The sequence below is a fragment of the Mesorhizobium sp. M0195 genome (assembly GCF_040322115.1).
GTDB lineage: Bacteria > Pseudomonadota > Alphaproteobacteria > Rhizobiales > Rhizobiaceae > Mesorhizobium.
Genome location: NZ_JAMYSV010000001.1, coordinates 444906 through 498762 on the forward strand (window position 1 = coordinate 444906; position 53857 = coordinate 498762).

Below are 53857 nucleotides of genomic sequence, written 5' to 3' on the forward strand. Positions count from 1 at the left end.
GCGGGCGCAGTCGCGATGCCGAAGATGGCGAGAAGTATCGGTGTGAAGAGGCTTTTCATGGCTAGTCTCCTGTAATGGGCTGGCGGAGAGCTAGGCCTTTCGATACTTTCCGGGAAGATCTATCGGGACTAGTACCGAAGGTTGATACCAAATCGTGCAAAAGAGGTGCATCCCGTGAACGGCCTGATCTTCGACGCGCTGAAGCGGACGCTGAAGGCCAAGGGCATGACCTACCGCGTCCTTGCCGAGCGAATGGGCGTTTCCGAGCCGACGGTGAAGCGCATCTTCCACGAGCGCAACTGCAAGCTCGACCGGCTGATGGAGATCTGCGCTGCCGCCGGCGTGGAGTTGGAGAACGTGCTCGGCTCTATGAACAGAGGACCAGGACCTGCCAACCACATCGCGCCGGAGATCGAGCGCAAGCTCGCTGGCCGGCCGGCACTGCTGTTCATCTTCGTCATGCTTTCGGAAAAATTTACGCCCGAAGGCATCATGCGCTCACAGGGGTTGAGCGAGGCTTCGATGTTCCTCTATCTGCGAGACCTCGAGGAGTTGGGGCTGGTCGCGCTCGGTCGCGGCCTGTCGGCCAGGCTGCTGGTCGAGACGCCAATCCAGTGGAATTTCGACGGGCCATTGCGGCCACTGTTCGAGGTGACCAACAAGAACTTCATCGGCTGGGCCATCACGCATCTGGAGCGCGAGGCGACATTCGTCAGCTTCTCCAGGCGGATGCGGCCCGAGACGGCGGAAATGGTCAGGCGGGAGGCGGAGGAACTGGCCGAGCGCGCCAAATTGCTTGCGCATCACGATCAGCACACGACGCCGGAAGAGGGGTTGGTCGGCTACAAATGGACCTTCGCTTTCGGCGCGACGCCATTCCCGGTGATCATGCCGATCGGACCGCATCCGCGCGACGCCGGCGCGCGGGCGGACGATCGAGTTGCGCCCGCCGCAAACGGACGACGTCTGCCGGCGTAGGTCAAAACACAATCGCTGAACGACCACGTTCAGACCTTTGGCCGCGTCCGCATGCGATGCGGAGCTTGCAGCACCCAATGCCGACCCCGGGTGGATGTGCAGGATTTCCTTGCGCGTGATCCCAAAGGATCGCGTCAGCCCACGCCAGGCGCGCCGGCGTCTTCGTGCGATACCGCTGTGAGATCGTCGCGCACCTTGCGGGCAAGCTTCCTTGTCGAGCGCTTCGGACGGTCGCCGAAAAGCTCGGCCGCCTCGGCGAGGCAGGTTTTTTTCAGGCTCTTTTCCGAGCGCTTCAGCAGCTTGGCAAGCAACCGCGTGTCCTCAGGGGGACCGAGCGGCTGGTCCTCGGCATCGAGAAGCGCGCGCATGACGAACACGTCGTGCAGTTCGCCGAGCCGCTCGCCCAATTCATCGACGGCCTTGCGCCGGGCCTTGATCGGCGTCGGCCACAGCCGGCCGAGCAGCGACAGGTGCATGCCATGCGTCTTGGCCGCCTTGCGCAGGTCGTGAAAGTCATCGGCTTCGCCGCGCGAAGCCGCCTTGTCCAGCGCTTTCCTGGCGCGGCGCAAAGTGGCGCGCGCGCCTTCGGCGAGCACGTCGGCAGCCTGCTCCGGCTGGTCGGGCAGAGCGAGCTTGTCGATCCGGCCGACACCTTCCTCGCAAGCGGCGATCGCCGCGCCTATCGCAGCATCGAGGCCTGCTCCGCCATGCAGTTCATGCAGGCGCGCGACGAGCCGGTCGCGAACGGCATCGAGACCACCGCCGGCACTTTGCTCGGGAAAGCTTGCCGCTAGCCGGTCGATTGTTTCCACCAGTGCGGTCGCCTCGCGCGGGCCGGCAAGCAGGGCCGCCACCTGGCGGTAGCATTGATTCTCAGTCACGCAGAATGTTTCGTCTCCGGAACGGACAAGGTGCAGCAAGGCGCGGACGTTCTTCAGCCGTTTGCGACAGTTGTGCAGCCCCTGTTCGGGCCTGTCACGCGCGGCGTCCAGATGGACAAGCGCCTTGCCGATCTCCTCGGCGAGGATGCGCCTGACCTCGCCGGTCAGCGACATGTGCGGATCGATACGAAAGCTCATGCGACGATCTCCGAAATCCCCCCAAGGGCGAGCGACGCGTTGTAAAATCTCGGCTCGCCGGTGACTTCACGGCCGAGCCAATCTGGCAGCATTTCGTCCGGTACATCCTCCGGCGTCTCGAGCTCGGCGATCACCAACCCCGCAAGCGTCCCGCCGAAGACGTCGACTTCGTAGAGATAGCCGCGGTGTCTAACATGATGGCGTGTCTTCTCGATGACATGTCCGATGGCAAAGGCCTGCATCTCCTGCGCCTCCGCCAAAGGCACCGGATATTCGAATTCATCGCGCTGGCGTGCCTGGCTGCCGAACTTGAGCGTCAGCTTGGCGGCGGCATCATTGCTGATGCGCACACGCACCGTACGGCTGGGTTCGGCGACAAGGTAGAATTGACGGATATGAATGTCCGCCTCGACCATTGCCCGCCATTCCTCACCTGAGACCAGGAATTTACGCTCGATTTCCTTGCCCATGGCCATGCACTAGAGCGCGCACGGCCGGAGTTGGCAAGCCGCTTGATCGCAGTTGACTTTAATCATTCGATTGATTAAATTGCCGATGATGATCAAATCGCCCAACGCCAGCAGCCTTCCTCATGAGGCACCCAAAACCGCCGCAGATATGACGCGGACGGCACTCGTGCGCGCGGCGCTGAAGCTGTTCGGACGCCAGGGTTTCGACGGCACGTCGACGCGCCAGATCGCGGCTGAGGCCAAGGCCAATATCGGCTCGATCGCCTACCATTTTGGAGGCAAGGAAGGGCTCCGCAACGCGGCAGCCGACTACATCGTCGACACCATCCAGACCGTTGCCGGCCAGGCGATCGGCAATCTGCAGGCGCCGGTCGCGGCATTGGCGGACACCGAGGCCGCGCGGGCACATTTAGCCGTCGCACTGGAGCGCATGGTCGCCTTCATCGCGGCAAGGCCGGAAGCCGGCGAGATTGTACAGTTCGTCCTGCGCGAGCTGTCGCATCCAACCGCGGCACTCGACCGTATCTATGACGGCGTGTTCGAACCGGCGCATCACCGGCTCTGCCTGATCTGGGAACAGGCGACGGGCGAGCCGGCCGAGAGCGAGCGCACAAAACTCACCGTATTCACGCTGATCGGCCAGGTCGTCTATTTCCGCATCGGCCGCGAGGCGGTTATGCGCCGGATGGGCTGGCGCAAGATCGGCGATGATGAGGCCGGCAAGATCGCGGCAACAATAACCGACAATCTCAGCGCGATTTTAGCTCGGCGCGATTTGGCTGTCCGGAAGGATCGTGGATCATGAGCCTGCTCTGTTCTTTGCCGCTTGCCGCCCAGCTTTTCAGCGCCTGCGCGCCGGCAGCACCGCTCGCCGTCGGCTACGTCGAGGGCGACTACGTCCTGCTCGCGCCGATCGAGGTGGCGCAGGTCGAGACGATTGCGGTCAAGCGCGGCGACCGCGTCGCGCCCGGCACGCCGGTGGTGACGCTGGAAAACGCCGACGCCAAGATCGCCATCGCACAAGCCGAGGCGGCCCTTGCGCAGGCCCAGGCGCAACTTGCCGACCTGCAGGTCGGCAAGCGGCCGGAAGAGATTGCGGTGCTCAAGGCGCAGGTCGACATGGCCAAGGCGCAAGCCGCCGACGCCAAACGCCGTTACATCCGCGCCAGCGATCTGTTCAAACGCGGCACCGGCACGCAGGCCGACTACGACACGGCTTCCGCGACGCTGGAGACGGCCAACGCGCAGGTCGGCCAGGCGGAGGCCAATCTCGCCGTCGGCGGGCTGCCGGCCCGGCCCGAGACGATCAAGGCCGCCGACAATCAGGTCAGGCAGGCGCAGTCGGCGCTGGAGCAAGCGCAATGGCGACTGTCGAAGCGCGTGCTGACGGCGCCCTCGCCCGGCCGGGTCAACGATGTCATCCGCTATCCAGGCGACACGGCCGGGCCGACCGCGCCGGTCATCTCCATACTGCCGGATGGCGCGGTGAAGCTCAGCGTCTATGTGCCGGAAAGCGCGTTCTCCTCGGTCGATGTCGGCACGCTGCTCAATGTCCATTGCGACGGTTGCGGAGCGGGCGTGAAGGCTCGCGTCAGCTACGTGTCACCGGATCCGGAATTCACGCCGCCGGTGATCTACTCGCTCGAGACCCGGCAAAAGCTGGTCTATCTGGTCGAAGCGCGGCCGGAGGGCGACGCCAGCGCATTGCAGCCCGGGCAGATCGTCGACGTCGATCTGGCGGACATCGGAAAATGAACGTCATCGACGTGCACGGCCTGGTCAAGCGCTTCGGTGACAAGACCGTCGTCGACCATGTGACGATGACGGTGGCCGAGGGCGAGATCGTCGGCTTCCTCGGGCCGAACGGCTCAGGCAAGACGACGACCATCCGCATCATGTGCGGCTTGCTGACGCCGGATGAGGGCGAAGGCACGGTTCTGGGCTTCGACATTCGCACCGACAGCCTGCGGATCAAGCGCGAAGTCGGCTACATGACACAGAGATTCTCGTTCTACGAAGACCTCACGATCGGCGAGAATCTCGAATTCGTGGCACGGCTTTACCGGCTGAAGCCGCTCGACGGGCATGTGGCTAAGACGCTTGAGGAGCTCGGCCTGACATCGCGCAAGAACCAGCTGGCCGGTACGCTGTCCGGCGGCTGGAAGCAGCGGCTGGCGCTGGCCGCCTGCATCATGCACAAGCCGAAACTACTGCTGCTCGACGAGCCGACGGCGGGCGTCGACCCGAAGGCCAGACGCGAATTCTGGGACGAGATCCACCGGCTGGCGAGCGGCGGCCTGACCGTGCTGGTCTCCACCCATTACATGGACGAAGCCGAGCGCTGCCACCGCATCAGCTACATCTCCTACGGCAAGATGCTGGCCACTGGGACGGTCGAGGACGTGGTGAGGAATGCCGGGCTGACCACCTTCGTCCTGCAAGGGCCACGGCTCGATCAGGTCGCGGCCGCACTTCATGGCCGCGACGGCGTCGACCAGGTGGCGCCGTTCGGGGCGACGCTGCATGTCGTCGGTTCCGACAGGAAGGCGCTTCAGGCAGCGCTCGCCGATGTCGAGAAGGAGCACAAGGGCGTCACGGTGTCGCCCGGCGAGACCAGCCTGGAGGATGTGTTCATCCAGTTCATGTCCGGTTCGAAGGACAACATGGGATGAAGAACGGGATAAACAGCATCTTTTCCTTCGCCAGGCTAGGCGCGCTGCTGATCAAGGAGTTCATCCAGATGCGGCGCGACCGCATCACCTTCGCCATGATGCTCGGCGTGCCGCTGATGCAGCTGGTGCTGTTCGGCTATGCCATCAACAACGATCCGAAGAGCCTGCCGGCAGCGCTGGTGGCGATGAGCAGCGATCCTTACACGCGGGCCATGGTTGCGGCGCTGCAGACCACCGGCTATTACCGCTTCGACCATGTTGCGCAAAGTGCCGCCGAAGCCGAATTCCTGATGGCGCGCGGCGATGTCGCCTTCGTCGTCACCATTCCCGCCGATTTTGCCCGACGGGTCGAGCGCGGCGACAGCCCGCAGATCCTGATCGAGGCGGATGCAACCGACCCGGCCGTCGCCAGCGGCGCCATCTCGACGCTCGGCACCGTCGCCAACCAGGCGCTGCTCAGGGCACGCGGCATGCAGGAGACGGCGGCCGAAGCTGCCCGGGGCCAGCTCCAGGTGGTGGTGCACCGGCGCTACAATCCGGAAGCCGTCTCGCAGTACAACATCGTGCCCGGTCTGCTCGGCGTCATCCTGCAGATGACGATGGTGATGATGACCTCGATCGCGCTGACGCGCGAGACCGAGCGCGGCACGATGGAGAACCTTCTGGCGATGCCGTCCAGCCCGCTCGAGATCATGCTGGGCAAGGTGCTGCCCTATCTGGCGGTAGGCGCCGTGCAGGTGGTGGTGGTGCTGGCGGCCTCGAAGCTTCTGTTTGCCATACCCTTCACCGGATCTATGTCGCTGCTGTTGACGGCGGTCCTGATCTTCGTCTTGGCGCTGGTGCTGCTCGGCTACACGATTTCGACGATCGCCCGCACGCAGATGCAGGCCCTGCAGCTCACCTTCTTTTTCTTCCTGCCGTCGATCATGCTGTCCGGCTTCATGTTCCCCTATCGCGGCATGCCGGACTGGGCGCAAGTTTTCGGCGAAGTGCTGCCGCTGACGCATTTCCTGCGCATTATCCGCGCGGTGATGCTGAAGGGCGCCGAGCTGCCGGCAGTGGCAACGGAGATCGGCTGGCTGGTGGTGTTCGTGGCGCTGTTCGCCGGCATTGCGCTGGTGCGGTTCCGCCGGACGCTGGATTAGGGTCGACGCAATCAGCTTGCGCAAATGATCGAGAATCACACGGCCTTGGCCTGGCCCGGGACCGGTGTCAATTCAGGTGCATTGAGCCCTTCGAAGGGATCGCGCCAAGCATCGATTTCTTCAAGCTGCCGATACCAGCGGCCGACAGAGGGATAATCATCGAGAGGCAATCGGGCGACGTCGTTGAAGGGCAGAAACGTCGCCATTCGAAAGTCGGCGTAGGAAACCGAATTTCCGACCAGCCATTCTCGCTGGGAAAGCTCAGCATCAAGTATTGCAGCGGCGGTACTGAAGTCCCTCAGGCCCTCCTCAACCCGTGCCTGATCGATCGGGCCGAGCCCATAGCGCTGTTTGGTCCCGCGTTCGAAATGCACAACGTCGCAGGCTCTTGCGAAGTTCTCTTTGCCCCAACTCAGCCATCGGATCATCTCCGGCTCGTCGTCGCCGGCGCGCCAGAAATGCGAATGCGTGTCGCGTGAAAGCCGGCAGGCTATGGCATCGGCCTCCCAGAGGCTTTTTCCCAAGTCCACAAGGATGGGCAATGAAAGATTTGGATTGAGCGGCCGAAAGCGCTCGGCCTGCCCCGGAGCGAAGGGGGAGGCGAATTCAAACTCGACCTTGGCATTGAGATAACGTGCCACGGCAACCGCGAGGCGAGGATTGGGATTGCGGCTGAAGAACAGTTTCATTGATCTCAGTCTTTGAATGGGACCGGTTCGGCTGGGCGCAACGGAGGCTCGAGCGCCTCGAACCGGCACATGACCTGCAACTGGTTGCTATCTTAGCTGGCAGCAATGATCTCGGCATAGGTGCTGAAATCGACATTGCCGCCGGACAGCACCACGGCCACGCATTTCCCGGTAAGGTTGATCTCGCCTGACGACAGCGCGGCCAAGCCGACGCAGCCGCCAGGTTCGACCACCAGCTTCAGGCAAGCCATCGCGTCGCGCATCGCCTGGGCCACCGCCCGGTCGGAAACGGCGATGGCGCCGGCAAGGTTCTTGCGGTTGATCTCGAAAGTGATGGCACCCGGCTCGGCGACGAGAAGGGCATCGCAGATCGAGGTGTGGCCGGGCGCGTTCGACACCCTGGCGCCTTGGATCAGCGAGCGGCGTGTGTCGTCGAAATGCTCGGGTTCCACAGCCCAGACGGCGGTGTCCGGCGAGGCGTCCTTGATCGTGATCGAAATGCCGCTGCTCAACCCGCCGCCGCCGCAGGGAACCACCACCGCATCGAGGCTGACGCCAAGCGCTTTTGCTTGGCGCATCAATTCGAGGCCGATCGTGCCCTGGCCGGCGATGATGGCCGGATCGTCATAGGGCGGCACCAGGACCATGCCCTTTGCCACGTAAGAACGGACAACGGCAGTGCGATCGTCGCGGACCCGGTCGAAGGTGATCACTTCGGCGCCCATCTTCCTGACATTGCCGACTTTCATCGCCGGCGCATCGGTGGGCATGGCGATGACGGCCTTGACGCCGAACATCGCCGCTGCGGCGGCAACGCCTTGCGCGTGATTACCCGACGAGAAGGCGACGACGCCGCGGGCGCGTTCTTCCGCCGAGAGCGAGGAGAGCTTGTTATATGCACCGCGGAACTTGAACGAGCCGGTGCGCTGCAACGTCTCCGGCTTGAACAGGATCCTGGCGCCGAAGCGCTTGTTCAACTCCGGCGATTCGATCAGCGGCGTTTCGACGATCAGTCCGGACAATCGCGCTGCTGCGCTGTGAATATCGGCGATGCCGGGAGAGATGGTCATGGCTAGGGTCCTGCAAGAAATGAGACCGCCCATGGTGCACGGAAAGGAAGGCCGCGCACCAATGAAAAAATGTGACCGTTACAATTCGACTTGGAGGCAGGAGTGGAGCGTGACTGTCACCCACCGCCGCCTCCGCCCTCCACTACGCATTCGTCACTTCAATCGACAAATCGTTGTCGATTGGCCGGCATAGCCTGCCGCTCCTCACCCCAACAGGGTCTTTTGCCGTTTGGGGCCGCCCATCTTGCGCCAGGTGTTGAAGCGGTGGGTGGCGGCGGCGAAGGAGATCTTCATCTGTTGGGCGACCGAATAGCGCGACTTGCCCTCGTCGAACAGGCGGTAGCAGCACTCGACGCCCTCCTCGGTCAACTTGCCGTCGGGAGCCTTGTTGTGCGGATTAGCGGGGTCGAATTTTTCGACCTGCTGCTCGACCAGCCCTTTCAGGCGCTGCAAGTCCGCCTCGATGTTAGCGATCAGGTCGAGAACCGGCTTGGGGTCAAACGGCTGCTGTTGTTCCGGCATCTGCGGGTTCCTTTCTCTTGGTTCAGATTCGATTATATAGGTGAACGTTTGCCGATAGCAAACGATGCCTCGTTCGGTTTCGACGTTGATACTTTTGAGCAGATGAATGGAGCGGGCGCGATTGACCGAGGATGTGCGAAGCTCTAGTTTAGAACTATTCTAAACTGGGGTGAATTTCTCATGCTTTCCCGCGTTTTCGGCTTCGGCCGCCGTCCGTTTGAATCTCTCTCGGAGCAGGAGATCCTGGCGCTCGCAATCTCCTCCGAGGAGGATGACGGGCGCATCTATCGCGCCTATGCCGACGGGCTGGCGGAAAGCTTTCCGCAATCGGCCAAAGTGTTCGAGGAGATGGCGGAGGAAGAGGACGGCCATCGCGACGCGCTGATCGAGCTTTACCGCAACCGTTTCGGCGAGCGCATACCGCTGATCCGGCGCGAGCATGTGAAGGGTTATTACGAGCGCAAGCCGGACTGGCTGGTGAGGCCGCTCGGTATCGATCATGTGCGCAGCCAAGCCGAGGCCATGGAGCGGCAGGCCTACCTGTTCTATATCGAGGCGGCCAAACGCACAGGCGATGCCTCGACGAGAAAGTTGCTCGACGATCTGGCGGTGGCCGAACAGGGCCACGAGACACTGGCGCAGCGGCTGGAGCAAAAGCATATATCGGGCGCGGTCAAGGACGAAGAGGCGGCGGCCGAGCAACGTCAGTTCATCCTGACCTACGTGCAGCCCGGGCTGGCCGGGCTGATGGATGGCTCGGTGTCGACGCTGGCGCCGATCTTTGCCGCGGCCTTTGCCACGCACGACACGTTCCAGACCTTTCTGGTCGGGCTTGCCGCCTCGATCGGCGCCGGTATCTCGATGGGTTTCACCGAAGTGGCCTCCGACGACGGCAAGCTATCCGGCCGCGGCTCGCCGGTAAAACGCGGGCTGACCGTCGGCGTCATGACGACGCTGGGCGGGCTCGGGCACGCGCTGCCCTATCTCATCCCGCTTTTCTGGACGGCGACGATCGTCGCCGCGGTCGTGGTGTTCTTCGAACTTTGGACCATCGCCTTCGTACAGAACCGCTACATGCAGACGCCATTCTGGCGCGCCGCCTTCCAGGTGGTGCTGGGCGGCGCGCTGGTGTTTGCGGCAGGGGTGCTGATCGGGAATGCATAGCAGTCGCTACCCATTCACCGCCCGGCTGTCTGCTGGCGCCTCGGCGCGTTCGGTCAGGCCGTAATCGCGCATGACATGGGCGATGCGCAAACGGTAGCCGGCAAAGATGCCGCCGCGCCCAGCCCTCTGCGCCTGCCGATGTTCCTGCGTGTTGCGCCAGGCCTTCACCGCATCCTCGTCGCGCCAGAAGGACAGCGACAGGATGCGGTTCGGATCGGCAAGGCTCTGGAAGCGCTCGATCGACAGGAAACCGTCGATGTCGTCGAGCAGTGGGCGCAGATCGGCGGCGATGCCGAGATAGGCATCGCGCATGCCCGCGGCCGGCTCGACCTCGAAAATGACGGCGATCATGGCTTCACCAAAGAAGCATGTGGCCCGGAGGCCAGCTTGAGGAAGATGCGGTCCTCCTTCAGGATAAATTTTTTCCGCCGGGCGAACTCGTAATTCGCCTTGCCGGCGGGATCGGCGGCGAGCCGGGCGGGGTAGGCTACGTAGGCCGCAAGACTGTCGATGTTATAGGCGGCATAAGCCCTGGTGGCCGAGCCTTCGTGCGGCGCGAAATAGCCGATCAGATCGGCGCCGCAGCGCGGGATCGCCTGTCCCCAATTGCGTGCATATTCCTCGAACGCCGCCTTGCCGAACGGATCGATCTCGTAGCGGATGAAGCAGGTGATGGTCATTTTCGCCTCCTTGGCGGTGGATGTTTTCTGGCGGTCACAGTTCGAGCCGGGTCGAAACGTTCCGAAGATCGATATGCTAGGCAAATTCGCTGGCCGGTCAGGTTTGCCAGAAGGATTTCGCGCATTCGCGGCGGACGTCTTCGGGTGTCAGGCCAAGGTCACGCAGCAGATGATCGTCGATCTCGGCGAGGTCGAGACGCTGCAAATGACGGTCGTACCACCGCTTCAGGAGCCGCAGCCGCAGGCGGCGCAAGACAATGAACGGGAACGGCCGGCGAGCAGGCGCGGCGCCGAGAATAGTCCTTGCAGGCATTGTCGTCTCCTTGATTTGCATCGAGATTAATGCTTGTCTGACGAGGATGCTTCGATGATGAACGAACCATGCGCGAAGGACCTGACATAGCCCGCATTGCCAGCCTGGTGGGCGATCCGGCGCGGGCAAACATGCTGTCCGCACTGATGGGCGGCACGGCACTGACGGCGAGTGAACTGGCACTCGAGGCCGGCGTGTCGCTTCCGACAGCGAGCTCCCATCTGTCGAAGCTGATGGAAGGCGGGCTGCTGACGCTGGCAAGCCAGGGACGGCACCGCTACTACGGCCTCGCCGGCCCGCAGGTAGCAGGCATGATCGAGGCGATCACCGGTGTTGCCGCCGCGGTCGGGCCGCAACGAGTGCGGCCTGGCCCACGCGACGCCGCCATGCGCGTGGCGCGGGTCTGCTACGACCACCTCGCCGGCGAGCAGGCGGTGGCGATGCTGGACCGTCTCGTCGCTCGACAAGTGCTCCTGCGCAATGATGAGGAGATCCGGCTTGGGCCGTCGGCCGCCTCGCATTTCGCCGCGATCGGCATCGATGTCGAGGGCAAGGCGCGGCGACCGGTGTGCCGGGCCTGCCTCGATTGGAGCGTGCGGCGTTCGCACCTCGCCGGCACGCTGGGCGCCGCCATTCTCGATAAGATCCTCGCCGAAAAATGGGCGCGGCGCGAGAAGGACAGCCGTGCAGTGATCTTCTCGCCGACAGGCAAGCAGGCATTCGAGAAGACGTTTCTCGCCTGACGGCTCGCTTCGACGCACCAGAACGGCTCGCCGTCTCCACGGAAACGCCGAACCGCTCTATCTTTTTTGTTTTGACGCAATTCCACACACTTTTCCTGGAATTGCTCTAGCCGCGCTTGAGCGGCTTGGCCTGCTTGAAAAAATCCTCCCAGGGATCGGCTTGCCCAAGCCGCTTCAGCGTCGTCTTGTCGCCTATCGGAAAGGCGTTCGGCGGCAATCCGGCCTCGATTTCCGCCCAGGTCACCGGCATTGATACCGTGGCGCCTTTCTTGGCGCGCGACGAATAGGGCGCGACCGTGGTCGCGCCACGGCCATTGCGCAGATAATCGACGAATATCCTGCCGGTGCGCGCCTTCTTCGACAACGTCGCCGTGTAGCGGTCGGGTGCGGCTTGCTCGAGCGCTCGGGCGAACTCATGGGCGAAGCCTTTGACCTCGTCCCAGTCCGCCGACGGCTTCAGCGGGACGAGGACATGATAGCCCTTGCCGCCCGAGGTCTTGACGAAATTAGGCAGGGACAGTTCGTCGAGCCGGCTGCGGATATCGAGCGCCGCGGCAAGCACCGCCTTCACGTCGACACCCTCGTCGGGATCGAGATCGAAGATGATCTGGTCTGGTTTTTCCAGCTCGTCCGTGGTCGAGCCCCAGATGTGGATCTCGACGACGCCAAGTTGAACGAGGGCCACGACACCGTCGAAATCGCGGATGAACAATATCTCCTCGCCGTCGGTGGGATCCTTCATCACGGCGATCTTGTCGTGCATGCCGGCCGAGGCATGCTTCTGGAAGAACCGTTGGCCGCCAACACCGTCCGGCGCCCGCACGAGGCTGAGCGGCCGGTTGATGACGAATTGCTTCATGCGCGGCCAGACCAGCGCGTAGTGATCGACCAGATCCTGCTTCGATACGTTCTCCTCGGGCCACAGAAGCTTGTCGGGGCGGGACAGCGTAACCGAGGTGTTCGCCGTGGCCACGGGTTTGGCGGGCTTTGGCTTCGACTCTGCCGGGGCTGAGCGTGCTTTCGGTTTCTCCTGCACGACTTCCTCCGCCGGCTTGTCCTCGCGCAATCCCTGGAACGACGCGTGGCGTATTATACGGTCCGACGTCCAACTGCGAAACTCCACTTCGCCGACAAGTTCGGGCTTGACCCAGACCAGCCCCTTACCCCTTGGCACCGCCCTGTCGAAGGGCGAGGTTGTCGTCTTCAGCGCATCAAGCCTCTTCTTCAGCTCGTTGGTGCTTTTGGCCGTGAAGCCGGTGCCGACGCGGCCGGCATAGCGCAGCTTGCCGCCCTCGTGATAGCCGACCAGCAGCGAGCGCAGGCCGCGCCCGGTCTTGTCCGACGGCATGTAGCCGCCGATGACGAATTCCTGGCGCGCCGTACATTTCGACTTCACCCAGGACGGGACCCGGCCGCTGCGGTAGGGCGCGTCGGCGCGCTTGGAGACGACGCCTTCGAGCCCCAGCCGGCAAGCATGCTCCAGCATGATCTTGCCGGGCTCGGCAAAGTGGTCGCTGAAGCGCACGGCCTGATCCTCAGTCTGTCCGGCGAGCAAAGTGCGCAGCCTTTCCTTGCGCTCGACCAGCGGCTCGGAACGGATATCCTCACCGTTAAGACGCAGCAGGTCGAAAACGTAGTAGATGAAACGATCCGTGCGGCCCGCCGACAGATCTTGCTGCAGCAGTGAGAATGACGACACGCCATTATCCGCCAGCACGACGATTTCGCCGTCGATGATAGCATCGGTGCATTTCAGGCGGCCAAGTGCCGCGACAATTGCGCCACCGAATTTGTCGGTCCAGTCGAGGCCGGCGCGTGTCAAAAGCCGCACCTCGGTGCCGGCAAGCTGCGCCTGCATGCGATAGCCGTCGAACTTCACCTCATGCAGCCAGTCCTTGCCGGGCGGGGCGTCCCGCTCCAGCGTTGCGAGCGCCGGTTCGATGAATTCGAGCCGCCTTGCGGCGACGGCCTTCGCTTTGCTGGCGGCCGGCCTGTCGGACTGCCAGACGCTTGGCTTCTTGCCATCGGCGGTCTTGCCTTCGCCGACCTCCTCGATGGTCAGGCCGGATTTCACCGATTGCGGCGCCTCCTGCAAAATGTCCTCGCCCGGACGCGCGGCGGCATCGTCGGATTTGATCAGCAACCAGTTGTCACGCTTTTCGCCCGGACGCGGCTTCAGCCGCACCAGATGCCAGGCGCCATGCAATTTGTGGCCATGCAGTTCGAAACTGATATGGCCTTTCTTCATCGCTTTTGCCGGGTCGCCATCGGGGACCCAAGTTCCCTCGTCCCAGACAATGACCGAGCCGCCGCCATATTGGTCCTTCGGGATAGTGCCTTCAAACGGCGCATAGTCGATCGGGTGGTCCTCGACATGCACGGCGAGCCGCTTTTCGTGCGGGTCGACGCTCGGGCCCCGCGTCACTGCCCAGCTCCACAGCACGCCGCCATGCTCGAGGCGAAGGTCGTAGTGGAGCCTGGTGGCGGCATGCTTGTGGATGACGAAGATGCCACCTGGCTCGGCTTTCTTGCCGCGCGAAACCTTGCCGGCCGGTTCGGTGGTCTTCTTGAAATTGCGCTTGGCGTGATACTGCTCGAGGCTGACCATGGTCTGATCCTAAGCAGATTTGCGCCGAGCGGCTTTGGACTTGGCGCCCTTTGCCGGGCGTCCGCCCTTTGCCGGCGCACCGGCTTCCGACGAAAGGCTCTTCTTCAGTGCATCGAAGAGATTGACGACATTGGAGGGCCGTGGTTCCGCCTTTGTCTTCGGTGCCTTCCTGCCGGCCTTCTTGGCGCGGACCAGCTCGATCAGGGCGTTTTCGTATTTGTCCTCGAATTCGGAAGGATCGAACTTCGCCTGTTTCTCATCGACGATGTGTTCGGCCAGCCTGATCATCTCGGCGTCGGTCTTCACCGGCTTGATGTCGCCGAACACCATCTCGGGCCTGCGAACCGTATCGCCATAGCGCAGGGTCGTCAGCAGCAGACCCTTGCCCAACGGCTCGATGACCACCGGACGTTCGCGGCGATAGAGCACGATACGGGCCAGCCCCGCCGTCTTCTTGGCGGCCATGGCGTCGCGGATGACGGCGAAGGCCTCTTCCGAGACCTCGTCCGCAGGCGTCACATAATAGGGCGTATCGAGATAGATCTGCTGGATCGAGGATTTTTCGATGAAACCATCGAGGCTCATCGTGTGCGAGGATTCAATCTGCACGGCTTCGATCTCCTCCTCCTCGATTTGGACGAAGTCGCCGTCGCCGATCTCGTGGCCCTTGATCTCGTCGCCTTCATCGAGCGGCTTGCCGTTGGCCGAATCGACATAGACGCGCTTGACGGTATTGCCGGTCTTGCGGTTGAGCACGCGGAACGAGACTTTCTCCGCCTGGGTGACGACATTGGTCAGTTCGACGGCGCAAGTGACCAGCGAAAGCTTGAGATATCCTCTCCAGGCGGGGCGCGGCGCCATGACAAACTCCCTGCGCGACAAGGTTCAACCGAGAGCGGCGTTCAACCGAGAACGGCCAAAGCCCGTTCCGGTTCCGGCGGCGCAAAAGGCAAGTCCGGGCTTTCGGCCCGGCCTTGCCCTGAACTCAATTCTCTATCGCTGCCCTACTCGGCGGCCTGCAGGTTGATCTTGCTTTCCGCTATCTCGGTAAGCTTGCGGTCGGTCGCCTGCTCCTCCTTGAGATTGTTGGCCAGCACATTGGCGCAGTCGCTGCGGCCCAGTTGCTTGGCCCAGGCAATCAAGGTGCCGTAACGGGTCATCTCATAATGCTCGACCGCCTGGGCCGAGGCGATCAGCGCAGCGTCGAGGACCTCCTTGTCGGCGATGTCGCCGCTGATGTCGTCGGCCTCTTCGAGAATGCCGTCGATGGCCGGGCAGTCGACCTGCTTGGCCTTCACGCCGTGCAGTTCGAACACCTGCTCGACACGCTCGATATGACCCTTGGTCTGGGCGAGATGTTTCTCAAAGCCGGCTTTCAGCTGCGGATCACTCGCCTTGTCGATCATCTTCGGCAGCGATTTCTCGATTTGTTTTTCAGCATAATAGATGTCGCGCAGCGTGTGCACGAACAGGTCATCGAGTGTTTTGATATCCTTCGAAAAGAAGCCCATGGCCTTTGCCTTTCCATTGCTCTTGCAGTTTCGGATTTTTGGCTGCGGCCCAACCCGAGCACCACAGCCTGCGGAACCGGTTCGTCCCGGCACTGGGAAATCAACGTGCGGCTGACGGGCGGGTTCCTGGTTTTCCGGCCGCGCGCACGGAAATTTCGCGGTCCAGCAAAAAGCTGAAACAAAACCGCGCCTCAGCGACATTCAGGCGAAACATATGTGATGCAAAAGTCACACTGGGCGAAATGCCGACGGACTGCATGGAAACACCGCGAATCAGCCGCATTCCAGCCATGAACGAAGGCATTTTCGACCAGAGATTAACATCGCGTTCACCGACTATTCACGCCTGGACGCTATGATCCCCGCAATTCGGAAGGGACATCCGAAACGGGACAGGGACCGAGTAAAATGAGCTTCTGGAATCACATCGCCGGCTATGCTGCCGCCATCCGCGAATTCGTCGCACCGACCTATCGGCCCGAGCGCTATTACATGCGCGGCCCAGGCCCCGCCTGCGCGCGCCGTGGCAACACGCTTGGGATCAGCGTGCACTGATGATGAGCATGGAGAGCCGTCACGACAGCCGGATATGCCGGCCCGACGCCGACAATCGGTCAACGACCTATCGCGCCGAGCGCCCTGCGCTGACCGACAGACGGCGTGCGACAACGCCAAGCCTTCAGCAGTCCGGGCTTTGATCCAGCCGCCGGCAGGTTTAGTGTCGCCTGACACCAGCTGCCGGGCGTCACGTGATCGTCAAGCCGAACCATTCTCCTGAGCCGCCAGAATTCGAATCACGCGGCCCGTTGATCGTGTTCGACGGTATTTGCGTGTTGTGCTCGGGCTTTGTGCGCATGGTGGTGAAGCTAGACCGCAAGGGCCGCTTCCATTTCGCAACGGCGCAGTCGCCCTTCGGCGAGATGCTGTTCAAGAAATACGGGCTGCGAACGGATCGCTACCAGACCAATCTCGTCATCGTCGATGGCACCGCTTTCACCCGCCTGGATAGTTTCGTTGCCGTCATGGCCGAACTCGGCTGGCCGTGGCGGGCGGCGCGGATCCTGCTGCTGTTGCCGCGCCCGCTTCGCGACTGGCTCTACGACCGCATCGCAAAGAACCGCTACGCCCTGTTCGGCAAGAAGGACAGTTGTGAAATCCCTTCCGCCGAGGTGAGGGCAAGGTTGATCGGCTAGGCTCACCGCCGTGGCCGGGAGCGGCGCGGGGCATTTTGGGGGAACTGCGGATGAAGGTTCTTGTCGTCGGCGGCTATGGCACCTTTGGCGGTCGCACCGTCGAGCTTTTGGAGGGCGAACCGCGTCTGATCCTCTTCGTCGCCGGGCGCTCGCTTGCCAAAGCTGACGCTTATTGCAACAGGCGTGCGCCGACAGCAGCCCGGCTGCAGCCGGCCCTGTTCGACCGTGACGGCGATCTCGCCGCGCAACTCGCTGCATTTGAGCCTGATATTGTAGTCGACGCGAGCGGCCCGTTCCAGGCGTATGGCGAGGGACGCTATCGCCTGATCGAGGCCTGCATCGCCCGGCGCATCAACTATCTCGATCTAGCCGACGGCTCGGATTTCGTCGCCGGCGTCTCTGCGTTCGACGAGGCGGCGCGAAATGCAGGGGTTTTCGTGCTGTCCGGCGTCTCGAGCTTTCCGGTGCTGACGGCCGCGGTGTGCGCCGCCTGTCGTCGGACCTGACGCGGGTCGACGGCATTCGCGGCGGCATCGCGCCGTCGCCCTTTGCCGGTGTCGGCGGAAACGTCATTCACGCTATCGCCGGTTATGCTGGTCAGCCGGTGCGGCTTGTTCGCAATGGCCGTCCGGAACAAGGCCGTCCGTTCACCGAACAACTGCGCTACACCATCGCGCCGCCGGGCCGGCTGCCGCTTCGATACACGCTGTTTTCGCTTGTCGACGTTCCCGACCTGCGCGCCTTGGCCGAGCTTTGGCCGGAGGCGAGGACCATCTGGATGGGAGCCGTACCCGAGTTGCTGCACCGCGCCCTGATCTGCCTCGCCTGGCTGGTGCGCGCCGGATTGATCGGTTCGCTTTTGCCGCTGGCGCCGCTGATGCATCAGGCAACGAACCGGCTGCGCTGGGGCGAGCATCGCGGCGGCATGTTCGTCGAGGTGGAGGGATCTGACCGGGCTGGCGCCATCGTCAAGCGCTCGTGGCATCTCTTGGCCGAGGGCAATGATGGGCCGCTGATCCCGTCGATGGCGGTCGAAGCGCTGGTCCGCAAAGCGCTGGCCGGACATCAGCCCGCGCCGGGCGCACGGGCGGCGGTGCGCGATTTGGAGCTCCGGGATTATGAAGCGCTGTTCGCCGGCAAGACAATCTACACCGGGTTCAGGAATGAGCCCGCTGACAGGGACAAGTCGCTTTATGCCGTCTTGCTCGGCGACGCCTGGCATGGCCTGCCCCGGGAAATCCGCGCCATGCACGATTGCACAACAATGGCGGCAGGCCGCGCGCGCGTCGAACGCGGGCGCAATGTTCTTGGCCGGCTAATGGCCCGGATGGTCGGCTTCCCCGGGGCAAGCGAGGACATCCCGGTTCATGTCCGCTTCGACACCGAGAAGGACGGCGAGACCTGGACGCGGACATTCGGCAAGCACAGTTTTTCGAGCCTACAGTTCGCAGGCCAGGGTCGATCGCAGCGCCTGCTGTGCGAACGCTTCGGCCCGCTGACCTTCGCGATGGCGCTGGTTGCCGAGGACGGCCGGCTGGCGCTGGTCTTGCGCCGCTGGAGCTTTTTTGGCCTGCCGCTGCCGATGTGGCTCGGTCCACGCTCGACTTCCTACGAAACGGTGGAGGATGGCCGCTTCCGCTTCCACGTCGAGATCTCGCATCCACTTGCCGGCATGATCGCCTGCTACCGCGGCTGGCTGGAGCCCTCCGGCCCGCACGGCTCCAGCGAGATCGTGTCGCCTGCCAGCTTAGCCAGTTCGCGGCAGTCCTGCGCCGTGCACAGCGTCCAACCCTGACCCGTAGCGCCCGACGCGGCGAGCACGAGGCGCCGCTGTGGCCCGACCTTGGGCGCATAGACCCACCAGCCGTTTCTCAGCACCGAGCCTTGCGGCGGCTCCATCCCGGCGCCCGATCCCTTGATGCGGGCCTCGACCAGCTGCAGGCCGGACGGCAGCACCTTCCAGTCTTCCTGCCACTGGGTCTTCTCCACCGAATGCACCCAGGAGAGCGTGAAGGCAGCGACCGCGAGCGTCACCGTCTTGCCGGCCGCGGCTATGCAGAGGCTCATGCCGAGTTGGCCAGCGAAGCCTGCCGCGCACGCCAGCAGTGCCAGCCGATCCAGGCGAGGGACAGCGCCCAGCCCGCCTCGTCGGTAAGCGGCAGCGCCGCAACCAGCAGCACGCCGGCGGCGAAGGCGACGAGGCGTTCCCACCAGGCCATGCGCCGGGCCAGAAATCCGACGGCAGCGGCGCCCCACAGGACGATGCCCATGCAGGCTTTGATGACGATATAAGCGACCTCGACGGGATAGCCGAACTGGGCGGCGATCGGGCCGGGGTCCTGCAGCATCAGCGCCGGGGTATAGACCGCCATGAACGGCACAACGAAGCCGGCAATGGCAAGCTTGGTGGCCTGGATGCCGATCTTGAGGCCGCTTTCCTTTGCCATGGGTGCGGCGGCGAAGGCGGCCAGCGCCACAGGCGGGGTGAGATCGGCCATGATGCCGAAATAGAAGACGAACATATGGCTGACCACCAACGGCACGCCGAGCGACAGCAGCGCCGGCCCGGCCAGCGACGAAGTGATGATGTAGTTGGGAATGGTCGGTATGCCCATGCCGAGCACCAGGCAGGTCAGCATGGTCAAAAGCAGCGACAGGAACAGATTGTTCTCGCCGATCGAGATGATCCAGCCGATGAAGGTCGAGGCGATGCCGGTAAGCGTCAACGTGCCGATGACGATGCCGACGATGGCGCAGGCAATGCCGACCGGCAGCGCGTTCTTTGCTCCCTCCGCAAGGGAATCGATGCATATGCGCAGCGTCTCGCGCCCGCCCTTGAAGGTGAGGCAGGCGACGACCAGCACGGCGATGACCAGGCTGAGGATGTCGACGCCGAATTTCATGAAGGAAGCCGCGGCAAGCCCGAGCGCCAGCCAGAAGACGATGCGGAAGGCGAGCGGCCCGATCGATGCTGCCAGCGGCGTGCCGAGAATAAGCACGATGGTCAACGCCAGGCCCATGGTGCCGGCGAACACCGGTGTGTAGCCGGCAAACAGCAGGTAGATCAGTGCTGCGAGCGGCAGTACCAGCGGCCAGTGCTGTCTCACCGCATCCCACGGATTGGGCAGGTCGGTCCTGGCCATGCCGTGCAGTCCGGCCTTGCCTGCCTCCAGGTGTACCTGCCAGAAACAGGCGCCGAAATAGAGCAGCGCCGGAATGATCGCCGCCTTGACCACCGCGGCATAGGGGATGTTCAGGGTCTCGGCCATGATAAAGGCAACCGCTCCCATCACCGGCGGCATGATCTGGCCGCCCATCGACGAGGTCGCCTCGACGGCGCCGGCGAAAGCCGAGCGGAAACCGAAGCGCTTCATCAGCGGGATGGTGAACTGGCCGCTGGCCACCACATTGGCGACGCCGGAGCCGGAAATGGTGCCCATCAGCGCCGAGGACAGCACACAGACCTGCGCCGGGCCGCCGCGCCATGAGCCGACCAGGCCAAGCGCAAAATCGTTGAACAGCGCGATCATGCCGGCGCGTTCAAGAAAGGCGGCGAAGACGACGAAGATGAAGATGTAGGCGGCCGAGACATAGACCGGCGTGCCGTAGATGCCTTCGGTGCCATAGGCGAAGGTGTCGACGAGCTGGGCGAAATCATAGCCGCGATGGATGAAAGGCGGCGGCAGATGATTGCCGGCAAATGCGTAGGCGAGAAAGATGAAGGCAATGACGGCGAGCGGCAGCCCCATCAATCGCCGCGCCGCCTCGAAGACCAGCACGACCAGCACCGCGCCGACGATCAGGTCAGGCGTGGTGAGAAAGCCGGAGCGGCGGATGAGGTCGGCATAGAACACCCAATTGTACAGACCGATGGCGAAGCCGAGCACGCCGAGCGTCCAGAACACTGCTTTCGCCGGGACGCTTTTGGCGCGCAGATTGGCGATTAGGGCAAAGCCGAGCAGCAGCAGGAAGCCGACATGCATGGCGCGTACGACCTGGCTCGGCAGGCTGCCATAGGCGGCGATGTAGATCTGGAAGATGGAGAAGGCGATGGCGATAAAAAAAGCCGCCTTGCCGGCGATGCCTTCGCCGAACCCCGGCGGCAATCCTTCGACAGGAGCTTCCGCTGTGGGGGAAAGAACGGTCGGGGTTGCGGTCATTGGCGGGGTTCCTGGCGGGGCGCTCCCCTCCCCGAGGGAGGGTGCGGAGCGAGGCGAGGCTCCTTACTTCACCAATCCCTTTTCCTTGTAATACCTCTCGGCGCCTGGATGCAGCGGCACCGGCATGCCGTCGAGCGCCTTGGCGGGGTCGATCGCCTTGGCGGCGGCGTGGGCAGCGGTGAGCTGGTCGAGATGCTCGAACAGCAATTTGGTCATCTGGTAGGCGGTCTCGTCAGGGACATCGGCGCTGGTGATCAGGAAATTGCCGACGGCGGCGGTCGCGACATCCTCGGTCTGGCCCTCATAGGTGCCCTTGGGGATGACCACGGAAAGATAGGGCGAGCCGATCTTGGCGACGTCCTCCGCCGGCACGGCAACGATGTTTACCGGCACCGAGGTGGCGAGGTCACGGATCGATGCGACCCCAAGGCCCGCCGACTGCAGCGTGGCGTCGAGCTGGCGGTTCTTGATCAACTCTACGGATTCGGCAAAGGGCAGATATTCGATCCGCCCGAGGTCTTCGTATTTCAGCCCGGCAGCGGCGAAAATGGTGCGGGCGTTGAGCTCGGTGCCTGAGGCCGGCGCGCCGACCGAAAGGCTCTTGCCCTTGAGATCGGCGAGCGTCTTGATGCCGGATTCCTTGCTGGCGACGATCTGGATATAATTGGGATAGATGGCCGCAATGCCGCGCAGCTTGTCGAGCTTGCCTGGGAAGCCTGCTTCGGTATTGCCTTCGGCGGCCAGCTTGACGGAATCGCCGAGTGCAAAGGCGATCTCGCCCTTGCCCTGCTGCAGCAAGTTGAGGTTTTCGACCGACGCTTTCGTCGCCTGCACCTGGGTGCGCGCGCCTTCGATGCCCTTGCCGTAGATTTCCGACAGCGCCACGCCGAGCGGATAGTAGACACCCGACGTGCCGCCGGTCAGCACGTTGATGAATTCCTGTGCCTTGACCGATACCGCGCCAAGGCCAAGCGACAGCGCTATCGCGCCGGCGGCAACGAACTTCGTCCTGAAATTGAGCATTCGGTTTCCTCCCTGAAGTATCTGCCGCACTCTCCTCGTCAGCGCGATCCGGGACGAGTTTAGAGAGCGGACGGGAAATGCCAACCCGCAATTGTCGCCGTTAGACGAACGGTTGAGCTTGCGTGAAATGCCATGGGAGCCGAAAGATTTTTGCAGCGCGTGTCGAAATCGGGCGAGGCCACGCGACATACGTTCGGCCCGCAACGGAGCGGCCTTCGAGAAAAACGGGAGAAGACCATGCGATACATGCTTTTGATCTATGCGAACGAAGCCGCGATGGCGGTCGCGCCGACGGAGAAGACCTACGAAATCAGCGCAGCCTATGGAGCCTATACCGAGGCGTTGAAGAAATCCGGAGCGTGGCTGGCCGGCGACCGGTTGAAGCCGACCCAGACCGCCACCACGGTGCGGATGGCCAACGGCAAGACCAATGTGCTCGACGGTCCCTATGCCGACACCAAGGAGCAGCTCGCCGGCTTCTACATGATCGAGGCTGAGGACGCCGACGCAGCAATTGCCTGGGCGGCTCGCTGCCCCGGTGCCAGCACCGGCACGATCGAGGTGCGGCCGATCTGGGAAATGACCGAGTACCCATCCCAGAAGTGACCGTGTGATGAACAGTCGTCCGGAGATCGCGCGGGCGGCGGCGGAAGCGGCCGCCCGGCAAAGCTACGGCAAGCTGGTCGCGTATCTCGCCGCGCGCACACGCGACGTGGCCGCTGCCGAGGACGCCTTGGCAGATGCCTTTGCAGCGGCGCTCGAGCGTTGGCCACAGGCGGGCGTGCCCGACAAGCCGGAAGCCTGGCTGCTGGCGGTGGCACGCAAGCGCCGCGTCGACGCGGTCAGACGACGACTGACAAGCGAGGCGGCCCGCGACCACCTTAGGCTGATCGCCGAGGAGATGGAGGCACGCATGGTCGACGAAGACCTGCCGGACGAGCGGCTCCGGCTGATGTTCGCCTGCGCCCATCCGGCGATCGAGGCCGGCGTCCGCGCGCCGCTGATCCTGCAGACGGTCCTGGGCTTCGACGCAGCGACGATCGCCTCGGCTTTCCTTGTCTCGCCAGCCACGATGAGCCAGCGCCTGGTGCGCGCCAAGACGCGAATTCGCGAGACAGGCATTCCGTTCCGCGTGCCGGAGCGGGCCGAACTCGGCGAGCGGCTGGGCACCGTTCTGGAAGCAATCTACGCGGCGTTTGCCGAAGGCTGGTCCGACCCGGCCGGCACCGAAACGCGGCGCCGCAATCTCGCGACAGAAGCCATCTGGCTCGGCCGTCTGATGGCCACGCTGATGCCGGACGAGCCGGAGGCGCTCGGCCTTTTGGCGCTGATGCTGTTCGCCGAAGCGCGGCGCGCGGCGCGGCGCAATGCGGCGGGCGATTATGTGCCGCTGGCCGAGCAGGATCTTGCACTGTGGGACGATACACTGATCGATGAAGCAGAGACGCTGCTCGGGCGCGCCGCGGCCAAGGGCGTTGTCGGCCGCTACCAGCTTGAGGCCGCCGTGCAGTCCGCCCATGCGACAAGACGGCTGACCGGCGGCACCGACTGGGTCGCGATCAAGGAGCTCTATGACGCGCTGTCAGTGATTGCCGGCTCGCCGGTGGTTTCGATCAACCGTGCGGTGGCCATTGCCGAGGCCGAAGGTGCTTCGGCAGGATTGGGCGCCCTTGATCAACTCAGCGGCGATAAGCGGCTGTATGACTATCAACCTTACTGGGCCGCCCGCGCGGGCCTGCTGGCCAGGCTCGGCAAAGTTCCGCAGGCGAGCGAGGCCTATGACCGGGCCATCGGCCTCGAACGCGATCCAGCCGTGCGCCGGTTCCTGCAGGAACGACGGGCAGAGCTCGGCCGCGCGGAAAAAGACTGAGACAAGGCGGAGTGCTCAGGCCGGCCACATGTCGTGGGAAGCATTCAGCCTCTTCATCACCCGATGTTCCCGCAAATTGGCCCACAGGCGTTCGATGTTCGGCCAAGCGGTTGGAACCTTCGCGACCTCCGGATGCCAGGCCACCAACATGACGAGTAGATGTCGGCCAGCGAGAGTTGGTCGCCGGCCAGCCAGTCGCGGCCGTCGAGGGCGGCATCGAGAATGGCGAAGCTGCGATCCATTTCCGAGACCGCCGCCTGTTTGAGGGCGTCCACGCCACCGGCGTCGGCCGTGTAGCGATGCGCGTAGAAGAACCGCAGGTTGGCTGGATAGATGACGGAGGACATGAAAAACATCCAGCGCAGGAAATCCGCACGGTCAGGCGAACTTGCCGCGGGCGCCAGTCCTGCTTCCGGGTGGCGCTCGGCCAGCAGGATGCAGATCGCCGCGGATTCGGTCATCGAGCGTCCGTCCGGCAAGATCAGGACCGGCACCTGGTTCAAGGGGCTGATATCAAGAAAGGCCTGATCGAGGCGGCCCTTCGGAACGTCGATCTGGTGGAAAGGCACGCCTGCCAAAGCGAGCGCCGCCTCGACAACAAAGCCGCCGGTATTGGCACGCGTATAGAGCTTGTACATGAAATCCTCCGCCAGCCGGCATAGGGCCGGTGGCGATTTGAACCGGAAGCACCACCCTGCTCAAGCGAGCGACGGCCGCCACAGGTGTTTTTTCAGCGGTCCAGCGAGCTGCGATCTAGACCCTGGGCGTTGTTATTGGAACCTGTCGCGAGATGAAGTGTCGAGGACTTACGCACCCAGCCCTTCGAACAGGATCGTCGACAGATAGCGTTCGGCGAAGGATGGAATGACGACCACCAGGTTCTTGCCCTTGTTCTCCGGCCGCGAGCCGACGACGATCGCCGCTTGCAGGGCGGCACCCGACGAAATGCCGACCGGCACACCTTCGAGCCGAGCGACGAGCCGTGCATTGGCAACCGAATCCTCGTTCGAGACCTTGACGATCTCGTCGTAGATCGTCGTGTCGAGGATTTTTGGCGCGAAGCCGGCGCCAATGCCCTGGATCTTGTGCGGGCCTGGCTGGCCGCCCGACAGCACCGGCGAGGCTTCCGGTTCGACGGCGACGACATGCACCGAGGGCTTGCGCTTCTTCAGCACCTGGCCGACGCCGGTGATGGTGCCGCCGGTCCCGATGCCGGCAACGAAGATATCGACTTCGCCATGGGTGTCGTTCCAGATTTCCTCGGCCGTGGTGCGGCGATGGATTTCCGGATTGGCGGGGTTTTCGAATTGCTGCGGAATGACGGCGTCGGGCAGTGTTGCCGCCAGCTCGTCGGCCTTGGCGATGGCCCCCTTCATGCCTTTCGGCCCTTCGGTCAGCACCAGCTCGGCACCGAGCAGCGCCAGCATCTTGCGGCGTTCGACGGACATGGTTTCCGGCATGGTCAGAATCAGCTTATAGCCCTTGGCGGCGGCGGCAAAGGCGAGCGCGATGCCGGTATTGCCCGAGGTCGGCTCGATCAGCGTGGTCTTGCCGGGCGTAATCCTGCCCGAAGCCTCCAATGCCTCGATCATCGACACGCCGATGCGGTCCTTGACGGAGGCGATCGGGTTGAAGAATTCGAGCTTGGCCAGCAGATTGGCGACGACACCCTTCTCCCTGGCGAATTTATCCAGTCGCACCAGCGGCGTGTCGCCGATCGTCTCGGTGATCGAATTGTAGATGCGGCCGCGGCCGGGCACGTGTGTGTGGGTGGCGGGCTTGTTCATTGGTTTTCCTCCCAGAGGTCAAGCGGCAAGAGCCGGGCGGGCATAGGATAGAGCCATCCACCGCGCAAGATAGGCACGTTCGAAAAATATCCGGGTGACGGTCGTGCTGAATACCGGCGCCTTGCAGGGCGTTGGGCGGATTGGCGAAGAGATCTACTGGCGGGCGGCAATTGCCGCCGCCGCACCGACCATGAAGCCGGCGGCGGTGCGGTTGAGTGCCCTCAGCGCCCGCGGCGACTTCAGGAACCAGCGCGCCTTGGCCGCCAGCGCCAGATAGGGCACCAGCACCACGAGCAGAACGATGATAGTGAGCGCGACCAGGATGCCGTAATCGGCCAGTGTGATCGTCTTCAGATCGACGATGGTCGGGGTGATGGCGAGATAGAAGATCATCGTCTTCGGATTGCCGAGTGTGACGGCGAGACCGGCTACAAAGCTGGATGCCAAGCCGCCTTTGCCTTTCTTCGCCTCTACCGTTTCGGGCGTGATGCCGCTCGTCCAGAAACGCCAGCCAAGAAAAGCGAGGTAGGCGACGCCCAGCCATTTGATGGCCAGGAAGACCATGCCGAACGTCTGTGCGACGAAAGCCAGGCCGAGCACCACGGCAGTCAAATAGGTCAGGTCGCCGAGCATCAGCCCGAACGACATGGCCAGCGACGAGCGGAAGCCGGAACCCAGCGCACGCGCAACAAGCGCGGTGACGCCTGGGCCGGGGATGGCTGCGGCGATGCCGAGGGCGGCGCTATAGGCGAGGAACCCGGTGAGCGTCATGGTTCGCGCTTGTCGCACAATGTTGAAGTTGGGTGAATTCCCTCGGGCCGAATTCGATTGCGCCAGCGCAGCAGGCGACGCCGCCGTTCAGGAGCGGCCGTCTTCGTAGGTAACGCGCCAGATGGTGCCGTTACCGTCCTCGGTGACGATCAGGGAACCGTCCTTGGCCATGGCGACACCGACCGGGCGGCCCCAGACGGCGTCGTTCGAGATGACGAAGCCGGTCATGAAGTCCTCATACTCGCCGGTCGGCTTGCCATCCCTGAATTTGAGCCTCACCACCTTGTAGCCGGTCCTGGCGCCACGGTTCCACGAACCATGCATGGTGACGAAAGCATCCCCCCGGTAATCCGCCGGAAAGTTCTTGCCGTCGTAGAAGGCTATGTTCATCGGCGCCGAATGCGCCTGCATCAATACATCGGGGACAGTGGCCTTGCCGGCGAGGTCTGGCCGCTCGCCCTGATGGCGCGGATCCTCGTGGTTGCCGATGTAGTACCAAGGCCAACCATAGAACGCACCGTCCTTGACTTCAGTTGCAAACTCGAACGGCACATTGTCGCCGAGCTCGTCGCGCTCGTTGACGACGCACCACAACGCGCCGCTGGCGGGCTGCACCGTCATGCCCGTACAGTTGCGCAGGCCGGTGGCGACAGTTCGGGGATTTTTCCCGTCCGGGTCAAAGGCGAGCACATCGGCACGGCCGTCCTCGGGGCCCCAGGCCGCCCCGAGCGGCTTTGATTTCGCCCAGGCGTCGAGGCCGCCATCCGGCTGCTTGTCCATGTCCTCGGCGACATTCGAGTCCGAGCCAACCGATAAAAAAAGCGTCTTGCCGTCAAGCGAGAAGGCGATGTCGCGGGTCGAGTGACCGCCCGACGGGATTTTGGCGACAATGGTTTCTGGTTTACCGGACGCCTTCAGGTCACCGTCGCGATAGGGGAAGCGGACGATGCTGTCGCTGTTTGCGACATAGACCCATTGCGGCTTGCCGCCTGGCGGATAGAAGGCGATGCCGTATGGATAGTTGAGGCCTTGGGCGAAAATCGCTTTCTCGATGGGTTTGGCGCGGCCCTCGGCCAGACGGTAGACGCGTATTTGGTCGGCATGGCCGTTTGCGATGAACAGGTCGCCGTTCGGAGCGATGCGAACGACGCGCGGATTATAGAGTCCGGAGGCGATCATTTCGGCCGAAAAGCCCGGCGGCAATTCTGGCTCGGCGCTTTCGGGCCGTTCCGCCACGCCGCCGCCGTTCGAAGCGGATTGAGCGGGGTCGGCTGCCGGCATGTCTTGCGGCCCGATCAGGCGGCGGACGCCAGGCCTGTCGGCGTGCCAATCGCCAAAAGCGGCTTCGCCTTTGAGCACCTTTTGATCCGCCTGCTGGGCGGCTGCCGGTGTCGCGACAAGGAGGGCAGCGGCAACGGCCGCAAAGCCGCCAGATCGGATCATTAACGTCCTCCGAGGTTTGCCTCGAAGAGGGCAAACGGGATCAGGCATTGGTCGTTCCAAGCGGTGGTCCAGCACACGAGGATTTGAAGCCGAACCCCGTTCAGTTGCCAGAGGCGTAGAAGTCGTCGTCGAGTCGCTTTTCCAGCGCGACCAGATCGGCCGGCAGCGGCAGGCCCATGGCCCGCATCTCTTGCAGCTTCTCACGCAACTGCTCTTGCACCTCGTGGTGATCCTCAGGCTGATTGACCATTTCCTCGAGCAGCAGGCTGATCTGGGCCTTGAACGATTCCAGCGCCATTCTTTTTCTCCTTGCGGCAGGCCGCGGCGGCTCCTAGCGCAGCATGCGCGAAATCAGCTGCGCGGTATAGTCGACCATCGGTACTATGCGCGCATAATTCAGCCGCGTCGGCCCGATGACGCCGAGCGCACCGACGACGCGCGCGTCCTTGTCGCGATAGGGTGCCACCACCAGCGAGGAGCCCGACAGCGAAAACAGCTTGTTTTCCGAACCGATGAATATGCGCACCCCCGGGCCTTCCTCGGCGAGGTCGAGGAGCTGGATCAGTCCATCCTGCGTCTCCAGATCCTCGAACAGATGCCGCAGCAATTCTATGTCGGCCTGGGCGGTGACGTTTTCCAGGAGATTGGCGCGGCCGCGCACGATAAGCCGCCCAGGCACCCCGCTTTCGGCGCCTGCCCAGACCGCCAGGCCCTTCTCGACCAGATCCTGCGACAGCGTGTCGAGGGCTGCCCTGGTCTCTTCCTTGATGCGGGCGATCTCGACCCGGGCCTCGGCCAGGGTGCGGCCGCGGATATGGGCGTTGAGGAAGTTGGAGGCTTCGTGCAATTGCGAGACGGTGATGCCGGCGGGCAGATCGATGACGCGATTTTCGACGTCGCCGTTCTGCGAGACCAGCACGGCCAGCGCCTTGGTCGGCTCGAGCTGGATGAATTCGATGTGCTTCAGCGCCGCCTCATTTTTGGCGGCGAGCACGAGGCCGGCGCCGCGCGACATGCCGGACAGCATCTGGCTGGCCTCGGTCAGCATATGCTCCAGCGTCGCGCCCGAGCCGGAGGCGCGCACCTGCGCCTCGATGGTGCGGCGCTCCTCGTCGGAGAGGTCGCCGAGTTCCATGAATGCATCGACGAAGAAGCGCAAGCCGGCCTGGGTCGGCAGCCGGCCAGCCGAGATGTGCGGCGCGTAGATCAGGCCGAGATGCTCGAGGTCGCTCATCACGTTGCGGATGGTGGCCGGCGACAGCGATGACGGCAGGATGCGCGACAGGCTGCGCGAACCGACCGGCTCGCCATCCTTCAAATAGGAATCGACGATGCGCCGGAAGATGTCGCGCGAACGCATATCGAGCGATTGAAGCGCGGGCGGTTGAAGTGCCGGCGACGAGAGCAATGGCGACTGCGAACCGGGATCGACTACCTTGGTCATTCGAGCCAGAAACCTCCGGTCCGAAGATATAGACTTCCGCGGCGTCGGCGCAACCGGTCCATTTTCCTTTGCGCCTCACGCCCCGTGCGGCTACAAGCCGGCCAAGATTCCCCGGCCAAGATTCCGAAGAAAGAAAGAAGCCTGAATGCGCCCTTCCAAACGCCAATTCGACGAAATGCGCCCCATCTCCTTCGAGCGCGGCGTCTCCAAGCATGCGGAAGGCTCGTGCCTGGTGAAGTTCGGCGACACGCATGTGCTGTGTACGGCCAGCCTGGAGGAAAAGGTGCCGGGCTGGATGCGCAACTCCGGCAAGGGCTGGGTGACGGCGGAATACGGCATGCTGCCGCGTTCGACCGGCGAGCGCATGCGCCGCGAGGCTTCGGCCGGCAAACAAGGCGGCCGCACGCTGGAGATCCAGCGGCTGATCGGCCGCTCCCTGCGCGCCGTGGTCGATCTGCAGGCGCTCGGTGAGCAGCAGATCACCGTCGACTGCGACGTGATCCAGGCCGACGGCGGCACGCGCACCGCTTCGATCACCGGCGGCTGGGTGGCGCTCTACGACTGCCTGCGCTGGATGGAAGCCCGCCAGATGGCGAGCCTGGGCAAGGTGCTTAAGGATCACGTCGCGGCGATCTCCTGCGGCATCCATGATGGCCAGCCGGTCATCGATCTCGACTATATCGAGGATTCCTCGGCCGGCACCGACGCCAATTTCGTCATGACCGGCAAGGGCGGCATCGTCGAGATCCAGGGCACAGCCGAGGGCGAGCCGTTCTCGGAAGAGCAGTTCGCGGCGCTGATGGAGCTCGCCAAGAAAGGCATTCAGCGCCTGGTCAGCTTGCAGCAGATGGCGGTGGCTTAGCTGCGGTCAATATTGGAGAGATTGGCGATCCTGTGACTCCTTCCGCAATCCTGGAATCAGCACTCTACGTGACGGACCTTGCTGCCGCGGAACGGTTCTATTCGGGCGTCCTCGGGCTCGATCTGCTCGGTAAGGTCGATGGCAGGCATCTCTTCTTCCGCTGCGGCGACGGCGTGCTGCTTATCTTCAATGCCGAGGCGACCAAAGTGCCGCCGCGGGCCGACGCCAAGCTGCCCGTGCCGCCGCATGGCACGGTCGGCGAGGGCCATCTTTGCTTCGCCGCAAGCGCGGATGAAATCCCACGCTGGAAAGCGCATCTTGAGGCGAAGAAAATCGCCATCGAAAGTGAGTTCGAATGGCCTCAGGGCGGTCGCTCGATCTATATTCGCGACCCCTCGGGCAATTCGATCGAATTCGCCGAGCCAAGAATTTGGGGCATCTGATGCATTCGCCGCCTGTTCATTCACCAACTATTCATTCGCTTGATGGGCATAAGATCGTCGTCGCAAGCCACAATGCCGGCAAATTGCGCGAATTCACCGATCTGATGGCGCCATTCGGCATAGAAGCGAAGTCCGCAAAGGAATACGGCTTGCCGGAGCCGGACGAGACTGGCACCACTTTCGAGCAGAACGCCTTCATAAAGGCCTTGGCCGCCGCCAAGGCAACTGGATTGCCGGCGCTGTCGGACGATTCCGGCCTGTGTGTCGATGCGCTCGACGGCGCACCCGGCGTCTACACCGCCAACTGGGCCGAGACGCCGGACGGCTCCCGCGACTTCGGCATGGCCATGCAGCGCACGGAAGTGGCCTTGCAAGAAGTTGGCGCGATCACGCCTGCCCAGCGCAAGGGCCGCTTTGTCGCGGTCATCTGCCTTGCCTTCCCTGATGGCCAGGCGGAATATTTTCGCGGTGAGGTCGAGGGCACGCTGGTATGGCCGCCGCGCGGCGAGCTCGGCTTCGGCTACGATCCGGTGTTCTTGCCCGATGGGTTCGAAAAGACCTTCGGCGAGATGAGCGCGGAGGAAAAGCATGGCTGGAAGCCCGGCCAGCCAACCGCATTGTCGCACCGTGCCCGTGCCTTCCAGAAATTCGCCCAAGCCCGATTGGCCGGCGCATGACCATGCTGCTCGACCGCAGCCCCGGTTTCGGCGTCTACGTCCACTGGCCATTCTGCGCGGCCAAATGCCCCTATTGCGACTTCAACAGCCATGTCCGCCACCAGCCGGTCGACCAGGAGCGTTTTGCCCGCGCCTTCGAGACCGAGCTGGCGACGATGCGCGGCCGCACCGGGCCGCGCGAGGTGACCAGTATCTTTCTTGGCGGCGGCACGCCATCGCTGATGAAGCCGCAGACCGTGGCGGCGGTGCTGGATGCAGTGGCGAAGAACTGGACGGTGCCCGGTGGCATCGAGGTGACGCTGGAGGCCAATCCCTCCTCGGTCGAGGCCGAGCGCTTTCGCGGCTATCGCGCGGCCGGCGTCAACCGGGTGTCGCTTGGCGTGCAGGCGCTGAACGACAAGGATCTGCGCTTCCTCGGCCGTTTGCACAATGTCGATGAGGCTCTGCATGCGATCAGCCTGGCGCGCGAGATATTCCCACGGCTGTCGTTCGACCTGATCTACGCGCGACCTGGTCAGACGCCGGAAGCGTGGCAGGCGGAGCTCGAGCAGGCGATCGGCCACGCCGCAGACCATCTGTCGCTCTATCAGCTGACCATCGAGGAAGGCACGCCGTTCCATGCACTGCATGCGGCAAGGAAATTCATCATTCCAGACAATGAGCTTGCCGCCGATCTCTACGCGTTGACACAGGAGATCACCGCCGCGCACGGACTGCCGGCCTACGAGATTTCCAACCACGCCAGGCCCGGCGCCGAAAGCCGGCACAATCTCACCTACTGGCGTTATGGCGAATATGTCGGCGTCGGTCCCGGCGCGCATGGCCGGTTCGTCGAAAATGGCCGCCGCGTGGTGACGATCGCCGAGAAAATGCCGGAGACCTGGGCCAATCTGGTCGAGGCCAAGGGCCATGGCGTTACCGGCGGCGAAATCCTGACGCGCTCGGAAGAGGCCGACGAGTTCCTGCTGATGGGGCTGAGGCTGGCGGAAGGCATCGACCTTTCCCGCTACGAGGCATTTTCAGGGCGCGGCCTGTCGACGGCACGGCTGTCGGTGCTGCAGGACGAAGGCCTGGTGGCACCGATCGGCAATGCCCGCCTGCGCGCCACGCCGGCCGGCATGATCGTGCTCGATGCGGTCGTGGCGGATTTGGCCAGATAGCACGTTGAAGAACGTTCTCTTCATCTGCAGCCAGAATCGCTTGCGCAGCCCGACGGCGGAGCAGGTGTTTTCCAAGCGGCGGGACATCGAGGTCGCTTCGGCCGGCACTAATCACGATGCCGACATTCCGTTGACGCATGAACTCGTCGCCTGGGCCGACATCATCTTCGTGATGGAAAAAACGCACCGCGCCAAACTGCAGCAGAAATTCAAGACAAGCCTGAAAAAGGCTCGAGTAATCTGCCTCGATATTCCCGACGACTATGCATTCATGGACCCGGCTCTGGTGGGCCTGCTGGAGGCGCGTGTCTCGAAGTATCTGGGTTGAATGATAGATCGCGGAGCATTCGCAACCGCGCTTCGAGAACTGTCTCGACCGATCGCTAAGGTTTGCGGGGTCAAGCCTCGTGCTTGTGGCGGTGTTTGGCGCGATCTTTTTCGCTGGTCTCTCCGGAACGGGCCGGCTTGATCTCGCTTTTGTCGCGTGAGGCATGGTGCTGGTCGTCTGTGGAATGTGACGCTGCGCCATCGCGGGCGCTTTTTGTTTCGAGGCGGGTGATGAAAATGTCGAAGCGATTGGGCATCGTCCGGTCAGTGCTCCGTCGTGCTGTCGGTTTCGGTTGCGGGCTTGCTCTCTGCCGATCTCTGACGCGCAAGCGGCTTCTTGGCTCTGCCATCTGCGGCTTCGGCAGGCAGGCTCTTGTCGCATGGCGCGGCGAAGCGTTTGCGGCCGGCATAGTAGGGTTCGAAAACGTCCTGTATGGTCAGGCTGTTCATCCTGCTCCTCCCGAGATCAGGTGTAAAATTCGCCGGCAACGGTTTCGTTCCCTACTATGGCGAAGGCATGGCGGCTGGTTCACGTCGGCATCCCTTTTGGAACCCGGGCCTTTGCAACCCAGGCTTTTGCAACCAAGCGTGAGCCGTGCCAAACAGGGTCGAACGGAGTTGTGCAGGTGACCGGCGAATCGGCCAAACGCAGTTATGTGGTCGGGCAGACCGAAATCGCCGCCCGGCCGCTCGAGCCGGCGCTCTACCTGGTGGCGACGCCTATCGGCAATCTCGCCGACATCACGCTGCGCGCGCTGGAAACGCTCGCCGCCGCCGATATCGTCGCTTGCGAGGACACACGTGTCAGCCGCGTGCTGCTCGACCGCTACGGCATCCGCCGCCGCACCACCGCCTACCACGAGCACAATGCCGGCGAGGCCGGACCGAAGCTGATCGCGGCGCTGCTGGCCGGCCAAAGCGTAGCGCTGATCTCGGATGCCGGCACGCCGCTCATCTCCGACCCCGGCTACCGGCTGGTCGGTGAGGCGCTGGAACGCGGCATTCGTGTCGTGCCGATCCCCGGCCCGTCAGCAGCACTTGCCGCTTTGACGGCATCCGGCCTGCCCTCGGACGCGTTTCTGTTTGCCGGCTTCCTGCCGGTGAAGACCGGGCAGCGGCTGACGCGGCTGGAAGCGCTGAAGGCGGTGCCGGCAACGTTGATCTTCTTCGAATCGCCGCGCCGGCTGGCCGAGACGCTCAGTGCCATGGTCGAGGTGCTGGGCGGTGCCCGCAAGGCGGCGATCGGCCGCGAGCTGACCAAGACTTTCGAGGAGATGCGGACCGGCACCCTGCAATCGCTCGCCGGCCATTATGCGGGAGCCGATACGCCCAAGGGTGAAATCGTCATCTGCGTCGGCCCGGCCGATGCGGTCGCTGATGAGCCAGAAGACATCGACCGGCTGCTGCTTTCGCTCGCCGCCGAAATGCCGGCCTCCAAGGCAGCGGCGGAAGCCGCCAAGATGACGGGTGGCCAGAAGCAGACGCTCTATCGTCGGCTGCTCGACCTCAAGAATGCTGGAAGAGACGGGGCCGGCGGAGACGGCGATGGCTGAACGGCCAAGCGCCAGCCGGCAAAAGGCCTACCGGCGCGGCTATCACGGCGAATGGCTGGCGGCGGCGGCGCTGATGCTGAAAGGCTACCGAATTCTTGCCCGCCGCCACCGCACCAGGTTCGGCGAGATCGACCTGATCGCGCGGCGTGGCGATCTGGTGCTGATCGTCGAGGTCAAGGCGCGCCGCACGCTGATGGAGGCAATGGAAGCCGTCGGTCGCGAATCGGAGCACCGCATCGAAGGCGCCGCCGATTTCTGGCTGTCGCGCCAATCCGACTACGGAAAATTATCGGTGCGCTTCGACATGGTGGCGGTGCTGCCGTGGCGTTGGCCGGTGCATGTCGAGAATGTGTTTTACGGGCGAAACTAGGCCATTCTCGAAGTGGGGCCGTTTTGCTGCGCCTGCGGTTCAGATCATGGTTTGCCGATCTGTCAAGCATCCGCCCAGCGCTGACCGGAACAAAAGCGTTCCTGCGTTGTTCCTCAATCGTCCTGATGTTCGACGGGCTGGTTCAAATGCCGGCCAGGGCAGTCCTCGTGACAGCTAGGCGAGGACAAAGGGATGGCGAGGCAAATGGATCCCGACGATCTCAACCCGGAACGGATCGTCACCGTGTTCGGCGGAACTGGCTTTCTCGGGCGCAGGATCGTGAAGCGACTCCTCGAAAGAGGTTTCACGGTGCGCGCCGCATCTCGCCATCCGGCTCGCGTGGCCCTGGTCTTCTCCTCGATTACGAGGATGCCCGAAGCAGTCGAGGCGGATATAACGGATGCGTCCTCGATCGGGTCGGCCATTACCGGATCGCGGGCGGTCGTGAATGCCGTCAGTCTTTACGTCGAGCAGGGCGTCCAGACCTTTGAACGCGTGCATGTAAAGGCCGCGGTCGATCTCGCTGCCGCGTCGCGCGACCGCGCGATCGACCAGTTCGTCCAGATTTCGGGGATCGGCTCCGATCCTCAATCGGATTCGAATTACATAAGGGCGCGTGGGCGCGGAGAAGGTGCCGTGGAAAGCGCATTTCCCGGCGCTTTCATTGTGCGTCCCGCCGTCATGACAGGACCTGACGACGCTTTCCTGACAACCATTGTGAGGCTGATACGCCTCCTGCCGGTCTATCCGCTGTTCGGCGATGGAGGCACACGGCTTCAGCCGGTCCATGTGGCAGACGTCGCAGAAGCAGTGAGCCGGCTGATCGACGGGCGAACCCACAAGGGTTCATCCATATTCGAATTCGGTGGCCCGCGCATCTACACCTATAAGGAACTGCTTCGGGAGATCGCCCGACAGCTCGGTACGCACGTCCAGCTGATGCCGGTGCCGTTTGCGGTATGGAACGCCTTGGCTGGCGTCGCGGAACTCCTCCCGGCTGCCCCCATAACGCGCAACCAGGTCGATCTCATGCGTCAGGACAATGTGGCAGCAATCGACGTGCCTGGCCTGAAGGAACTCGACATCGAGCCGCGGGGTATCGACGAGGTGATCCGTGCGATCGAACAGCGTCGTGGCACAGGCTCGCGGTCGTCTCCGCCTTAGGACGACCCCCTGATCCTGGCGGGAACCTATCGCCGCGCGACAGGTTGGTCGAGCTTGAAGCCAGTGAAAGAAGGAAAAGAACTATGGCCAGATGCGATCAATGCGGGAATGACTACGATAAGGCTTTCAACGTGACGATGGCCGACGAGACCTACACATTCGACAGCTTCGAATGCGCGGTCCAGAAACTTGCTCCGACGTGTCCGCATTGCGGATGCCGGATCATCGGACATGGCGTCGAACAGGATGACATCATCTACTGCTGCGCACATTGCGCCGCGGAAGAAGGCGCGAGCGCGCTGACCGATCGTGCGCCTTGACGCACCTCCTTTTGGCGTCTCCAGGTCGACCATTCCGAACGGCTGTGCCGGCTCGGTCCGCTAGGCAGCGTACGTCGTCTTGATCGCGCCAGAGCTGTCATGTTCTTGCAGTTCAAGAACCCGCGTTCGACGGCTGGTTTAGACGCCGTTCCGTGGCAAGTCGGCTCGCGCTTGGACAAGTCGCTCCACGACGGCCGCCGTCTCCTCTGGAATGGCCGGTATGGTGCCCGACTTCCGCGTCGATCCGAAATCGAGGCCGGCGAAAAAGAGACCTGGAACAGCGCCGACGCCATCCTCGTGGACGGGCTGGCCGGCTGCATCGAGCGCGCCGGGAAGCCGAACCCACGAGAAATCGCCGGTGAAGCCCGTGCACCAGATCACGGATCTGATGCCGCTCGCCGTCCAGTCGAGGGAGCGGATCGGAGGATCGGGCAAGCGCGGTTCAATCGTCTCGGCCGGATCGTCCTCGGCCAGTGGCGCATCGAGGCCGGCGCGCTCGATGTACTCGTCAACCAGGCGCTTCGCGCCCCAGGGCTCGGGGCCGTCGTAGGAATCACCGGGTAAGATGGAGCGGACGGTCGGCGAGTTCAGTCGAAACGAGTTCCATCGCTGCGTTCGCCACGTTTCGCCAATCCGGCCTCGATCGAGTACACGGTGGTTGCGGCCCTGCCGTTTCAAGAAGTAGCTGACGCCGAGACCCGCCGGACCGGCGCCAATAACGAGGGCGTCAAGAACTTCGCTCACGCATTCCCCCTGCCAACCATACGTCCACAAGATCGTATGGCTCGGCTTCGGGCAAGAATAGAGTTCCGGCTGGGATTGCGCTATCCGCGCCGGCTCACCCCCAGATTGCCAGCCCCGTCAGCCCGACGATGCCGACGACCAGCCGCCACCAGCCGAACAGCGCGTAGCCATGGCGCGAGACGTAGTCGAGCAGGAAGCGCACGACGATTAGCGCGGTGACGAAGGCGGCAACGAAGCCGACCGTGATGATGGGCAAGTCGGCGCTGCTTAGCACATTGCGGTTCTTGAACAGGTCGAAGGCGAAGGCGCCGACCATCGTCGGGATGGCAAGGAAGAAAGAGAATTCCGCCGCCGCCCGCTTGTCGACGCCGAGCAGCAGCGCGCCGACGATGGTCGAGCCCGAACGCGACGTGCCGGGGATTAGCGACAAGCACTGGAACAGCCCGATCTGCAGATAAAGCCTGGTCGGAAACCGCTCGACATCGTGGTAATACGGCTTCGGCGTCATGCGATCGACCAGCAGTAGGATGACACCGCCGATGATCAGCATGATGCAGATCAGCCGCGGCGATTCGAACAGCACCGTCTTGATGAAGTCATGCGCCAGTGCGCCGATAATGGCCGCCGGCAGGAATGCGATGAGAATGCCAAGGACGAAATGCCGCGTCAGCCGATCGTAGGGCAGCTCGAGCAGCATCTTCCAGAGACGGCGGAAATAGACGCTGAGGATCGCCAATATGGCGCCGAGCTGGATCAGGATCTCGAAGGCCTTGCCGGTCGAATGAAAGCCGAGGAAATGGCCGGCGAGCAGGATATGACCGGTCGAAGACACCGGAATAAACTCGGTCAGGCCCTCGAGCATGCCGAGCAGCAGCGCTTCGACTACGGTTTGGCTTTCCATGGCAACCTCGGCGTTGGAGGGCGGGCTTGAGAAAACGGTTTGCTTGTCACGGCGCGGAACTCCCCCTATAGGTCGCAGCACCCTGACAGCCCCTGAATCGGGCGGCCAAGACTTACCGGCGCAGCCGGCGATTTGCCAGTGCGCTCTATTATCGCGGGACCATGCTGACGCTTTTCCACCATCCGATGTTCGCCAGCTGCCGCTTCGTCCGCCTCGCCTTTGGCGAGTATGCCGAGGAACTGGCGCTGATCGAAGAAAAGCCGTGGACGCGGCGCAAGGAGTTCCTGGCACTGAACCCGGCCGGCACGCTGCCGATCCTGCTTGCCGAGGGCGACGTGCCGATCGTCGGCGCGATGGTCATCGCCGAATATCTCGACGAGACGCGCGGCGTACTCAAGCGCGACAAGCGGCTGTTCGCCGAGGATCCGATGGAGCGCGCCGAAATCCGCCGGCTGACCGACTGGTACCTCAACAAGGCGGAAAGCGAGGTTACCCGGCATCTGGTGCGCGAGCGCGTCCTGAAGCCGGTCATGCCAGAAACGGCAGGCGGCGGGTCGCCCGATTCGGCGGCGATCCGCGCCGCCCGCGCCAATATTCGCCAGCATATGAAATACACCAACTGGCTGGCCGGCACCCGTCATTGGCTGGCCGGCAACAAGGTCACCTATGCCGATCTCGCGGCGGCGGCGGCACTGTCGGTGCTCGACTATCTCGGCGAGATCGACTGGCGCGAACACAGCGCCGCGCGCGAATGGTATACAAGGGTGAAATCACGGCCTTCGTTCCGGCCGCTTCTGTCCGACCGGGTGCGCGGCCTGTCGCCGGTGTCACATTATGCGGATCTCGATTTCTGATACGGCAAAGCTGCGCGCGCTCATCGACCGCGAGGCGCGGAACGCCGGCTTCGACGCCGTTGCCGTCACCACGCCCGATGCGATCCCGCAGGCGCCGGAGCGGCTGGCCGAATTCGTTATTGACGGCTTTCACGGCTCGATGGGCTGGATTGCCGAAACGCTCGAGCGGCGAGGCAAACCGAGGACGCTTTGGCCAGAGGTCCGCTCGATCGTCGTGCTGGCGATGAATTACGGCCCCGACCACGATCCGCGCGAGGTGCTGGCGAAGCGCGACCGCGGCGCGATCTCGGCCTATGCGCAGAACCGCGACTATCATGACGTGATGAAAGGCCGGCTGAAGGAGATCGCCGGCAAGATCGTGGCGCGCGCCGGTGGTGACGTGAAAGTGTTTGTCGACACCGCACCGGTGATGGAAAAGCCGCTGGCCGAGGCGGCCGGCCTCGGCTGGCAAGGCAAGCACACCAACCTGGTTAGCCGCGCGCATGGCTCCTGGCTGTTCCTCGGCACCATCTTCACGACGGCCGAGCTGGTGCCGGACGCGCCTGAGAACGATCATTGCGGCTCCTGCCGGGCCTGCCTCGACGCCTGCCCGACCGACGCCTTTCCGGCGCCTTACCGGCTCGATGCGCGGCGCTGCATTTCATACCTCACCATCGAGAACAAAGGACCGATCCCGCATGAGTTTCGGGAAAAGATCGGCAATCGCATCTATGGCTGCGACGACTGCCTGGCCGCCTGCCCGTGGAACAAGTTCGCCCAAGCCGCTTCGGAGGCAAGGCTTGCCGCCCGCCCGGACTTGCGCGAACCGCCGATCGCCGAGCTGCTGCGTCTCGACGACACTGTCTTCCGAACGCTTTTTTCGGGCTCGCCGATCAAGCGCATCGGCCGCGACCGTTTTATCCGCAACGTGCTGATAGCGGCCGGCAATTCCCAGGACTTGTCGCTGGCCGGCGCCGTTCGCGCGCTGCTCGACGACGCCTCGCCCCTGGTTCGCGGAGCCGCAGTATGGGCGCTGTCGCGGCTGGTGCCGGGTCGGGAGTTTGCCGAACGTGCCGCAGCCGCTTTGCAGGCAGAAGATGACGAGGCGGTGAGAGGCGAATGGCTTCTGGCCCTGCCAAAGCCGATCGAGGCGCATACATGACAAAAAAGCAGATTTTCGTCTTCGGCGCCGGTTATTCGGGCAAGGCCTTCGCCCGCGCCAACAGGGATGCCGACACAACGATCTTCGGTACAACACGGTCGCTGGAAAAATTCCCGGCGCTGCGGCAAGCCGGTATCGTGCCGCTGCGTTTCGATGGCACGCTGACCTCCGAAATCGGCGATGCCCTTGGGAAGACAACCCATCTCGTCGTCTCGGTCGCGCCGGACAGGGCCGGCGACCCGGTGCTGGGCGCGGCCCGCGAGGAGATCGCGGCCAACATGCCGGAGCTCGGATGGATCGCCTATCTCTCCACCGTCGGCGTCTATGGCGACCATGGCGGCAATTGGGTGGACGAGGCCGCCGAATGCCGGCCAGTATCGAAACGATCAGCGATGAGGGTTGCCGCCGAGCAGGATTGGCTGAAACTGGGCCACGACGTCGGCCGACCGGTGGCGATCCTGCGACTTTCCGGCATTTATGGGCCAGGACGTAACGCAATGGTCAATCTGGAAAACGGCACCGCCCGGCGGTTGGTCAAGCCGGGCCAGGTGTTCAACCGCATCCATTGCGACGACATTGCCGGCGCGCTCTGGCATCTGGCCGAAGGCAATCGCGGCGGCATCTTCAACATCACCGACGACCTGCCGGCGCCGCCGCAGGACGTCGTCGCCTATGCCGCCCAATTGATGGGCATCGAGCCGCCGCCCGAAATTCCGTTCGAGACCGCCCAGCTTTCGCCCATGGCGCGGTCTTTCTATGGCGAGAACAAGCGTGTCGCCAACGCGGCAATCAAGGCGGCCGGTTATGGCTTTCGCTTTCCCGACTATCGCTCGGCGCTCGATGCCATGTGGGCGAGCGGCGACTGGCGCGACGGCGAGGCGCGCAGCCCGATGAAACGGTCCTGATCGATACGTTGCGCGGGCTATGGTATGATGCGGTTCAAATCGCGGAGGGGTCCAGCTTGGGGAAAATGTTGAAGCGAGCCTTGCCCGGCAAAACGCTGCCGCTGACGGCAGCACTGGCCGTCGCCAGCTTGGCGGCGCTTGCAACGCAGCCAGGGAGTGCCGAGCAACGGGCAAAGGACCTGTTCGGCGCCAAAAAGCTGCCGGCACTCGCAGCAGCGCAATCGATCGGCTTCTATTCCAAAGGCTGTTTTTCCGGCGGCGTCGCCCTGCCCCTGGACGGCCGGCACTGGGAGGTGATGCGACCGTCGCGCAATCGCCGCTGGGGCCATCCGGCAATGATCGCGCTGATCGAGAAGCTGTCGCGCGATGCCGCCGCCGATGGCTGGCCGGGCCTGTTGATCGGCGACATCTCGCAACCGCGCGGCGGTCCGATGCTGACCGGCCATGCCTCGCACCAGATCGGCCTCGACGCCGACATCTGGCTGACGCCGATGCCCGACCGCAAGCTCTCGGCCGAAGAGCGCGAAAACATCAGCGCTACCTTGATGGTCGACGAAAAGACCCATCTGGTGAAGGACGGGCTGTGGACGCCGATGCATACGCGGCTGTTGAGGCGCGCCGCGAGCTATCCCGAAGTCGAGCGCATCCTGGTCAATCCCGGGATCAAGAAGAAGCTCTGCGACACGGTCAAAGGCGACCGTAGCTGGTTGCGCAAGGTCAGGCCGTTCTGGGGCCACGACTACCACTTCCACATTCGCATCGGCTGCCAGCCTGGGTCACCCGACTGCAAGGCGCAGGAAGCGACGGCGCCGGGCGATGGCTGCGACCAGGCGCTGGCCTGGTGGTTCACCGAGGAGCCGTGGCGTCCCAACAAGAACCCGGCCAAGCCGAAGGCACGCGACGTGATGACGATGGCGAACCTGCCCAGGCAATGCCAGTTCGTGCTCGACGCGCCGGCTCCGCCCTCGGCGGAAGCAGTCACCTACTATGGCGACGGCGTGCCGGTTGCGGCCGCACCCGCTCCCGCGGCAGAGCCTTCGCCGCCGCCGACGCTCGCAGCCGGCGCGGCAGCGCTTCCGGCCTCGGCGAACGCCTTTATGGCGACGCCCGAGTTCGGCATTCCGCTGCCGCGGCCACGACCGGGGCACTGATGCGGGCAGCGTGTTCGCTGTCTGCATCCGTGCATCTCCACTTCGAAAACCGATTTCCCTTTTTGCGGTCATGCGCTAGTCAACGAGAGAACGGCGATACGCGTCGGGAACGGACGAGAGCATGCCAGGCGTAAGCGACGACGACACTCTGTTGCGATTTCCGATCCTGATCGGCGACATAGGCGGCACCAATGCGCGCTTCTCGATCGTACTTGACGCGAATTCCGAGGCCGGCGAGCCGACCATCGTTCAAACCGCCAACTTCAATACGATCGACGAGGCGATCCAGTCGGCCGTGCTCGACCGTTCGTCGGTCCGGCCGAATTCAGCTGTGCTGGCGGTGGCCGGCCCTGTCGAGAGTGACGAGATCCCCCTCACCAATTGCCCATGGATCGTCAAGCCGAGACAGATGTTCGCCAGTCTCGGTCTCGGCGACGTCGTGGTGCTCAACGACTTCGAGGCGCAGGCGCTGGCTGTCGTCGCGCTCGGCGAAGAGCACATGGAAAAGATCGGCGGCGACGAGCCGGAACCGAATTCCGGGCGGGTGGTGCTCGGCCCGGGAACCGGGCTCGGCGTCGCCGGGCTGGTTTATGCGCTGCATCACTGGATACCGGTGCCCGGCGAGGGTGGCCATATGGATATCGGGCCGCGCTCGTCGCGTGATTTCGAGGTGTTTCCGCATATCGAGAAGCTCGAGGGTCGCATCTCCGGCGAACAGATCCTCTCAGGACGCGGCCTGGTAAACGCCTACCGGGCGGTGGCCAAAGCGGACGGCAAGCCGTCGCCCTTCACCACGCCTGCCGAGATCACCGCCGCGGCGCTGGCAAGGAACGATCCCGTGGCCGAAGAGGCGCTGTCGATCTTCGTCACCTGCCTGGGGCGCACCGCCGGCGACCTCGCTCTGGTGTTCATGAGCCGCGGGGGTGTTTTCCTCACCGGCGGCATCGCGCAAAAAATCCTGCCGGCGCTTCGGACCGGCAGTTTCCGCGCTGCCTTCGAGGACAAGGCGCCGCACAGCGCCCTGATGCGCAGCATGCCGGTCTACGTCATCACCCATCCGCTGGCAGCGCTTTTAGGGCTGGCCGCCTATGCCAGAAATCCGTCGCTGTTCGGCGTGCAGACGGCGGGGCGACGCTGGCGGGTTTAGGACACAAGCCGCGCGCGACGAAGTTTCGCCGTCCCCGGCCATAGGCAAGCCGCCATTGGGGCGTTAAGAGGTTGCCGAATTGCAGCCCGGCCGAACCGAAACCACAAAGCGCTCAAACGTGACACTTCCAGCACCAACCAAAGGGAAAGTCCGTCCCAGCGAGATCGTGGCTGTTATCCGCCGCATCATCGCCGAGAACAGCGGCGATTATCGCTGGTACTATGCTCTTGCCGTGCTGTGCCTGGTGACGATCGCGGCGACGACCGCCTTCACAGCGTGGATCATGAAGGATGTCATCGATCAGATCTTCTACCAACGGCGCGGCGATCTTATCGCGCTGATCAGCGTGTCGATCCTGGCCGCCTTCATGCTGCGCGGGCTGGCCAGCTACGGCCAGGCAGTGACGCTGGCCAAAATCGGCAACAATCTGGTAGCGCGCTATCAACGCCGCATCTTCGACCACCTGATGAAGCTCGGCGTCGGCTTCTTCAACGACACCCGCTCGGGCCGGCTCGCCGCGCAGATCAACGAGAACGTCAACGGCATCCGCGATCTCCTGTCGATGACGCTGACATCGCTGGCGCGCGATGCGGTATCGCTTGTCGCGCTGGTCGGCGTCATGATCTGGCAGGACCCGATGCTCTCCGCGATGTCGCTGCTGATCGGCCCGCCTTTGATCTACAGTGTCACCTATCTGATGCGCCGGGTGCGTCGCATCACCCGTGAATCGGTGCAGATCAACTCGCGGCTGATCGGCGCCATGCAGGAAGCAACGCAAGGCATCGCCATCGTCAAGGCCTTCACCCTGGAAGAAGAGCTGTCGCGCCGCATCGGCGGCCTCGTCGCCGGCGCCGAGCAGCGGGCAAACAAGATCGCCCGCGTCTCGGAACGGCTGACGCCGATCTCCGAAATGCTGGCCGGCTTCGCCGTAGCCGGCGTCATCGCCTATTCCGGCTACCGGGCGACCGTCGGCGGCCAGCCGCCGGGCGCGGTGTTTGCCTTCATCACCGCCCTGCTGCTTGCCTATGACCCCGCCAGGCGGCTGGCGCGCATGCAGGTCGGCATGGAAAAGTCGCTGGTCAATGCGCGCATGATCTACGAGCTTCTCGACCTCGAGCCGCAGCAGGGTGACGTGCCGGGAGCCGCCGAGGCGAAATTCACCTCTGGCGAAGTGCGCTTCAACAACGTGTCCTTTCGCTATGTCGAAGAAGCGCCGGTCCTGCAGGATTTGAGCTTTGTCGCCGCCGCCGGCAAGGTGACCGCCATCGTCGGCGCCTCGGGCGCCGGCAAGACGACGCTAGTTGCGCTGCTGCAGCGCTTCTACGACGTCGAGTCGGGCAGCATCGAAATCGACGGTCAGGACATTTCAAAGGTCACCAAGCATTCGCTGCGCGGCTCGATCGCTTATGTTTCGCAGCAGCCCTATCTGTTCGAAGGCACCATCCGCGACAACATCCGCTACGGACGTCTGAGCGCCACCGACGCCGAGATTGAACGCGCCGCGCAACAGGCCGCGGCCGACGATTTCATCCGCCAGCAGCCGCAAGGCTACGACACACCGGTCGGCGAGAACGGCGTGACGCTGTCGGGCGGCCAGCGCCAGCGTGTATCAATTGCACGCGCCATCGTTCGGCAGGCGCCGATTCTGCTGCTCGATGAAGCCACCTCGGCGCTCGACAACGAGGCCGAGGCCCGCGTCCAGGAAGCGCTGACCCATGTCATGGAAGGGCGCACCACCATCGTCATCGCGCACCGGCTGTCGACGGTGGTCAATGCCGACCATATTATCGTGCTGGAGCAGGGCCGGCTGGTCGAACAGGGCACGCATGCCTCGTTGATGGCCGACCCGCACAGCGTCTATGCGCGGTTCCACCGGGTGCAGGGCAGGAAAGGGCTGGGGCTTGTCGATGACGCCAAGCCAATCCAGACTGCGGCGCAAAATGGTCACGCGAAACAGGCGGCCGGGAGACATTCATGAGCGACACACCGACCGTCAACATCAATGAAACGGGGGAAATGGGCCTGGTGGTGGTGGGCGCGGCCGGCCGCATGGGCCAGGCGCTGATCCGCGCCATCCACACGATACCGGGTGCCCGCGTCGCCGGCGCCATCGAGCGGGCCGGCTCACCCCATATCGGCAAGGATGCCGGCGAGCTGGCCGGCGTCGGCAGGCTCGAGGTGGCAATCGGCGACGATCCGCTGCCGGCCTTCGCCAAGGCCGACGGCGTGCTCGATTTCACCACGCCGGCGGCGACCGTCGAATTCGCCGGCTACGCCGCGCAGGCGCGCATCGCCCATATCATCGGCACAACCGGCTGCTCGGCCGAAGACAATGCCAGGATCGCGGCGGCGGCACGGCACGCGACGATCGTCAAGTCAGGCAATATGAGCCTCGGCGTCAATCTGCTGGCAGTGCTGGTTGAGCAGGCGGCGCGCGCGCTCGACGCCGACGATTTCGACATCGAGATCCTGGAAATGCACCACCGGCACAAGGTCGATGCGCCGTCGGGCACGGCGCTGCTGCTCGGCGAAGCCGCCGCTGCCGGGCGCGGGGTAGCACTTGCCGGCAACGATGTTCGCGTGCGCGACGGCCATACCGGCGTGCGCAAGAGCGGCTCGATCGGTTTCGCCAGCTTGCGCGGCGGCTCGGTGGTCGGCGACCACTCTGTGGTGCTGGCCGGTACCGGCGAGCGCATCACGCTTGCCCACCACGCCGAAGACCGGGCGATCTTTGCTCGTGGCGCGGTCAAGGCAGCCCTGTGGGCGCGCGGCCGCAAGCCGGGCCTCTATTCGATGCGGGACGTACTCGGCCTGACAGGCTGATCCACAGACTTGGCTGATCCGCAGATTTGGCTGATTCACAAAATTTGAAGGAGCAAATATGTCGAGAACTCTCGTGCTCGTGCGCCACGGCCAGAGCGAATGGAACCTGAAGAACCTGTTTACCGGCTGGCGCGACGTCGACCTGACCGAACTGGGCCATGCCGAGGCCAAGGCGGCCGGCGCCAAGCTCAGGGCGCGCGGCATGAAATTCGACATCGCCTTCACGTCGTCGCTGATCCGGGCGCAGAAGACCTGCCAGCATATTCTCGACGCCGTTGGCCAGAGCGGGCTCGAGACCATCCGCGACCAGGCGCTGAACGAGCGCGACTATGGCGATCTCTCCGGCCTCAACAAGGATGATGCGCGCAAGAAATGGGGCGAGGAGCAGGTGCATATATGGCGCCGCTCCTACGACGTGGCGCCGCCCGGCGGTGAAAGCCTGAAAGACACCGGCGCGCGCGTCTGGCCCTATTACCTGCACGATCTGCAGCCGCATGTGCTGCGCGGCGGCACGGTGCTGGTGGCGGCACACGGCAATTCGCTGCGCGCGCTGATCATGGCGCTGGACGGCAAATCGGGCGAGGAGATCGTCAAGCTCGAGCTCGGCACCGGCGTGCCGGTCATCTATACGCTCAACGCCGATTCGACGGTGGCATCGAAGGAAGTGCTGGAGCATTGAGGCGGAGAAGGAACGCGGCATTCAAAAAAGCGCGTTGACACTCATCCCTCGCCCGCTTAATGAGCGCGCACCAGCCCAGATGGCGGAATTGGTAGACGCGCACGGTTCAGGTCCGTGTTCCGCAAGGAGTGGAGGTTCGAGTCCTCTTCTGGGCACCAAATTCCTGTTTCGGACCGTTTGATATGGTTCGGAGACTCCAAGAAAAAGCCCGGTTTTGCCGGGCTTTTTTGTTGTTTCATGGCCTTTTGGGGTCCGGCCGGGTGAAGTGCTGCCCTTGCTGTTAAACGTGCCGGTTAGCGACAACAGACATTGCAGACGTAAGTGTTGCCATAAGTGACGTAGGCGTCGTCGGGGATAGCCCCGTTTTCCTTCATCGCCTTGGCTAGGTCCTTAGCGGCATCCTGGGCATAGGTGCCGCGTAACGTAATGGCGAACCACCCGTTGGTGGCGAGGTAGGCGACAAGCGGGATTGATGCCGATCGCACATAGGCCTCCGTCTCGGCGAGATTGTCGAAGCTCTTGACCTGGATATGACGCTGTCCGAAGGGGCCGCTCTCATACTGGTCGACGTAGACCCAGGTGTCATGCATGTAGCCGACCTGACCGCCTGCACGGACACGGTACCATCGCTCGACATTATCCAAGATCACGACTGCGCTGCCGTTTCGCACATTGGCGAGCGTGGCGGATTTTACCTCTGGGAGGGCCTTTAAAGGCGCCGCGCCCTGGGAGCGGAGAATACGGCCCGAGCGGGCTTGAGGAATAACGAGTGAAGGATTCATGGAAGCAGGTGGCAAAGAGGCGACAGGCGGTTGTAACGGCGCTTGCTGGGACGATGGCGTCGAGGATGGTGCCTGGTTTGCGACCTGCGGCCAGCTTGCTTCGGGTTCCAAGGTAACGACCTTGTACTTAGCCATCTCGCTCCTAGAAAGATAACGCATGTCGTCACTGTCATATTGCAGCGAAAGCTGAAGCAGAGCGGGATCCACGCCCATTTCGATCATGTAGGTGATGATGTCGGCGGTCATTTGCTGGATGCCGGAAACGGCTTCCTTGCTGTTTACGGGAATGTCGCCACTGAATGAGGATCTATGGACGCCGATGGAACCCGGCTCGGCAAAGCGCACAACGCCACCAAGGAACGCCAGGGAACAGGCCGAAGCACACTCGACAGCCCTGAATTGAGCCGTGCTAAGGCGCAGCCTACGAATAAGGCGGCCAAGCTCCATAGCCTTCTGGATATTGCCGCCGGGGGACTGGAAGGTGACAGCGACTGATGCATTGGACCGTGCCAGTGCCTCGAAAACCGATAGGTCGTCCTGATACGAGAAATCACCCGACACGAGGATATACTGGAATCCGGAGTCGGTCTGCCCGGCTTGAAACTGCAAACCGGCATGCGCCACCGGAGCGCCCAGCAGCATCGATGCAAAACACAACAAGACGCGAACGAAAGAGATGCGAGACATGGCCCATAATACCCCCAAAGTAGCCTAGCTTCGGCGGACGACACTGTCGAATCCTCGTTGCAGATTTGGTGAGAGCAACTTGAAGTTTTGTCTTTGTCGCGACCACTAGTAAGGCGCGCCGCCATCACCCCAGCCAATCCGCCTGGCGCCTGCCGAAACGGGCCTCGGCGTCGGGCTCGAAAACGGAAGGGGTTGATGAAATCGTCGGCACAGTACGGCAGCGTCTTGCTCAGCGAGGCGTCATTTCTTGACTATCATTGGTCTCCGGTTATGCCTATCCGTCCGGGTTAGGTAGCGATCTGTCGTTGCGATAGCGCACAGTGGACCGTCGATGAAATCGCCGTTGAGCAAATTGTCCGCACTGCCCTTGCGCGCCGACGCAACCCCTCGCATCCTTGCATGTCCGGCGGCGACGCCAAGCTCGCCGCCGGCGTCATCGTGATCAGATCAGCTGTGGCGTGTGTCAGTTCGCGGCCGGAACAGGGCAGCTCATGTCGCCCTCCTGGCATTTCAGATAGCCTTCGAAATCTTTGGCACGGGATTGCGTAAGGCCGTCCATGCACTGCGCGATGAGCATTGGCATCATGCTTCCTCCGGCCGCTCCCGCCGTCTGGAAACTGCACTCCGCGTCGCGAAACTTGCCCCAATCGCGCTGTGCCTGAACAAGCAGCTTCTTGGTATCCGCATCGTCGTTCAGGCGGGCTTCGATCTGCTTGTAAAGCTCGTTGAGCTTCTTGTCGGATTTCTGAAACTCGGCACCGAAGCACTGGTTCATGGTGGCCTGATCCTTGGCATCGGCGCACTTGTCCTTGGCGAAGGCGAAAGTCGGCATGGCCGGAACCATGGCAGCAATCAGTATTGCGGTTTTCATCGATTTCCCTTTCCGGTTGCAGTCAAGCTCTTAAGTTGCTCAGCCCCGCCCCATGTTGCTGTCCGTCATTGCCACGGTTAGCCGTGCCCATGGTCTGATTATCTGGTTTTCGTTGGATCAGCTTTGTCACCTTCGGAGACCGTGACGCGAGTTCCGTCACGCCGGAATAGTGGTTCTCCTCATGCGCCAACGGCGTCGGCGGCAAATCTCCACCGATCACCATCATTCCGTAACTTGCTCGGCAAAACACTTTGCCAGATCTTGCGGCGCTCCGAGCTTCTTCGCCCAGGATACCAGTTCAGGTTTTTCCGACGGCTCGGCATAGCCGCCCCACACGTCGCGAAACTGCTTCTTTCCGTCGACTGTCTGGAAGAACATCACACCGTCGTCGCCCACGGGCGTGGAGACGTAAGCGGCGCTCCAGTTGCCGTTCTCCATGATCGTGATGAACTTCACCCGAGCGGGCTTGACCTTGTTGTTCAACGCCGAGGCGACGAGAGATGCATATTCCTGCTTGCGCGCCTTCGTCGCTTCGACCTTTATGCCGTCGCAGGCGCTACCCGCAGCGAAAGCGGATGTCAGCGTCATTCCCAGCCCCGTGAGGCCGGCCATAACGATTTTGGCATGTCGCCGGACCAGGCCGCTGAATTCAGGCATAATTGGCTTCCTCCTTTTTCGCCCCGGAGTCCCTTATTCGGAATCGTCATCGTCCGATGAATTGTCATCGTCCGGTATATCGACCTCGCAGCCGATGCCGCGGCAGCCTTGGTAGTTGCCTTGCGTATCGAAGTTCGGATTGCCTTCTTTGTCGTACTGCGGTCTGTCGTCGATCGTTTGATCCCCGTCATCAGGATCGTCGACTTTACATCCGAGCCCATGGCAGCCGATGTAACGGCCCCTGGTATCGAAGTTGGGATTGCCGTTCCTGTCGAACTGCGGCCGGTCATCAATCTTTCGGCCGCCTTTGTGGGACGGATCAACCAGGCAGCCCTTTCCGCGACAATCATCGTAATCGTCGGTGGTACAACCGGCGATCGCCATCACAGCAGTGGCCAAGGCCGCACAGATTACGAATTTCATGGTTCATTCCTCCGACTGGCTGGCGGACATCGTCGATGTCGGAAGGCCGTTGCAGGCGGCGATCCCCGCCTTTGCCGCGGAGTCTGGCGCCAATCGGAGGAGGGCAAAGCTTCGCCGGCCATCGAACGAGAGCCAGGCTGTGGGCGACGCATTCGACGACTTAGCCGATGGTTGCCGTAATCTCTCACGTCGGAGGGAACGCTCCCGGCGGGGGCCGCCGCATTAGCGAATGTCAATATTCCTCTCCATGCTTAGTGCCCCGTCCGCCCAAGCATGTTTCAACAATCCGCTGACGCGGCTGTGCTTCCAAGAAATTGCATCCGAGTCCGCCTGTGACAAGGACAAATCCCAATATCGCAGGTTGAATTTGGCAGATGCTTAATATTTCGGAATCAGCACCGGTTATCTTAGCAGGCACTGAAACATGCATCTGCCGCAAGATTACGGAACGTTCCATTAGCTTTGTTTCTCATTGATACAAGTAATACTCCATAGCGTTGTGACTTTTCGCCTGCTCTACGAAAAAAACGCGACGAGACCGTTTCTTATAAGATCGCCCTAATCGCGATCTATCGTGGTATTTTTTTCGAACCCAGCCCAACCCGTTGCGAGGGCCAAAAGAAACGCCGCCCCTTTGCCGACTTTTCGTACTGGCCGTCGGGCCAGGCGACTGCAAACATCCTCAAGGTCAGCCTGACGATGCGCCTTGGCTGCGGACATGACGATGTTTCGTGGCGCCAGCCGCGATGAGCGGTTTAGAAAGCCGGACGAACCCCGCCTTGTCTCACCCCAGCCCGATCCGCTTGGCGCCTTGCCGGAACAGCGCCTCGGCGTCCGGCTCGAAGCGAAAGGTGCCGATGAAATCGTCGGCGCAGTAGTTCGGCAGCATCTTGCGCAGCGCAGCGGCGAAACTTCGTGCCTCACTCAGCCGGCCCGCCAGCGCAAGGCAATGCGCGGCAATCGCCAGGATGATGACATGGGCGTTGGGACGGGCGGCTGCTTTCAGCGCCCATTCGGCGGCTTCATCGAACTGGCCAAGCCGGACATGCGACATCGCCCTGGCGCCCAACATGCCGAACAGCAGTGGATCGAAGGGACTCAGATGCCTGGAATGGTCGGACGAGCCGATCGCGGCCTGCGGGTCGCCGGACTGCGAATGGACGAACGACAGCGCATAGTGGCCGAGCGCGAAATTCGGGCTGAGGTCTACGGCGCGTTCGAGCTCGGTGAGGGAGCCGTCCTGTTCGCCACGCAGCCACAGCGCCCGCCCCATGGCCCAGTGAGCGGCTGGATTGTGATCGTCGACGAGCAGGCTCTGGCCGGCTGCCTCGAAGGCCAGGGCGCTTTCCTGGTCGCGGTCGCCCCAACGCTGGAAGGCATTTTGCCAATGGGTGAAGGAGAGGCCGGCATAGGCGCGGGCGAAGGTCGGATCGAGCTTCAAGGCCGTGTCGAAGAAATGCCGGGCCTGCTCGTTTTCCGTGCGGGTGAAGCGATACATGTGCCAGAGCCCGCGATGGTAGGCTTCCCAGGCGTTCAGCGAATTGGGCGCCTTCAGCATGGCGCGGTTGCGCTCGACGGTTTCGATCTCGGCCGAGATCGACGAGACGATGCTGTTGCCGATGTCGTCGAGCACGGTAAAGATGTCGTCCGGTCTGCGCTCGAACGTCTCGGCCCAGACGATCCTGGCCGTGCGCACCTCGACAAGTTCCACGCTGACCACGACGCGGGCTGCCTGGCAGCGTACCGTGCCGGTGGCGACATAGTCGACGTTGAGCCGGCGGCCGGCGTCCTCCGGCGCAATGTTTTTTTCGGCGAGCGCAAACACCGAGCCGCGTGCGATGACGAAAAAGTCCCTGAGCTTGGCCAGGCGGGTGATGATGTCGTGGGTGAGGCCGTCGGCCAATCCACCGCGCGGGCCGCCGACAGCCGCCTCTTCGGCAAACGGCATCACGGCGAGCGAAGCCTTCTGCGATGCAGCAGTATCGGAACGGGGAGGCACAATTGACGCGTGGGGGGCCGCGGGTACGAGTGAAGGTCGCGCCCAGAGCGCTGCTGCAGGTCGTTCACCGCGGATCGTCCGCCATGCCTCACGAACGGCTCCGAAATCCAGATCCTCTGAAGCAAACAGCCGCGCCGCGGAAGCGAGATGTTCCTCGCCCGCGCCAAACTGGCCGCGCTGCGCCAGCCTTTTCAGAAGAGCCATATGCGCGCGCCCGTCGAACGGAGCGAGTTCCAGCCATTTGTCCAGATGCGAGGACATTTCGTCGGCATCCGCCGGAAGCTTGTTGACGAGGTGTTCCAGGATTGCGGCGTGCCAGGCGCTGAAGCGGCGGCGCTGAGCGATCAGCCAACCGTCGAAATGCGGGCTGCGGTCGATCTCCAGCCCATCGAGAAAATCGCCGGCGAACATTCCGGAAAGAGCCTGCAGCCGCTCCAGACCGAGCGTCTCAACGCCCTTGGCGGCGGCCGAGGCTATGTCGATAGCGTCGACGGAAGCACCTTTCAGATCAAGCGCGATCGTGTCGCCTGGTGTCTCGACCCTGCGATGGTGCGGTTCATCGAGGATGCCTCTAAGCTTGCTCAGGCACCAGCGAAGCTCGCCGCGCGGGTCGTTCGGCACATCCCACAAAAGCTCGCAGAGGCGGCTGCGGCCGACCGGATGTGGCGCCAGCGCCAGATAGGCGAGCAGCGCACGCAGCTTGCGCGATTTTGGGAGCTGGATGATGATGCCGTTGCGTGCGATCGTCAGCGGTCCGAGCAGACGCACGGAAAGACCGGCCATCTCGCCGCCGAGGCTCGATCGGGCGGATTCCACGTAAGTTTCCACGCCTGCTCCCACGCTGGCCAGTCGGCCTTTGTTTTATCACCAAACGTGACACGGTGCATCCGGCAGCGAATTCCCGCGCCGGATACTGGCATTGCCGGGAGGCAGATGTAGCGTGGCAAGGTCTCGAAACCTCGCCGCCCAAGCCACCGGTCTGTAACCGGCCCGTGACGACAAGAGACAACGACAACGCGAGGAGATCGACATGTTGCATCAACAGAAAATCAGAACCACCGCCGGGCGCGGCCGTCTGTTCGACAGCATTCTCGACACGGTCGGCGATACGCCGGTGATCCGCATCAATAATCTCGGACCGGACCATGCCACGATCTATGTGAAGGCCGAGTTCTTCAATCCCGCCGCCTCGGTAAAGGACAGGCTGGCACTCAACATCATCGAGGAGGGCGAGCGCAGCGGCGCCTTGAAGCCGGGCCAGACCGTGGTCGAGGCGACCAGCGGCAACACCGGCATCGGCCTTGCCATGGTTTGCGCCCAGAAGGGCTATCCGCTGGTGGTGACGATGGCCGACAGTTTTTCCATCGAACGCCGCAAGCTGATGCGCATGCTGGGCGCCAAGGTGGTGCTGACGCCGCGCGCCCAGAAGGGTTTTGGCATGTACACGAAGGCGGTGGAGCTCGCCGAGGCCAATGGCTGGTTCCTTGCCCGCCAGTTCGAGACCAAGGCCAATGCCGCCATTCACGAAGCGACCACGGCGCGCGAGATCATCAACGATTTCGCCGGCTCGCGGCTCGACTGTTTCGTCACCGGCTATGGCACGGGCGGCACCGTCGCCGGCGTCGGACGCGTGCTGCGCCGCGAGCGGCCGGAGACCCGGATCGTGCTCGCCGAACCGGCCAATGCGCAGCTTATCGGCAGCGGCAAGCCGCAGCAGCGCGGCGCCGGCGGCGCGCCTGCCGCCAGCCATCCAGCGTTCGAGCCGCATCCGATCCAGGGCTGGACGCCCGACTTCATTCCGGACGTGCTGCAGGAGGCGATCGATACAAGCCTCTACGACGACGTGGTGCCGATTGCCGGGACCGAGGGCATGAAATGGGCC

Annotated in this window: 60 protein-coding genes, 1 tRNA gene and 1 pseudogene (2 of these 62 only partly in view); 32 read left to right on the forward strand and 30 right to left on the reverse strand. The window is 63.3% G+C overall.

The genetic code is table 11. The features are described 5' to 3' along the window. On the reverse strand, nt 1–59 hold the 5' end (the start) of the coding sequence (locus NKJ12_RS02205; RefSeq protein ID WP_352701121.1) for an SMP-30/gluconolactonase/LRE family protein. The gene continues 802 nt to the left of window position 1, outside the view; the window shows 59 of its 861 coding nt (coding positions 1–59); its start codon is at nt 57–59; its stop codon lies off the left edge, out of view. 115 nt (nt 60–174) lie between these two features. Here NKJ12_RS02205 and NKJ12_RS02210 point away from each other — a divergent pair, with 115 nt between their 5' ends. Further along, the gene (locus NKJ12_RS02210) at nt 175–978 is read left to right on the forward strand and encodes a helix-turn-helix domain-containing protein (protein WP_352701122.1); all 804 of its coding nucleotides are present in this window, start codon (nt 175–177) and stop codon (nt 976–978) included. A 134-nt stretch (nt 979–1112) separates the two neighbouring features. On the opposite strand, the gene NKJ12_RS02215 is transcribed toward NKJ12_RS02210, so the two are convergent. Next, nucleotides 1113–2057, reverse strand: coding sequence for a CHAD domain-containing protein (locus NKJ12_RS02215; protein WP_352701123.1), 945 nt, complete (start codon nt 2055–2057; stop codon nt 1113–1115). After that, nucleotides 2054–2527 carry a CYTH domain-containing protein gene (locus NKJ12_RS02220; protein WP_352701124.1) on the reverse strand — a complete coding sequence of 158 codons (474 nt, stop codon included), beginning with the start codon at nt 2525–2527 and terminating at the stop codon, nt 2054–2056. Before NKJ12_RS02220 ends, NKJ12_RS02215 begins: the two co-directional genes overlap by 4 nt. An 88-nt stretch (nt 2528–2615) precedes the next feature. Here NKJ12_RS02220 and NKJ12_RS02225 point away from each other — a divergent pair, with 88 nt between their 5' ends. The 4 genes from NKJ12_RS02225 to NKJ12_RS02240 are packed head-to-tail and all read left to right on the forward strand — an operon-like array spanning nt 2616 to nt 6344. Beyond that, on the forward strand, nt 2616–3332 hold the full coding sequence (locus tag NKJ12_RS02225; RefSeq protein WP_352701411.1) for a CerR family C-terminal domain-containing protein: 717 nt from the start codon (nt 2616–2618) through the stop codon (nt 3330–3332). After that, nucleotides 3329–4282, forward strand: coding sequence for an HlyD family secretion protein (locus tag NKJ12_RS02230; protein ID WP_254818028.1), 954 nt, complete (start codon nt 3329–3331; stop codon nt 4280–4282). The genes NKJ12_RS02225 and NKJ12_RS02230 overlap by 4 nt, the downstream gene beginning before the upstream one ends. Next, nucleotides 4279–5199, forward strand: a complete 921-nt coding sequence (locus NKJ12_RS02235; RefSeq protein WP_352648439.1) for an ABC transporter ATP-binding protein — start codon at nt 4279–4281, stop codon at nt 5197–5199. Before NKJ12_RS02230 ends, NKJ12_RS02235 begins: the two co-directional genes overlap by 4 nt. Nucleotides 5200–5207: 8 nt before the next feature. Further along, nucleotides 5208–6344 carry an ABC transporter permease gene (locus NKJ12_RS02240; RefSeq protein WP_352648607.1) on the forward strand — a complete coding sequence of 379 codons (1137 nt, stop codon included), beginning with the start codon at nt 5208–5210 and terminating at the stop codon, nt 6342–6344. Between the two features lie 35 nt (nt 6345–6379). On the opposite strand, the gene NKJ12_RS02245 is transcribed toward NKJ12_RS02240, so the two are convergent. The 3 genes from NKJ12_RS02245 to NKJ12_RS02255 form a co-directional block, all read right to left on the reverse strand. After that, on the reverse strand, nt 6380–7033 hold the full coding sequence (locus NKJ12_RS02245; RefSeq protein ID WP_254818026.1) for a glutathione S-transferase family protein: 654 nt from the start codon (nt 7031–7033) through the stop codon (nt 6380–6382). Between the two features lie 92 nt (nt 7034–7125). Beyond that, on the reverse strand, nt 7126–8103 hold the full coding sequence (locus tag NKJ12_RS02250) for a threonine/serine dehydratase family protein (protein ID WP_352701125.1): 978 nt from the start codon (nt 8101–8103) through the stop codon (nt 7126–7128). 204 nt (nt 8104–8307) lie between these two features. Continuing rightward, on the reverse strand, nt 8308–8625 hold the full coding sequence (locus tag NKJ12_RS02255) for a hypothetical protein (RefSeq protein ID WP_254818024.1): 318 nt from the start codon (nt 8623–8625) through the stop codon (nt 8308–8310). Nucleotides 8626–8805: 180 nt separating this feature from the next. Between NKJ12_RS02255 and mbfA the strand changes: the two genes are divergently transcribed. Then, nucleotides 8806–9789, forward strand: a complete 984-nt coding sequence (gene mbfA, locus NKJ12_RS02260; protein ID WP_352701127.1) for an iron exporter MbfA — start codon at nt 8806–8808, stop codon at nt 9787–9789. Between the two features lie 6 nt (nt 9790–9795). Here mbfA and NKJ12_RS02265 read toward each other — a convergent pair whose 3' ends face one another. From NKJ12_RS02265 to NKJ12_RS02275, 3 genes are all read right to left on the reverse strand, one after another. Further along, nucleotides 9796–10140, reverse strand: a complete 345-nt coding sequence (locus NKJ12_RS02265; protein WP_352701128.1) for an antibiotic biosynthesis monooxygenase family protein — start codon at nt 10138–10140, stop codon at nt 9796–9798. After that, nucleotides 10137–10469, reverse strand: a complete 333-nt coding sequence (locus NKJ12_RS02270) for an NIPSNAP family protein (protein WP_352701129.1) — start codon at nt 10467–10469, stop codon at nt 10137–10139. The genes NKJ12_RS02265 and NKJ12_RS02270 overlap by 4 nt, the downstream gene beginning before the upstream one ends. Before the next feature lie 97 nt (nt 10470–10566). After that, nucleotides 10567–10782 carry a DUF1127 domain-containing protein gene (locus NKJ12_RS02275; RefSeq protein ID WP_254818020.1) on the reverse strand — a complete coding sequence of 72 codons (216 nt, stop codon included), beginning with the start codon at nt 10780–10782 and terminating at the stop codon, nt 10567–10569. Nucleotides 10783–10850: 68 nt separating this feature from the next. Between NKJ12_RS02275 and NKJ12_RS02280 the strand changes: the two genes are divergently transcribed. Next, nucleotides 10851–11525: an ArsR/SmtB family transcription factor gene (locus NKJ12_RS02280; protein ID WP_254818019.1), complete on the forward strand. Its 675-nt coding sequence runs from the start codon at nt 10851–10853 to the stop codon at nt 11523–11525. A gap of 106 nt (nt 11526–11631) precedes the next feature. On the opposite strand, the gene ligD is transcribed toward NKJ12_RS02280, so the two are convergent. From ligD to NKJ12_RS02295, 3 genes are all read right to left on the reverse strand, one after another. Further along, nucleotides 11632–14133, reverse strand: a complete 2502-nt coding sequence (gene ligD / locus NKJ12_RS02285) for a DNA ligase D (RefSeq protein ID WP_352701130.1) — start codon at nt 14131–14133, stop codon at nt 11632–11634. Between the two features lie 9 nt (nt 14134–14142). Further along, nucleotides 14143–14994 carry a non-homologous end joining protein Ku gene (gene ku / locus NKJ12_RS02290; RefSeq protein ID WP_352701131.1) on the reverse strand — a complete coding sequence of 284 codons (852 nt, stop codon included), beginning with the start codon at nt 14992–14994 and terminating at the stop codon, nt 14143–14145. Nucleotides 14995–15137: 143 nt separating this feature from the next. Next, a complete protein-coding gene (locus tag NKJ12_RS02295) occupies nt 15138–15644 on the reverse strand; it encodes a YciE/YciF ferroxidase family protein (protein ID WP_352701132.1) in 507 nt (168 codons plus the stop codon). 408 nt (nt 15645–16052) lie between these two features. Here NKJ12_RS02295 and NKJ12_RS02300 point away from each other — a divergent pair, with 408 nt between their 5' ends. The 4 genes from NKJ12_RS02300 to NKJ12_RS02315 all read left to right on the forward strand — a co-directional run bounded on the left by NKJ12_RS02300 (nt 16053) and on the right by NKJ12_RS02315 (nt 18632). Continuing rightward, the gene (locus NKJ12_RS02300; RefSeq protein WP_254818015.1) at nt 16053–16199 is read left to right on the forward strand and encodes a hypothetical protein; all 147 of its coding nucleotides are present in this window, start codon (nt 16053–16055) and stop codon (nt 16197–16199) included. A gap of 257 nt (nt 16200–16456) precedes the next feature. Next, a complete protein-coding gene (locus NKJ12_RS02305) occupies nt 16457–16837 on the forward strand; it encodes a thiol-disulfide oxidoreductase DCC family protein (protein WP_352701133.1) in 381 nt (126 codons plus the stop codon). A 50-nt stretch (nt 16838–16887) separates the two neighbouring features. Then, nucleotides 16888–17343, forward strand: coding sequence for a saccharopine dehydrogenase NADP-binding domain-containing protein (locus NKJ12_RS02310; protein WP_352701134.1), 456 nt, complete (start codon nt 16888–16890; stop codon nt 17341–17343). Next, complete coding sequence (locus tag NKJ12_RS02315) at nt 17319–18632, forward strand: saccharopine dehydrogenase family protein (protein ID WP_352701135.1); 1314 nt, start codon at nt 17319–17321, stop codon at nt 18630–18632. The genes NKJ12_RS02310 and NKJ12_RS02315 overlap by 25 nt, the downstream gene beginning before the upstream one ends. Here NKJ12_RS02315 and NKJ12_RS02320 read toward each other — a convergent pair. The 3 genes from NKJ12_RS02320 to NKJ12_RS02330 form a co-directional block, all read right to left on the reverse strand. Continuing rightward, entirely contained in the window at nt 18521–18904 is a 384-nt protein-coding gene (locus NKJ12_RS02320) for a DUF1850 domain-containing protein (protein WP_352476825.1), read from the reverse strand. The two genes, NKJ12_RS02315 and NKJ12_RS02320, sit on opposite strands and share 112 nt — an antisense overlap. Next, nucleotides 18901–20997, reverse strand: a complete 2097-nt coding sequence (locus NKJ12_RS02325) for a TRAP transporter permease (protein ID WP_352701137.1) — start codon at nt 20995–20997, stop codon at nt 18901–18903. Before NKJ12_RS02325 ends, NKJ12_RS02320 begins: the two co-directional genes overlap by 4 nt. 63 nt (nt 20998–21060) lie before the next feature. Further along, nucleotides 21061–22020 (reverse strand): TAXI family TRAP transporter solute-binding subunit, encoded by a 960-nt coding sequence (locus NKJ12_RS02330; protein WP_254818012.1) that lies wholly within the window; start codon nt 22018–22020, stop codon nt 21061–21063. Nucleotides 22021–22257: 237 nt separating this feature from the next. Here NKJ12_RS02330 and NKJ12_RS02335 point away from each other — a divergent pair, with 237 nt between their 5' ends. Together NKJ12_RS02335 and NKJ12_RS02340 are read left to right on the forward strand one after the other, a co-directional pair. Continuing rightward, nucleotides 22258–22626, forward strand: coding sequence for a YciI family protein (locus NKJ12_RS02335; RefSeq protein ID WP_352689791.1), 369 nt, complete (start codon nt 22258–22260; stop codon nt 22624–22626). A 7-nt stretch (nt 22627–22633) separates the two neighbouring features. Continuing rightward, entirely contained in the window at nt 22634–23890 is a 1257-nt protein-coding gene (locus tag NKJ12_RS02340) for an RNA polymerase sigma factor (protein ID WP_352689792.1), read from the forward strand. Nucleotides 23891–23905: 15 nt separating this feature from the next. Here the strand turns inward: NKJ12_RS02340 and NKJ12_RS02345 are convergent. The 6 genes and pseudogenes from NKJ12_RS02345 to hrcA all read right to left on the reverse strand — a co-directional run bounded on the left by NKJ12_RS02345 (nt 23906) and on the right by hrcA (nt 29335). Further along, nucleotides 23906–24528 (reverse strand): annotated as a pseudogene (locus tag NKJ12_RS02345) (glutathione S-transferase family protein). A 168-nt stretch (nt 24529–24696) separates the two neighbouring features. After that, nucleotides 24697–25677 carry a cysteine synthase A gene (cysK, locus tag NKJ12_RS02350; RefSeq protein ID WP_352689794.1) on the reverse strand — a complete coding sequence of 327 codons (981 nt, stop codon included), beginning with the start codon at nt 25675–25677 and terminating at the stop codon, nt 24697–24699. Nucleotides 25678–25830: 153 nt separating this feature from the next. After that, nucleotides 25831–26448 carry a LysE family translocator gene (locus NKJ12_RS02355; RefSeq protein ID WP_352689795.1) on the reverse strand — a complete coding sequence of 206 codons (618 nt, stop codon included), beginning with the start codon at nt 26446–26448 and terminating at the stop codon, nt 25831–25833. Between the two features lie 87 nt (nt 26449–26535). Then, nucleotides 26536–27891: a PQQ-dependent sugar dehydrogenase gene (locus NKJ12_RS02360; protein WP_352689796.1), complete on the reverse strand. Its 1356-nt coding sequence runs from the start codon at nt 27889–27891 to the stop codon at nt 26536–26538. 100 nt (nt 27892–27991) lie between these two features. Then, on the reverse strand, nt 27992–28189 hold the full coding sequence (locus NKJ12_RS02365; protein ID WP_352648472.1) for a hypothetical protein: 198 nt from the start codon (nt 28187–28189) through the stop codon (nt 27992–27994). Nucleotides 28190–28222: 33 nt separating this feature from the next. Then, nucleotides 28223–29335: a heat-inducible transcriptional repressor HrcA gene (hrcA, locus tag NKJ12_RS02370; protein ID WP_352648474.1), complete on the reverse strand. Its 1113-nt coding sequence runs from the start codon at nt 29333–29335 to the stop codon at nt 28223–28225. A gap of 145 nt (nt 29336–29480) precedes the next feature. On the opposite strand from hrcA, the gene rph reads away from it, so the two are divergent. Genes rph through NKJ12_RS02395 form a run of 5 tightly spaced genes read left to right on the forward strand, consistent with a single transcriptional unit; the run spans nt 29481 to nt 32805 of the window. Further along, nucleotides 29481–30197, forward strand: a complete 717-nt coding sequence (rph, locus tag NKJ12_RS02375; protein ID WP_352491199.1) for a ribonuclease PH — start codon at nt 29481–29483, stop codon at nt 30195–30197. 32 nt (nt 30198–30229) lie between these two features. Beyond that, the gene (locus NKJ12_RS02380) at nt 30230–30640 is read left to right on the forward strand and encodes a VOC family protein (protein WP_254818002.1); all 411 of its coding nucleotides are present in this window, start codon (nt 30230–30232) and stop codon (nt 30638–30640) included. A 29-nt stretch (nt 30641–30669) separates the two neighbouring features. Next, entirely contained in the window at nt 30670–31317 is a 648-nt protein-coding gene (gene rdgB / locus NKJ12_RS02385) for an RdgB/HAM1 family non-canonical purine NTP pyrophosphatase (protein WP_352509499.1), read from the forward strand. Further along, complete coding sequence (hemW, locus tag NKJ12_RS02390) at nt 31314–32477, forward strand: radical SAM family heme chaperone HemW (protein WP_352509494.1); 1164 nt, start codon at nt 31314–31316, stop codon at nt 32475–32477. Before rdgB ends, hemW begins: the two co-directional genes overlap by 4 nt. Before the next feature lie 4 nt (nt 32478–32481). After that, the gene (locus tag NKJ12_RS02395; protein WP_023678977.1) at nt 32482–32805 is read left to right on the forward strand and encodes a low molecular weight protein tyrosine phosphatase family protein; all 324 of its coding nucleotides are present in this window, start codon (nt 32482–32484) and stop codon (nt 32803–32805) included. A 70-nt stretch (nt 32806–32875) separates the two neighbouring features. On the opposite strand, the gene NKJ12_RS02400 is transcribed toward NKJ12_RS02395, so the two are convergent. Together NKJ12_RS02400 and NKJ12_RS02405 are read right to left on the reverse strand one after the other, a co-directional pair. Beyond that, nucleotides 32876–33061, reverse strand: a complete 186-nt coding sequence (locus tag NKJ12_RS02400; protein ID WP_023678976.1) for a hypothetical protein — start codon at nt 33059–33061, stop codon at nt 32876–32878. Nucleotides 33062–33068: 7 nt separating this feature from the next. After that, complete coding sequence (locus tag NKJ12_RS02405; protein WP_352509495.1) at nt 33069–33254, reverse strand: hypothetical protein; 186 nt, start codon at nt 33252–33254, stop codon at nt 33069–33071. 176 nt (nt 33255–33430) lie between these two features. On the opposite strand from NKJ12_RS02405, the gene rsmI reads away from it, so the two are divergent. The 4 genes from rsmI (at nt 33431) to NKJ12_RS02425 (ending at nt 36211) form a co-directional block, all read left to right on the forward strand. Beyond that, nucleotides 33431–34357 (forward strand): 16S rRNA (cytidine(1402)-2'-O)-methyltransferase, encoded by a 927-nt coding sequence (gene rsmI / locus NKJ12_RS02410; protein ID WP_352701138.1) that lies wholly within the window; start codon nt 33431–33433, stop codon nt 34355–34357. After that, on the forward strand, nt 34350–34727 hold the full coding sequence (locus NKJ12_RS02415; protein ID WP_352509712.1) for a YraN family protein: 378 nt from the start codon (nt 34350–34352) through the stop codon (nt 34725–34727). Before rsmI ends, NKJ12_RS02415 begins: the two co-directional genes overlap by 8 nt. Before the next feature lie 192 nt (nt 34728–34919). Next, the gene (locus NKJ12_RS02420) at nt 34920–35891 is read left to right on the forward strand and encodes a complex I NDUFA9 subunit family protein (protein WP_352509713.1); all 972 of its coding nucleotides are present in this window, start codon (nt 34920–34922) and stop codon (nt 35889–35891) included. 83 nt (nt 35892–35974) lie between these two features. Next, the gene (locus NKJ12_RS02425) at nt 35975–36211 is read left to right on the forward strand and encodes a metallothionein (RefSeq protein ID WP_254817997.1); all 237 of its coding nucleotides are present in this window, start codon (nt 35975–35977) and stop codon (nt 36209–36211) included. Nucleotides 36212–36349: 138 nt separating this feature from the next. Here NKJ12_RS02425 and NKJ12_RS02430 read toward each other — a convergent pair whose 3' ends face one another. Beyond that, the gene (locus NKJ12_RS02430; RefSeq protein ID WP_352701139.1) at nt 36350–36955 is read right to left on the reverse strand and encodes an NAD(P)-binding protein; all 606 of its coding nucleotides are present in this window, start codon (nt 36953–36955) and stop codon (nt 36350–36352) included. Between the two features lie 94 nt (nt 36956–37049). Next, complete coding sequence (locus NKJ12_RS02435) at nt 37050–37856, reverse strand: undecaprenyl-diphosphate phosphatase (RefSeq protein ID WP_352689800.1); 807 nt, start codon at nt 37854–37856, stop codon at nt 37050–37052. 161 nt (nt 37857–38017) lie between these two features. Here NKJ12_RS02435 and NKJ12_RS02440 point away from each other — a divergent pair, with 161 nt between their 5' ends. The 9 genes from NKJ12_RS02440 (at nt 38018) to NKJ12_RS02480 (ending at nt 46714) form a co-directional block, all read left to right on the forward strand. Further along, nucleotides 38018–38710, forward strand: coding sequence for a glutathione S-transferase family protein (locus NKJ12_RS02440; protein WP_254817994.1), 693 nt, complete (start codon nt 38018–38020; stop codon nt 38708–38710). Next, a complete protein-coding gene (gene queG, locus NKJ12_RS02445) occupies nt 38691–39851 on the forward strand; it encodes a tRNA epoxyqueuosine(34) reductase QueG (protein ID WP_352701140.1) in 1161 nt (386 codons plus the stop codon). The genes NKJ12_RS02440 and queG overlap by 20 nt, the downstream gene beginning before the upstream one ends. Next, nucleotides 39848–40756, forward strand: coding sequence for an SDR family oxidoreductase (locus NKJ12_RS02450; protein ID WP_352701141.1), 909 nt, complete (start codon nt 39848–39850; stop codon nt 40754–40756). Before queG ends, NKJ12_RS02450 begins: the two co-directional genes overlap by 4 nt. Before the next feature lie 65 nt (nt 40757–40821). Next, nucleotides 40822–41907: a penicillin-insensitive murein endopeptidase gene (mepA, locus tag NKJ12_RS02455; RefSeq protein WP_352701142.1), complete on the forward strand. Its 1086-nt coding sequence runs from the start codon at nt 40822–40824 to the stop codon at nt 41905–41907. Between the two features lie 121 nt (nt 41908–42028). Continuing rightward, complete coding sequence (locus NKJ12_RS02460; protein ID WP_352648486.1) at nt 42029–43054, forward strand: glucokinase; 1026 nt, start codon at nt 42029–42031, stop codon at nt 43052–43054. 118 nt (nt 43055–43172) lie between these two features. Further along, on the forward strand, nt 43173–45032 hold the full coding sequence (locus NKJ12_RS02465; RefSeq protein ID WP_352701143.1) for an ABC transporter ATP-binding protein: 1860 nt from the start codon (nt 43173–43175) through the stop codon (nt 45030–45032). Between the two features lie 20 nt (nt 45033–45052). After that, nucleotides 45053–45877, forward strand: a complete 825-nt coding sequence (gene dapB / locus NKJ12_RS02470) for a 4-hydroxy-tetrahydrodipicolinate reductase (RefSeq protein WP_352701412.1) — start codon at nt 45053–45055, stop codon at nt 45875–45877. Nucleotides 45878–45935: 58 nt separating this feature from the next. Then, on the forward strand, nt 45936–46556 hold the full coding sequence (locus tag NKJ12_RS02475; protein WP_352701145.1) for a 2,3-bisphosphoglycerate-dependent phosphoglycerate mutase: 621 nt from the start codon (nt 45936–45938) through the stop codon (nt 46554–46556). Between the two features lie 73 nt (nt 46557–46629). Then, nucleotides 46630–46714, forward strand: a tRNA-Leu gene (locus NKJ12_RS02480). A gap of 135 nt (nt 46715–46849) precedes the next feature. On the opposite strand, the gene NKJ12_RS02485 is transcribed toward NKJ12_RS02480, so the two are convergent. The 5 genes from NKJ12_RS02485 to NKJ12_RS02505 form a co-directional block, all read right to left on the reverse strand. Beyond that, complete coding sequence (locus tag NKJ12_RS02485) at nt 46850–48025, reverse strand: hypothetical protein (protein WP_352701146.1); 1176 nt, start codon at nt 48023–48025, stop codon at nt 46850–46852. 463 nt (nt 48026–48488) lie between these two features. Further along, the gene (locus tag NKJ12_RS02490; RefSeq protein WP_352701147.1) at nt 48489–48896 is read right to left on the reverse strand and encodes a lysozyme inhibitor LprI family protein; all 408 of its coding nucleotides are present in this window, start codon (nt 48894–48896) and stop codon (nt 48489–48491) included. A gap of 222 nt (nt 48897–49118) precedes the next feature. Continuing rightward, a complete protein-coding gene (locus NKJ12_RS02495) occupies nt 49119–49553 on the reverse strand; it encodes a hypothetical protein (RefSeq protein WP_352701148.1) in 435 nt (144 codons plus the stop codon). Nucleotides 49554–49586: 33 nt separating this feature from the next. Continuing rightward, complete coding sequence (locus NKJ12_RS02500) at nt 49587–49937, reverse strand: hypothetical protein (RefSeq protein WP_502905690.1); 351 nt, start codon at nt 49935–49937, stop codon at nt 49587–49589. An 823-nt stretch (nt 49938–50760) separates the two neighbouring features. Beyond that, the gene (locus tag NKJ12_RS02505) at nt 50761–52758 is read right to left on the reverse strand and encodes a transcriptional regulator (RefSeq protein ID WP_352701413.1); all 1998 of its coding nucleotides are present in this window, start codon (nt 52756–52758) and stop codon (nt 50761–50763) included. 247 nt (nt 52759–53005) lie between these two features. On the opposite strand from NKJ12_RS02505, the gene NKJ12_RS02510 reads away from it, so the two are divergent. Further along, nucleotides 53006–53857 carry the 5' portion of a PLP-dependent cysteine synthase family protein gene (locus tag NKJ12_RS02510; RefSeq protein ID WP_352701151.1) on the forward strand. It continues 234 nt past the right edge of the window, so 852 of the gene's 1086 nt are visible here — the first part of the coding sequence; the start codon lies at nt 53006–53008; its stop codon lies off the right edge, out of view.

Excerpts from the sequence above, each read along its gene's own strand:
- NKJ12_RS02215 (WP_352701123.1), bottom strand. The coding sequence starts at position 2,057 with ATGAGCTTTCGTATCGATCCGCACATGTCGCTGACCGGCGAGGTCAGG.
- NKJ12_RS02220 (WP_352701124.1), bottom strand. The coding sequence starts at position 2,527 with ATGGGCAAGGAAATCGAGCGTAAATTCCTGGTCTCAGGTGAGGAATGG.
- NKJ12_RS02225 (WP_352701411.1), top strand. The coding sequence starts at position 2,616 with ATGATCAAATCGCCCAACGCCAGCAGCCTTCCTCATGAGGCACCCAAA.
- NKJ12_RS02230 (WP_254818028.1), top strand. The coding sequence starts at position 3,329 with ATGAGCCTGCTCTGTTCTTTGCCGCTTGCCGCCCAGCTTTTCAGCGCC.
- NKJ12_RS02235 (WP_352648439.1), top strand. The coding sequence starts at position 4,279 with ATGAACGTCATCGACGTGCACGGCCTGGTCAAGCGCTTCGGTGACAAG.
- NKJ12_RS02245 (WP_254818026.1), bottom strand. The coding sequence starts at position 7,033 with ATGAAACTGTTCTTCAGCCGCAATCCCAATCCTCGCCTCGCGGTTGCC.
- NKJ12_RS02250 (WP_352701125.1), bottom strand. The coding sequence starts at position 8,103 with ATGACCATCTCTCCCGGCATCGCCGATATTCACAGCGCAGCAGCGCGA.
- NKJ12_RS02255 (WP_254818024.1), bottom strand. The coding sequence starts at position 8,625 with ATGCCGGAACAACAGCAGCCGTTTGACCCCAAGCCGGTTCTCGACCTG.
- mbfA (WP_352701127.1), top strand. The coding sequence starts at position 8,806 with ATGCTTTCCCGCGTTTTCGGCTTCGGCCGCCGTCCGTTTGAATCTCTC.
- NKJ12_RS02265 (WP_352701128.1), bottom strand. The coding sequence starts at position 10,140 with ATGATCGCCGTCATTTTCGAGGTCGAGCCGGCCGCGGGCATGCGCGAT.
- NKJ12_RS02270 (WP_352701129.1), bottom strand. The coding sequence starts at position 10,469 with ATGACCATCACCTGCTTCATCCGCTACGAGATCGATCCGTTCGGCAAG.
- NKJ12_RS02275 (WP_254818020.1), bottom strand. The coding sequence starts at position 10,782 with ATGCCTGCAAGGACTATTCTCGGCGCCGCGCCTGCTCGCCGGCCGTTC.
- NKJ12_RS02280 (WP_254818019.1), top strand. The coding sequence starts at position 10,851 with ATGCGCGAAGGACCTGACATAGCCCGCATTGCCAGCCTGGTGGGCGAT.
- ligD (WP_352701130.1), bottom strand. The coding sequence starts at position 14,133 with ATGGTCAGCCTCGAGCAGTATCACGCCAAGCGCAATTTCAAGAAGACC.
- ku (WP_352701131.1), bottom strand. The coding sequence starts at position 14,994 with ATGGCGCCGCGCCCCGCCTGGAGAGGATATCTCAAGCTTTCGCTGGTC.
- NKJ12_RS02295 (WP_352701132.1), bottom strand. The coding sequence starts at position 15,644 with ATGGGCTTCTTTTCGAAGGATATCAAAACACTCGATGACCTGTTCGTG.
- NKJ12_RS02300 (WP_254818015.1), top strand. The coding sequence starts at position 16,053 with ATGAGCTTCTGGAATCACATCGCCGGCTATGCTGCCGCCATCCGCGAA.
- NKJ12_RS02310 (WP_352701134.1), top strand. The coding sequence starts at position 16,888 with ATGAAGGTTCTTGTCGTCGGCGGCTATGGCACCTTTGGCGGTCGCACC.
- NKJ12_RS02320 (WP_352476825.1), bottom strand. The coding sequence starts at position 18,904 with ATGAGCCTCTGCATAGCCGCGGCCGGCAAGACGGTGACGCTCGCGGTC.
- NKJ12_RS02325 (WP_352701137.1), bottom strand. The coding sequence starts at position 20,997 with ATGACCGCAACCCCGACCGTTCTTTCCCCCACAGCGGAAGCTCCTGTC.
- NKJ12_RS02330 (WP_254818012.1), bottom strand. The coding sequence starts at position 22,020 with ATGCTCAATTTCAGGACGAAGTTCGTTGCCGCCGGCGCGATAGCGCTG.
- NKJ12_RS02335 (WP_352689791.1), top strand. The coding sequence starts at position 22,258 with ATGCGATACATGCTTTTGATCTATGCGAACGAAGCCGCGATGGCGGTC.
- NKJ12_RS02340 (WP_352689792.1), top strand. The coding sequence starts at position 22,634 with ATGAACAGTCGTCCGGAGATCGCGCGGGCGGCGGCGGAAGCGGCCGCC.
- cysK (WP_352689794.1), bottom strand. The coding sequence starts at position 25,677 with ATGAACAAGCCCGCCACCCACACACACGTGCCCGGCCGCGGCCGCATC.
- NKJ12_RS02355 (WP_352689795.1), bottom strand. The coding sequence starts at position 26,448 with ATGACGCTCACCGGGTTCCTCGCCTATAGCGCCGCCCTCGGCATCGCC.
- NKJ12_RS02360 (WP_352689796.1), bottom strand. The coding sequence starts at position 27,891 with ATGATCCGATCTGGCGGCTTTGCGGCCGTTGCCGCTGCCCTCCTTGTC.
- NKJ12_RS02365 (WP_352648472.1), bottom strand. The coding sequence starts at position 28,189 with ATGGCGCTGGAATCGTTCAAGGCCCAGATCAGCCTGCTGCTCGAGGAA.
- hrcA (WP_352648474.1), bottom strand. The coding sequence starts at position 29,335 with ATGACCAAGGTAGTCGATCCCGGTTCGCAGTCGCCATTGCTCTCGTCG.
- rph (WP_352491199.1), top strand. The coding sequence starts at position 29,481 with ATGCGCCCTTCCAAACGCCAATTCGACGAAATGCGCCCCATCTCCTTC.
- hemW (WP_352509494.1), top strand. The coding sequence starts at position 31,314 with ATGACCATGCTGCTCGACCGCAGCCCCGGTTTCGGCGTCTACGTCCAC.
- NKJ12_RS02400 (WP_023678976.1), bottom strand. The coding sequence starts at position 33,061 with ATGCCCAATCGCTTCGACATTTTCATCACCCGCCTCGAAACAAAAAGC.
- NKJ12_RS02405 (WP_352509495.1), bottom strand. The coding sequence starts at position 33,254 with ATGAACAGCCTGACCATACAGGACGTTTTCGAACCCTACTATGCCGGC.
- NKJ12_RS02415 (WP_352509712.1), top strand. The coding sequence starts at position 34,350 with ATGGCTGAACGGCCAAGCGCCAGCCGGCAAAAGGCCTACCGGCGCGGC.
- NKJ12_RS02420 (WP_352509713.1), top strand. The coding sequence starts at position 34,920 with ATGGCGAGGCAAATGGATCCCGACGATCTCAACCCGGAACGGATCGTC.
- NKJ12_RS02425 (WP_254817997.1), top strand. The coding sequence starts at position 35,975 with ATGGCCAGATGCGATCAATGCGGGAATGACTACGATAAGGCTTTCAAC.
- NKJ12_RS02435 (WP_352689800.1), bottom strand. The coding sequence starts at position 37,856 with ATGGAAAGCCAAACCGTAGTCGAAGCGCTGCTGCTCGGCATGCTCGAG.
- NKJ12_RS02440 (WP_254817994.1), top strand. The coding sequence starts at position 38,018 with ATGCTGACGCTTTTCCACCATCCGATGTTCGCCAGCTGCCGCTTCGTC.
- queG (WP_352701140.1), top strand. The coding sequence starts at position 38,691 with ATGCGGATCTCGATTTCTGATACGGCAAAGCTGCGCGCGCTCATCGAC.
- NKJ12_RS02450 (WP_352701141.1), top strand. The coding sequence starts at position 39,848 with ATGACAAAAAAGCAGATTTTCGTCTTCGGCGCCGGTTATTCGGGCAAG.
- mepA (WP_352701142.1), top strand. The coding sequence starts at position 40,822 with ATGTTGAAGCGAGCCTTGCCCGGCAAAACGCTGCCGCTGACGGCAGCA.
- NKJ12_RS02460 (WP_352648486.1), top strand. The coding sequence starts at position 42,029 with ATGCCAGGCGTAAGCGACGACGACACTCTGTTGCGATTTCCGATCCTG.
- NKJ12_RS02475 (WP_352701145.1), top strand. The coding sequence starts at position 45,936 with ATGTCGAGAACTCTCGTGCTCGTGCGCCACGGCCAGAGCGAATGGAAC.
- NKJ12_RS02485 (WP_352701146.1), bottom strand. The coding sequence starts at position 48,025 with ATGTCTCGCATCTCTTTCGTTCGCGTCTTGTTGTGTTTTGCATCGATG.
- NKJ12_RS02490 (WP_352701147.1), bottom strand. The coding sequence starts at position 48,896 with ATGAAAACCGCAATACTGATTGCTGCCATGGTTCCGGCCATGCCGACT.
- NKJ12_RS02495 (WP_352701148.1), bottom strand. The coding sequence starts at position 49,553 with ATGCCTGAATTCAGCGGCCTGGTCCGGCGACATGCCAAAATCGTTATG.
- NKJ12_RS02500 (WP_502905690.1), bottom strand. The coding sequence starts at position 49,937 with ATGGCGATCGCCGGTTGTACCACCGACGATTACGATGATTGTCGCGGA.
- NKJ12_RS02505 (WP_352701413.1), bottom strand. The coding sequence starts at position 52,758 with ATGGCCGGTCTTTCCGTGCGTCTGCTCGGACCGCTGACGATCGCACGC.